At 71.5% G+C, this 55,972-nt stretch carries 54 protein-coding genes, 1 pseudogene and 1 riboswitch (1 of these 56 only partly in view); of the genes and pseudogenes, 25 read left to right on the forward strand and 30 right to left on the reverse strand.

The features are described 5' to 3' along the window. The 5 genes in view from amaP to AB0D34_RS26745 are tightly spaced (at most 35 nt apart) and all read right to left on the reverse strand, a layout consistent with a single transcriptional unit that may run on beyond the window. Nucleotides 1-73: the beginning of an alkaline shock response membrane anchor protein AmaP gene (amaP, locus tag AB0D34_RS26725; protein WP_362665554.1), read on the reverse strand. 506 nt of this gene lie to the left of the window's left edge; 73 of the gene's 579 nt are visible here — the first part of the coding sequence; the start codon lies at nt 71-73; its stop codon lies off the left edge, out of view. A gap of 8 nt (nt 74-81) precedes the next feature. Then, nucleotides 82-765: a DUF6286 domain-containing protein gene (locus tag AB0D34_RS26730; RefSeq protein ID WP_362665555.1), complete on the reverse strand. Its 684-nt coding sequence runs from the start codon at nt 763-765 to the stop codon at nt 82-84. Beyond that, the gene (locus AB0D34_RS26735) at nt 762-1,160 is read right to left on the reverse strand and encodes a hypothetical protein (protein WP_362665557.1); all 399 of its coding nucleotides are present in this window, start codon (nt 1,158-1,160) and stop codon (nt 762-764) included. Before AB0D34_RS26735 ends, AB0D34_RS26730 begins: the two co-directional genes overlap by 4 nt. Further along, the gene (locus AB0D34_RS26740; protein ID WP_362665559.1) at nt 1,157-1,351 is read right to left on the reverse strand and encodes a hypothetical protein; all 195 of its coding nucleotides are present in this window, start codon (nt 1,349-1,351) and stop codon (nt 1,157-1,159) included. The genes AB0D34_RS26735 and AB0D34_RS26740 overlap by 4 nt, the downstream gene beginning before the upstream one ends. A gap of 35 nt (nt 1,352-1,386) precedes the next feature. Continuing rightward, nucleotides 1,387-1,851, reverse strand: a complete 465-nt coding sequence (locus AB0D34_RS26745; RefSeq protein WP_362665560.1) for an Asp23/Gls24 family envelope stress response protein — start codon at nt 1,849-1,851, stop codon at nt 1,387-1,389. 86 nt (nt 1,852-1,937) lie between these two features. Between AB0D34_RS26745 and AB0D34_RS26750 the strand changes: the two genes are divergently transcribed. Next, complete coding sequence (locus AB0D34_RS26750; protein ID WP_362665562.1) at nt 1,938-2,648, forward strand: nucleopolyhedrovirus P10 family protein; 711 nt, start codon at nt 1,938-1,940, stop codon at nt 2,646-2,648. 2 nt (nt 2,649-2,650) lie between these two features. On the opposite strand, the gene AB0D34_RS26755 is transcribed toward AB0D34_RS26750, so the two are convergent. The 3 genes from AB0D34_RS26755 to AB0D34_RS26765 form a co-directional block, all read right to left on the reverse strand. Continuing rightward, on the reverse strand, nt 2,651-3,463 hold the full coding sequence (locus tag AB0D34_RS26755; protein WP_362665564.1) for an enoyl-CoA hydratase/isomerase family protein: 813 nt from the start codon (nt 3,461-3,463) through the stop codon (nt 2,651-2,653). Between the two features lie 116 nt (nt 3,464-3,579). Next, nucleotides 3,580-3,801, reverse strand: coding sequence for a helix-turn-helix domain-containing protein (locus tag AB0D34_RS26760; RefSeq protein ID WP_004002281.1), 222 nt, complete (start codon nt 3,799-3,801; stop codon nt 3,580-3,582). 382 nt (nt 3,802-4,183) lie between these two features. Beyond that, nucleotides 4,184-5,782 (reverse strand): ABC-F family ATP-binding cassette domain-containing protein, encoded by a 1,599-nt coding sequence (locus tag AB0D34_RS26765; RefSeq protein ID WP_362665566.1) that lies wholly within the window; start codon nt 5,780-5,782, stop codon nt 4,184-4,186. Nucleotides 5,783-6,019: 237 nt separating this feature from the next. On the opposite strand from AB0D34_RS26765, the pseudogene AB0D34_RS26770 reads away from it, so the two are divergent. Further along, nucleotides 6,020-6,674, forward strand: a pseudogene (locus AB0D34_RS26770) (neutral zinc metallopeptidase). A gap of 98 nt (nt 6,675-6,772) precedes the next feature. Further along, complete coding sequence (locus tag AB0D34_RS26775; protein ID WP_362665568.1) at nt 6,773-7,186, forward strand: VOC family protein; 414 nt, start codon at nt 6,773-6,775, stop codon at nt 7,184-7,186. 1 nt (nt 7,187) lies between these two features. On the opposite strand, the gene AB0D34_RS26780 is transcribed toward AB0D34_RS26775, so the two are convergent. From AB0D34_RS26780 to AB0D34_RS26790, 3 genes are all read right to left on the reverse strand, one after another. Next, complete coding sequence (locus AB0D34_RS26780; RefSeq protein WP_362665570.1) at nt 7,188-8,594, reverse strand: hypothetical protein; 1,407 nt, start codon at nt 8,592-8,594, stop codon at nt 7,188-7,190. 168 nt (nt 8,595-8,762) lie between these two features. After that, a complete protein-coding gene (locus AB0D34_RS26785; protein ID WP_362665572.1) occupies nt 8,763-9,959 on the reverse strand; it encodes an alpha/beta hydrolase in 1,197 nt (398 codons plus the stop codon). 680 nt (nt 9,960-10,639) lie between these two features. After that, a complete protein-coding gene (locus AB0D34_RS26790) occupies nt 10,640-11,371 on the reverse strand; it encodes a class II aldolase/adducin family protein (protein WP_362665574.1) in 732 nt (243 codons plus the stop codon). Nucleotides 11,372-11,565: 194 nt separating this feature from the next. Here AB0D34_RS26790 and AB0D34_RS26795 point away from each other — a divergent pair, with 194 nt between their 5' ends. From AB0D34_RS26795 to cobI, 10 genes are all read left to right on the forward strand, one after another. Then, entirely contained in the window at nt 11,566-12,315 is a 750-nt protein-coding gene (locus AB0D34_RS26795) for a lysozyme (RefSeq protein WP_362665576.1), read from the forward strand. Between the two features lie 109 nt (nt 12,316-12,424). After that, on the forward strand, nt 12,425-13,663 hold the full coding sequence (locus AB0D34_RS26800; protein ID WP_362665578.1) for an inorganic phosphate transporter: 1,239 nt from the start codon (nt 12,425-12,427) through the stop codon (nt 13,661-13,663). 32 nt (nt 13,664-13,695) lie between these two features. Continuing rightward, the gene (locus AB0D34_RS26805) at nt 13,696-13,917 is read left to right on the forward strand and encodes a hypothetical protein (RefSeq protein WP_362665580.1); all 222 of its coding nucleotides are present in this window, start codon (nt 13,696-13,698) and stop codon (nt 13,915-13,917) included. Between the two features lie 148 nt (nt 13,918-14,065). Next, nucleotides 14,066-14,198, forward strand: a riboswitch (cobalamin riboswitch). 100 nt (nt 14,199-14,298) lie between these two features. Beyond that, nucleotides 14,299-15,240, forward strand: coding sequence for a cobalamin biosynthesis protein (locus AB0D34_RS26810; protein WP_362665582.1), 942 nt, complete (start codon nt 14,299-14,301; stop codon nt 15,238-15,240). Next, nucleotides 15,237-16,730 carry a cobyric acid synthase gene (locus AB0D34_RS26815; RefSeq protein WP_362665584.1) on the forward strand — a complete coding sequence of 498 codons (1,494 nt, stop codon included), beginning with the start codon at nt 15,237-15,239 and terminating at the stop codon, nt 16,728-16,730. Before AB0D34_RS26810 ends, AB0D34_RS26815 begins: the two co-directional genes overlap by 4 nt. Beyond that, on the forward strand, nt 16,727-20,395 hold the full coding sequence (gene cobN, locus AB0D34_RS26820) for a cobaltochelatase subunit CobN (protein WP_362665586.1): 3,669 nt from the start codon (nt 16,727-16,729) through the stop codon (nt 20,393-20,395). The genes AB0D34_RS26815 and cobN overlap by 4 nt, the downstream gene beginning before the upstream one ends. Continuing rightward, the gene (locus tag AB0D34_RS26825) at nt 20,392-22,404 is read left to right on the forward strand and encodes a putative cobaltochelatase (protein ID WP_362665588.1); all 2,013 of its coding nucleotides are present in this window, start codon (nt 20,392-20,394) and stop codon (nt 22,402-22,404) included. Before cobN ends, AB0D34_RS26825 begins: the two co-directional genes overlap by 4 nt. Next, nucleotides 22,404-23,003: a cob(I)yrinic acid a,c-diamide adenosyltransferase gene (cobO, locus tag AB0D34_RS26830; protein WP_362665589.1), complete on the forward strand. Its 600-nt coding sequence runs from the start codon at nt 22,404-22,406 to the stop codon at nt 23,001-23,003. The genes AB0D34_RS26825 and cobO overlap by 1 nt, the downstream gene beginning before the upstream one ends. After that, entirely contained in the window at nt 22,997-24,478 is a 1,482-nt protein-coding gene (locus tag AB0D34_RS26835) for a cobyrinate a,c-diamide synthase (protein WP_362665591.1), read from the forward strand. Before cobO ends, AB0D34_RS26835 begins: the two co-directional genes overlap by 7 nt. After that, nucleotides 24,475-25,227, forward strand: a complete 753-nt coding sequence (gene cobI / locus AB0D34_RS26840; RefSeq protein ID WP_362665593.1) for a precorrin-2 C(20)-methyltransferase — start codon at nt 24,475-24,477, stop codon at nt 25,225-25,227. Before AB0D34_RS26835 ends, cobI begins: the two co-directional genes overlap by 4 nt. Before the next feature lie 32 nt (nt 25,228-25,259). On the opposite strand, the gene AB0D34_RS26845 is transcribed toward cobI, so the two are convergent. Beyond that, nucleotides 25,260-25,988 (reverse strand): ZIP family metal transporter, encoded by a 729-nt coding sequence (locus tag AB0D34_RS26845; protein WP_362665595.1) that lies wholly within the window; start codon nt 25,986-25,988, stop codon nt 25,260-25,262. Between the two features lie 74 nt (nt 25,989-26,062). Here AB0D34_RS26845 and cobM point away from each other — a divergent pair, with 74 nt between their 5' ends. The 5 genes from cobM (at nt 26,063) to cobC (ending at nt 31,909) form a co-directional block, all read left to right on the forward strand. Then, nucleotides 26,063-26,881: a precorrin-4 C(11)-methyltransferase gene (gene cobM, locus AB0D34_RS26850; RefSeq protein ID WP_362665597.1), complete on the forward strand. Its 819-nt coding sequence runs from the start codon at nt 26,063-26,065 to the stop codon at nt 26,879-26,881. Next, on the forward strand, nt 26,878-28,173 hold the full coding sequence (cbiE, locus tag AB0D34_RS26855) for a precorrin-6y C5,15-methyltransferase (decarboxylating) subunit CbiE (RefSeq protein ID WP_362665599.1): 1,296 nt from the start codon (nt 26,878-26,880) through the stop codon (nt 28,171-28,173). Before cobM ends, cbiE begins: the two co-directional genes overlap by 4 nt. Then, a complete protein-coding gene (cobJ, locus tag AB0D34_RS26860) occupies nt 28,170-29,852 on the forward strand; it encodes a precorrin-3B C(17)-methyltransferase (protein ID WP_362665601.1) in 1,683 nt (560 codons plus the stop codon). The genes cbiE and cobJ overlap by 4 nt, the downstream gene beginning before the upstream one ends. Before the next feature lie 64 nt (nt 29,853-29,916). Continuing rightward, entirely contained in the window at nt 29,917-30,846 is a 930-nt protein-coding gene (locus AB0D34_RS26865; protein ID WP_362665603.1) for a sirohydrochlorin chelatase, read from the forward strand. Beyond that, complete coding sequence (gene cobC, locus AB0D34_RS26870; protein WP_362665605.1) at nt 30,836-31,909, forward strand: Rv2231c family pyridoxal phosphate-dependent protein CobC; 1,074 nt, start codon at nt 30,836-30,838, stop codon at nt 31,907-31,909. Before AB0D34_RS26865 ends, cobC begins: the two co-directional genes overlap by 11 nt. A 29-nt stretch (nt 31,910-31,938) precedes the next feature. On the opposite strand, the gene AB0D34_RS26875 is transcribed toward cobC, so the two are convergent. The 12 genes from AB0D34_RS26875 to AB0D34_RS26930 form a co-directional block, all read right to left on the reverse strand. Next, the gene (locus AB0D34_RS26875) at nt 31,939-33,777 is read right to left on the reverse strand and encodes a DUF2264 domain-containing protein (protein ID WP_362665607.1); all 1,839 of its coding nucleotides are present in this window, start codon (nt 33,775-33,777) and stop codon (nt 31,939-31,941) included. Between the two features lie 103 nt (nt 33,778-33,880). Beyond that, nucleotides 33,881-34,942 (reverse strand): LacI family DNA-binding transcriptional regulator, encoded by a 1,062-nt coding sequence (locus AB0D34_RS26880; protein ID WP_362665609.1) that lies wholly within the window; start codon nt 34,940-34,942, stop codon nt 33,881-33,883. Nucleotides 34,943-34,985: 43 nt separating this feature from the next. Continuing rightward, nucleotides 34,986-36,623 carry a sugar ABC transporter substrate-binding protein gene (locus tag AB0D34_RS26885; protein ID WP_362665611.1) on the reverse strand — a complete coding sequence of 546 codons (1,638 nt, stop codon included), beginning with the start codon at nt 36,621-36,623 and terminating at the stop codon, nt 34,986-34,988. A 37-nt stretch (nt 36,624-36,660) separates the two neighbouring features. After that, nucleotides 36,661-37,548, reverse strand: a complete 888-nt coding sequence (locus tag AB0D34_RS26890; RefSeq protein ID WP_362665613.1) for a carbohydrate ABC transporter permease — start codon at nt 37,546-37,548, stop codon at nt 36,661-36,663. Next, on the reverse strand, nt 37,545-38,399 hold the full coding sequence (locus AB0D34_RS26895) for an ABC transporter permease subunit (RefSeq protein WP_362665884.1): 855 nt from the start codon (nt 38,397-38,399) through the stop codon (nt 37,545-37,547). The genes AB0D34_RS26890 and AB0D34_RS26895 overlap by 4 nt, the downstream gene beginning before the upstream one ends. Nucleotides 38,400-38,589: 190 nt before the next feature. Further along, the gene (locus AB0D34_RS26900; RefSeq protein WP_362665615.1) at nt 38,590-39,207 is read right to left on the reverse strand and encodes a hypothetical protein; all 618 of its coding nucleotides are present in this window, start codon (nt 39,205-39,207) and stop codon (nt 38,590-38,592) included. 10 nt (nt 39,208-39,217) lie between these two features. Then, entirely contained in the window at nt 39,218-39,367 is a 150-nt protein-coding gene (locus tag AB0D34_RS26905) for an LAETG motif-containing sortase-dependent surface protein (protein ID WP_362665617.1), read from the reverse strand. A gap of 87 nt (nt 39,368-39,454) precedes the next feature. Further along, nucleotides 39,455-40,546 (reverse strand): amidohydrolase family protein, encoded by a 1,092-nt coding sequence (locus AB0D34_RS26910; RefSeq protein WP_362665619.1) that lies wholly within the window; start codon nt 40,544-40,546, stop codon nt 39,455-39,457. A 24-nt stretch (nt 40,547-40,570) separates the two neighbouring features. Beyond that, entirely contained in the window at nt 40,571-41,278 is a 708-nt protein-coding gene (locus AB0D34_RS26915; RefSeq protein ID WP_362665621.1) for a PIG-L deacetylase family protein, read from the reverse strand. Nucleotides 41,279-41,408: 130 nt separating this feature from the next. Next, a complete protein-coding gene (locus tag AB0D34_RS26920; RefSeq protein WP_362665623.1) occupies nt 41,409-42,185 on the reverse strand; it encodes an amino acid ABC transporter ATP-binding protein in 777 nt (258 codons plus the stop codon). Then, entirely contained in the window at nt 42,182-43,015 is an 834-nt protein-coding gene (locus AB0D34_RS26925; protein WP_362665625.1) for an amino acid ABC transporter permease, read from the reverse strand. The genes AB0D34_RS26920 and AB0D34_RS26925 overlap by 4 nt, the downstream gene beginning before the upstream one ends. After that, nucleotides 43,012-43,875, reverse strand: coding sequence for an ABC transporter substrate-binding protein (locus tag AB0D34_RS26930; protein WP_362665627.1), 864 nt, complete (start codon nt 43,873-43,875; stop codon nt 43,012-43,014). Before AB0D34_RS26930 ends, AB0D34_RS26925 begins: the two co-directional genes overlap by 4 nt. Nucleotides 43,876-43,972: 97 nt before the next feature. Between AB0D34_RS26930 and AB0D34_RS26935 the strand changes: the two genes are divergently transcribed. The 6 genes from AB0D34_RS26935 (at nt 43,973) to thpD (ending at nt 49,194) form a co-directional block, all read left to right on the forward strand. Next, the gene (locus AB0D34_RS26935) at nt 43,973-45,073 is read left to right on the forward strand and encodes an aminotransferase class V-fold PLP-dependent enzyme (protein WP_362665629.1); all 1,101 of its coding nucleotides are present in this window, start codon (nt 43,973-43,975) and stop codon (nt 45,071-45,073) included. 134 nt (nt 45,074-45,207) lie between these two features. Beyond that, nucleotides 45,208-45,735: a DinB family protein gene (locus AB0D34_RS26940; protein ID WP_362665631.1), complete on the forward strand. Its 528-nt coding sequence runs from the start codon at nt 45,208-45,210 to the stop codon at nt 45,733-45,735. Nucleotides 45,736-46,041: 306 nt separating this feature from the next. Continuing rightward, the gene (ectA, locus tag AB0D34_RS26945; RefSeq protein ID WP_362665633.1) at nt 46,042-46,569 is read left to right on the forward strand and encodes a diaminobutyrate acetyltransferase; all 528 of its coding nucleotides are present in this window, start codon (nt 46,042-46,044) and stop codon (nt 46,567-46,569) included. 30 nt (nt 46,570-46,599) lie between these two features. After that, nucleotides 46,600-47,871, forward strand: coding sequence for a diaminobutyrate--2-oxoglutarate transaminase (ectB, locus tag AB0D34_RS26950; protein ID WP_362665635.1), 1,272 nt, complete (start codon nt 46,600-46,602; stop codon nt 47,869-47,871). 28 nt (nt 47,872-47,899) lie between these two features. Next, entirely contained in the window at nt 47,900-48,304 is a 405-nt protein-coding gene (locus AB0D34_RS26955) for an ectoine synthase (protein ID WP_020140787.1), read from the forward strand. Beyond that, nucleotides 48,304-49,194 (forward strand): ectoine hydroxylase, encoded by an 891-nt coding sequence (thpD, locus tag AB0D34_RS26960; protein ID WP_362665637.1) that lies wholly within the window; start codon nt 48,304-48,306, stop codon nt 49,192-49,194. The genes AB0D34_RS26955 and thpD overlap by 1 nt, the downstream gene beginning before the upstream one ends. 15 nt (nt 49,195-49,209) lie before the next feature. Here thpD and AB0D34_RS26965 read toward each other — a convergent pair whose 3' ends face one another. From AB0D34_RS26965 to AB0D34_RS26985, 5 genes are all read right to left on the reverse strand, one after another. Next, entirely contained in the window at nt 49,210-50,235 is a 1,026-nt protein-coding gene (locus AB0D34_RS26965; RefSeq protein WP_362665639.1) for a maleylpyruvate isomerase family mycothiol-dependent enzyme, read from the reverse strand. Nucleotides 50,236-50,269: 34 nt separating this feature from the next. Next, a complete protein-coding gene (locus AB0D34_RS26970) occupies nt 50,270-50,878 on the reverse strand; it encodes a sigma-70 family RNA polymerase sigma factor (RefSeq protein WP_362665641.1) in 609 nt (202 codons plus the stop codon). 57 nt (nt 50,879-50,935) lie between these two features. Then, nucleotides 50,936-51,997 carry an aminotransferase class V-fold PLP-dependent enzyme gene (locus tag AB0D34_RS26975; RefSeq protein ID WP_362665643.1) on the reverse strand — a complete coding sequence of 354 codons (1,062 nt, stop codon included), beginning with the start codon at nt 51,995-51,997 and terminating at the stop codon, nt 50,936-50,938. A gap of 109 nt (nt 51,998-52,106) precedes the next feature. Continuing rightward, nucleotides 52,107-52,832 carry a DsbA family oxidoreductase gene (locus AB0D34_RS26980; RefSeq protein ID WP_362665645.1) on the reverse strand — a complete coding sequence of 242 codons (726 nt, stop codon included), beginning with the start codon at nt 52,830-52,832 and terminating at the stop codon, nt 52,107-52,109. Nucleotides 52,833-52,893: 61 nt separating this feature from the next. Then, complete coding sequence (locus AB0D34_RS26985) at nt 52,894-53,889, reverse strand: helix-turn-helix domain-containing protein (RefSeq protein ID WP_362665647.1); 996 nt, start codon at nt 53,887-53,889, stop codon at nt 52,894-52,896. Between the two features lie 49 nt (nt 53,890-53,938). Here AB0D34_RS26985 and AB0D34_RS26990 point away from each other — a divergent pair, with 49 nt between their 5' ends. Further along, a complete protein-coding gene (locus tag AB0D34_RS26990) occupies nt 53,939-55,327 on the forward strand; it encodes an MFS transporter (protein ID WP_362665649.1) in 1,389 nt (462 codons plus the stop codon). Here the strand turns inward: AB0D34_RS26990 and AB0D34_RS26995 are convergent. Further along, entirely contained in the window at nt 55,287-55,895 is a 609-nt protein-coding gene (locus AB0D34_RS26995; RefSeq protein ID WP_362665651.1) for a DUF1349 domain-containing protein, read from the reverse strand. The two genes, AB0D34_RS26990 and AB0D34_RS26995, sit on opposite strands and share 41 nt — an antisense overlap. Between the last annotated feature and the right edge of the window lie 77 nt (nt 55,896-55,972).

Consider the following 55,972-nt stretch of genomic DNA (forward strand, 5'->3'; position numbering starts at 1 on the left):
GCACCGAGCCGCCGACGGCCAGCAGCACCAGTCCCACCAGACCGATCAGTACGCGGTTGACGGTCCTGAGCATCGCGTGCCTCACCCCTTCTTCCGGGTCGTCCGAGCCACGTGCACCGAGAGGGCGGGAGGCCGGGCGAGGCCCAGTGCCCCGATGGCCGCGGCGAGGGTCACGTCCAGGTCGGCGCGTACGTCGTCGAGTTCACGGAAGTGGGAGACCGCGCGGACGTCGGCCTTGGTCCGGCTCATCCGTACCCGGACGGACTGGACGCCGGCCACCTCCATCGCCCGGTCGCGCAGGACCATCGCGGCCGCGTCCCGGTGGAGGCCGGCGCGGACGTCGGTGTGGGTGCGGCGCATCGGGAGGACCGCGCGCAGGCCCGGTGTGATGGCCAGGAGGACCAGCCACAGGCCCAGGGCCGCGGCGACGCCCGCGCCGACCAGGACCCAGGTGTCGTGCAGGGGGCGTTCGGCGAGCTGCCGGGCGAGTTCACGGCGCCACTGCATGGCGGGACGATCGGCCCGGACGGCTGCGATGTCGTAGAGGAAGAAACCGACGACGACCAGGAGCAGCACGGCGACGATGCCCGCCGGGATCCTGCGCGCCGACCAGAAGCGGCGTTCGCCGCCCGCCCCGCCCTCCAGGACGGGTGGTGGTCCGTACGCGGCCGCCGACGCGGACTGGTCGCGCTGGTCCGGGTCCGGTGCCCGCTCGATGACCGGTAGTCGTTGTGTGGTGCCCTCGGAGCCCTGGGGCTCGCTCATCGCGTCCTCCCCTGTGCCACGCCGTGCGCCTGTGCCGGATGCAGCCGCTCCACCTGGAGGGCGACCTCCGACACCTCCATGCCCACCAACGCGACTACCCGCTCGACCACGTGATGACGCACCGCGCGGCAACGCGACCCGATGTCGCTGGGGTAGCCGAGTTCGAGGTGCATGCGGATGCGGGCCACTTCGCGGTGGACCACCACGGTGGCGTACGGGGGTTCGGCCTCGGCGGGAAGCTCTCCGAGCACCTCACGGGCCGCCTGTCCGGCGATCTTCGCGACCACCCGGTCGGCGATCCTCGTCGCGCCCCGGTCGCCGGGCGGGACGGCGGTCGCGGTCAGGGGTCTGCGGAGCCCGTCCGTCGCCCCGGCCTCGCTGCTCACGGACGTCATCGCCGCCGGTCGCGCCGGTCGTCACGGGTGCGGAAGAAGTCGCCGACCTCCCAGTCCCCCTCCAGGAACCGGCCGGCGACGAAACCGATGGCGCCCAGCGCCGCCACCAGCAGGAAGGCGCCGAAGCCGCCGAAGTACCCGGCGAAGCCCAGCGCCATGCCGGCGATCATGCCGACCACGGCCATGCTCATCGTGCGCTCCCTATGGTCCTGAAGGTGTGGTCCGGCTACTGGAGCCGGGTCTCCGGCTCCTCGTCCTCTTCGTCGGGCAGCTTCACGTCGCTCACCGCGATGTTGACCTCGACGACTTCCAGGCCGGTCATCCGCTCCACCGCGGCGACGACGTTCTCCCGCACGGCCTTGGCCACGTCGGCGATCGAGACGCCGTAGTCGACGACGATCTCCAGGTCGAGCGCGGTCTGCACCTCGCCGACCTCCACCTTGACTCCGCGTGTGGCTGACTTGGATCCGCCGGGCACCCGGTCCCGTACGGCCCCGAAGGTGCGGCTCAGCCCACTGCCCATGGCGTGGACGCCGAGGACGTCCCGTGCCGCGAGTCCGGCGATCTTCTCCACCACACCGTCGGCGATGGTGGTCCGGCCACGTGTCGCCGGGTCGCCGCCGCCGCGCTTGGTGGTCTTCCGCGGTTGCGCCGACGGCTCCACCTCGGTGTTCTGCGTCATGTCGGTCATCGCCGTCACCCCTTTCGATCGTCCTCCTTCGACCACCGTAAGCGCGGTTGCGCGATCGCGCGCCAGAGATGCGGCAGGCTGGAGGAATGACGGCTGACCAGTGGACGCGTGCGGTACGGCATCAGCTCGGGCTGGGGCGGCTGCTGCCGCTGGGCGGGCCGCGGGACGGGGCGTGGATCTCCGAGGAGGCGGCTCAGGCGGTGCTGCGGGCCGCCGTGCGGGATCTGCGGGACGTACGGCTGGGCGCGGTGCGCCTCGGCCTCGCCGATCCGGAGGACACCCACGAGCCCGCCGTACCGCCGCCTCCGGGCGCGCTGCCGCCGGGCCCGCTGCGGCTCACGGCGGAGTTCGGGGCCACGCCCGCCCAGCCGCTGCCGGTGACGGCGGAGCGGCTGCGCACGGCGCTGGCCCGGGCGGCGGAACGGCTGGGGCTGGAACTCGGCGCGGTGGATCTGCGGGTGACGGCTCTGCTGGACGAGGACGCGGAGCCTGCTCCCGTACGACAGCCGGAGCCGCCGCGTCCCGCCGAGGCGGGCCCCGGTGACGAGACCCTCGCGGCCGACGCGGCCCTGGCGGTACCCGGTGTGGTCCGTCTGACCGGGCTGCTGGGACGGCCGGTGGACCTCGGCAGGCGGGAGACCGGGGAGGGCTCCCTGCCACGCCGCCATGTCCGCGTCGAGCTGGCGGTGGGCGCGGACCGCCGGGCCCTGGACGTGGCCCGGGAGGTCCGCGCCGCCGTGGGAGGGGCGCTTGCGGACCGGCCGACGGTGGCGGTGCTGGTCACCGCCACCCTCTAGCGCTATTCGCCGACGCCTGCCAGGTCCCGCAGCCGTCGTGCCTGGGCCGCCCGCTCGGCGGCGCGCTGCTCGTCGTAGGTACGGTCCTGGACGCCCCGCAGCAGCGCCTTGGTCTCGATGACCGCGTCACGGGGGGCGGACAGGAGTGCGGCCGCCAAGTCCCGTACGGCACCGTCGAGTTGGTCGAGCGGTACGGCGATGTTGGCGAGGCCGGTGGTCACGGCCTCCTCGGCCGTGACGAAGCGCCCGGTGGCGCAGATCTCCAGTGCCCGGGCGTATCCGACGAGGCCCACCAGGGGGTGAGTGCCGGTGAGGTCGGGGACCAGGCCGAGGCTGGTCTCGCGCATGGCGAACTGCACGTCGTCGGCGACGACGCGCAGGTCGCAGGCGAGGGCCAGCTGGAAGCCCGCTCCGATGGCATACCCCTGTACGGCGGCGATGGACACGACGTCACTGCGTCGCCACCAGGTGAAGCCCTCCTGGAACTCGGCGATGGCGGCGTCGATTTCGGCGTCGCCACTGCGAGCGAGGTCGATGAACGACGGCTCGCCCTCGATCCCTTCGGGCGTGAACATCTGCCGGTCGAGCCCGGCAGAGAAGGACTTGCCCTCGCCGCGCAGGACGACGACACGGACGGAGCCCGGCACGAGCCGACCCGCCTCGGCCAGCGCCCGCCACAGAGCGGGGCTCTGAGCGTTGCGCTTGGCCGGGTTGGTCAGCGTCACCGTGGCGAGGGTGTCCTCGACGGTGAGCCGTACGCCGTCCTTGTCGAGCAGGGGAACTGATTCCTGGCCGTCCTGGCTGGACGTAGCCATGGGGCGCCTCCGATGCGTGCGGTCAGCAGAGCGATGCTAAGTGACTGCACAGTAACCACCCGGTCGATCGGTCGACCGACCGGGTGGCCACCATCGAAGCCGATGGGCCGCCCGGTTCAGGACGATGCGGCCTTCTTGCCCCGCGTCGCTCCGCCACGCCCACGAAGCGTGACGCCCGATTCGCTGAGCATCCGGTGTACGAAGCCATACGAGCGGCCGGTTTCCTCGGCCAGCGCCCGAATGCTCGCACCGGAGTCGTACTTCTTCTTCAGGTCTGCCGCGAGCTTGTCGCGCGCGGCGCCGGTTACCCGGCTGCCCTTCTTCAGAGTCTCGGCCACCCGTGCCTCCTCATGGGAAGTGCGCTCTGGTCCCCTCATGATCACCCCTCCGGGCGTTCATGGCCACCCATTCGGCAAGGTCCGTAAGACATGGTTTTGACGACAGGAGCGAGTGCCCACATACGGAATCTGTGATTCCACCCTGGCGCGTTCGTACCGCCGAACGGGCTCTTTTGTGAAGTGCCAGGTCAGAGACGTGCGATGGCCGAGCCCTTGTCGATAAAGGACTCGGCCGTGAAATGGATGTAGGACACACTTCGGTACGAGGAGATCTCACACAGATGGTGGATCACCGGTGGGCCGAATGATCCATACGCCGTGGATCACGCTTTCGATCAAGCAGCGCTGACTCTCAGGCGGCGCTGACTCAGGCGAGGGCGACTCAGGCGAGGGCAACGAGATCCGCGTAGTCCGCGCCCCACAGGTCCTCGACGCCGTCCGGCAGCAGGATGATCCGCTCGGGCTGGAGCGCCTCGACGGCACCCTCGTCGTGGGTCACCAGGACCACCGCGCCCTTGTAGGTGCGCAGCGCGCCGAGGATCTCCTCGCGGCTGGCCGGGTCGAGGTTGTTGGTGGGCTCGTCGAGGAGGAGGACGTTCGCCGAGGAGACGACCAGGGTGGCGAGCGCGAGACGGGTCTTCTCACCGCCGGAGAGGACCCCGGCCGGCTTGTCGACGTCGTCGCCGGAGAACAGGAAGGAACCGAGCGTCTTGCGCACCTCGACGAGGTCGAGGTCGGGGGCCGCCGAGCGCATGTTCTCCAGGACGGTGCGCTCTGGGTCGAGGGTCTCGTGCTCCTGGGCGTAATAGCCGAGCTTGAGGCCGTGGCCGGGCACGACCGCGCCGGTGTCCGGCTGCTCGGTGCCGGCGAGCAGGCGCAACAGGGTCGTCTTGCCCGCGCCGTTGAGGCCCAGGATGACCACGCGGGAGCCCTTGTCGATGGCCAGGTCGACGTCGGTGAAGATCTCCAGCGAGCCGTACGACTTCGACAGGCCCTCCGCCATCAGCGGGGTCTTGCCGCAGGGCGCCGGCTCGGGGAAGCGCAGCTTGGCCACCTTGTCCTGCTGACGCACCGCTTCGAGGCCGGAGAGGAGCTTGTCGGCACGCTTGGCCATGTTCTGCGCGGCGACCGTCTTGGTGGCCTTGGCGCGCATCTTGTCGGCCTGCGAGTGCAGGGCGGCGGCCTTCTTCTCGGCGTTCTGCCGCTCGCGCTTCCTGCGCTTCTCGTCGGCCTCGCGCTGCTGCTGGTAGAGCTTCCAGCCCATGTTGTAGACGTCGATCTGGGCGCGGTTGGCATCCAGGTAGAACACCTTGTTGACGACCGTCTCGACCAGGTCGACGTCGTGGGAGATCACGATGAAGCCGCCGCGGTAGGTCTTGAGGTAGTCCCGCAGCCAGATGATCGAGTCGGCGTCGAGGTGGTTGGTCGGCTCGTCGAGGAGCAGGGTGTCGGCGTCCGAGAACAGGATCCGGGCCAGTTCGATACGGCGGCGCTGACCACCGGAGAGGGTGTGCAGCGGCTGGCCCAGCACCCGGTCGGGGAGGTTCAGCGCGGCGGCGATGGTGGCGGCCTCGGCCTCGGCGGCGTACCCGCCCTTGGTGAGGAACTCCGTCTCCTGACGCTCGTACTGCCGCAGGGCCTTCTCCCGGGTGGCGCCCTGGCCGTTGGCGATGCGCTGTTCGTTGTCGCGCATCTTCTTCAGCAGGACGTCGAGGCCGCGCGCGGAGAGGATGCGGTCGCGGGCGAGCACGTCGAGGTCGCCGGTGCGGGGGTCCTGGGGGAGGTAGCCGACCTCGCCGGAGCGGGTGATCTGGCCCGCGGCGGGGATGCCCTCGCCGGCGAGGCACTTGGTGAGGGTGGTCTTCCCCGCGCCGTTGCGGCCGACCAGGCCGATGCGGTCGCCCTTGGCGACTCGGAAGGTGGCGGACTCGATGAGGACTCGGGCGCCGGCGCGCAGCTCGATACCGGAGGCGGAGATCACGGACAGACTCCAGGGCGGGTTGGGGCGGGATGGGCGGCTGAGGACGTTCCCGCCGTCTAATGCGCGAGGAGAATGGCCATGGGCCAAGTCTAACGGGGGCGTGCAAGCATTTTTTCTGGGTTCGGGTGTTCGGTTGGTCTCGCTTGCGGTCCCACGTTCGGGTGTGCGTCCGGGCCGGGAGCGGGCAGCCGGGTGAGGATGCCCAGCGGGCGCCGGTGCGCGCAGAGGGCGGTGGCCGTGCCGTTCGACGACGACGCCAGGCTGGACACCTCCGAGGCGCAGGACGTGCGGGGCAGCCGCACTCCCGGCGGCAGGGCCACCGTCGGCGGTGGCATCGCGGGGTTGATCGCGCTGGTTCTCGGGCTCTTCCTCGGCGTCGGTCCCGACCAGCTCGGTCTCACCGACAGCGGCGGCGGGCCCGCGGCCACGGCGTCCGGCGGTGGCGGTGGTCAGCAGCGTGCAGGACTACTGGGACCAGGAGTTCGAGCGGCGCCGCGGCACGGCGTGCGGCTCGGCGACCTCGGTGGTCGGGCCGTTCTACTGCCCGGGCGACCGGATAGTCCATCTCGTCCTCGGGTTCTTCGACGGGCTGCGGTCGAAGCAGGGCGCCAGTGGCGGGCACGTCGAGCCGGTCCCAGGACCGGCGGACCAGGCCGATTGCTACGCCGGGGTGTGGGCACGGCACGCGACCACGACGAAGGACGAGTCGGACGCGCGCGTCACCGACGCCCCGGACGCGGCGGCGGCCGTGGGCGACGACCGGATCCAGGAGCGGTCCCAGGGCCGGGTGACGCCGGAGTCGTGGACGCGCGGCTCGGCGGAGCAGCGGCGGCAGTGGTTCCGGGAGGGGGACCGGAGCGGGGAGGTGGAGCGGTGCGACACGTTCCGGTGAGGGGCCGGGTCCTGGTTGCGGGGGCCGTTGTCAGTGGTCGCTGCAAGACTGGTTCACGGATCGATGTCCGGCTTTTTGGTCACAAGGGAGTGATCGGTATGACGGGGACCGGCGGTGGACGTCCGAGCATCTACCCGGCGCTGCTGTACGCGGACGCGAAAGCGGCGATCAAGCAGCTGACGGAGGTCTTCGGGTTCACGGAGCTGTCCGTGTACGAGAGCGAGGACGGCCTGGTGGCCCACGCCGAGCTGGTGCAGGGCAACGGCGCGGTGATGCTCGGTTCGAAGGGCACCGGCAGCGCCTACGACAAGCTGATGAAGGACGCGGGCCCCACCGGGGTGTACGTCGTGGTGGACGACGTCGACGCACACCACCGGCACGCCGTGAAGCACGGCGCGGAGATCCTGATGCCCCCGACGGACCAGGACTACGGCTCCCGGGACTACATGGCCCGGGACGCCGAGGGCAACATCTGGAGCTTCGGTACCTACGCCCCGGAGATACGCGCCTGACTCACCCTCCGGTGTGCACCTGGAAGGCGGCCCGGCGGACCGCCTTGGCGAGGGCCGGGTCGGGGTGGGCGGCGGCGAGGGCGACCAGTACCTGCACGGTGCGCGGGTGACCCACGGCCCGGACCTCGTCGAGGAGTTGGGGGACGGTCGGCTGGAGCGCGGACTCCAGGTGACGGACCAGCATCGGGGCCTCGCCGTGGTCGGCCACGGCGGCCGCGGTGTCGACCCACAGCCAGGTGGCCTCCTCCCGGGTGAGCACCTCGTGGGCGTCCTCCGGGTCGATCCCGTCGTGCTCGGCCAGCCACAGCAGGGCGTACGGCCGCAGGGTGGGCTCGTCGGCCACCGAGCGGACATCGGGCTCGGCGGGGGCGCCGACCACGCGCAGGGCCTCGAAGGCCAGGCCGCGCAGCAGGGCGTCGTCGCCGCGGGCGGCGCCGAGCAGCTCGGTGACGGCACTGCCGACCGGCCGGGCGGCGAGCCAGGCGCGGTACTCGGCGCGGGCGGCGTTGGGGCGGAGCTGGGCGCAGCCGCGGAGCATCTCGTCGGCGGCGACCTCGATGTTGCCGGCGGGGCTCTGCGCGGCGACGCAGATCTGCTCCAGCTTGACCCACACCGCCCAGCTGCCGAGCGGGGTGAGGGTGGCCTGGCCGTCGCCGTAGGTCAGGGCGCCAACGGAGGCGAGGGCGCGCAGGGCCCAGTCGAGCAGGGGGGAGAGGGGAGCGTCCTGAGGGTCCGCCGCCTCGGGCTCCGCCACCGGCTCGGGCTGGGGGCCGTAGGGGATCTCGCAGCGCTCGGTGCGCAGTTCGGTGACGCGCTGCTCCAGCAGGTCCAGGAGCTGCTCGACGGGGACGGGGCCGGCGGACAGCTGGAGGAAGGAGAGCACCTGGGGCATGGCCGAGACGACCTCGGCGACGGCGGCGGGCTCGCGGTCGGTGGGTTCCGGTGAGGCGAGCGACCAGGCGTCGAACAGGGCGACCCAGCCGCGCAGTACGGCGCTGTCGTCCCGGTCCCAGGCGCGCAGCCGCCAACCCGGGCGGGCGTCGTCACCGTGCACCTCGACGAGACCGGCCAGCCGGGCGGTGTCCCAGTCGGCGCGGACCTGAGCCGGGGTCAGGCCGAGATCCTCGGCGGCGCGTCCGGCTGTCTCGTCGGAGAGGGTGCCCTTGCCGTCGGAGCCCGTGCCGTCCCTGCCGGGGCGGAGGGCGCCGTCGGCCCAGTGCGCGACGCGGGCCGCGTCGGCCAGGCCTGAGCGCGCCATTCTGGCCAGTTCCGCGGGGGCCGGTGTGCCCTCCGGGGGGCGCGGCGCGGGGCGGCGTGGGCGCCGCTGGTTCACAGCTGAGGGGGCGGCGGCCAGGGGTCGCGGGCGGACGAGTCGAAGCCTGGAGTCGCGCGGGATACGGGACGTCACGGGTGCAGTCTTCCGGTTGACGGTCCGAAAACCCAAACGGAATGCCGCCGCCGACCACGGGGAGGGCGGACGCCGGGCCCGCGCGGAGCGGTATACGCCGAGATCAGGCCAGTAGTACGGGCTTAAACGGAACGTGTGGCCCCCGGCCGGGAACAGGGCGCCGGGAGATCACATCAGGGGGGTGAGGAAACGGCGAAGTGCCTCTTCGTAGGCGCTCGGGTCGGCGTTCCACATCGCCGCGTGAGGGGCCTCGCGGACCGTGTGGAGGGCGATCCGGTCGGAGTGGGCGTCGGCGAGACGGCGGGAGAGGTCCCAGGGGGCGATCGTGTCGTCCGGGCCGTGGAAGATCAGGGTGGGGGGCGGGGGTGGGGGTGGGGTCTGGGCCTGAGGCGGGGGACGGCCGGGGCCCATGTCGTCCTTGGCCCGGTCGGCGTGGTCGGCGTGGTCGGCGTACAGGCCGGAGTGGTCGCTGGGCAGGCCGGTGCGGCCCTGTGCCGCGCGCACCGCGAGTGGGAGCAGGACGCCGGGGGTGTGGCGGGCGGCGGCCAGGGCGCGCAGGGTTCGCTCCCAGCTGAGGACCGGGGAGTCCAGGACGAGTCCCTTGACGCGGTCGCGCAGGTCGGAATGGGCGGCGGCACGCAGGGCCATGGTGGCGCCGGTCGACCAGCCGTACAGGACGACCTGGCGGGCGCCCTGGCCGACGGCGTGGTGGATCGCCGCGTCCAGGTCACGCCACTCGGTCTCGCCGAAGTGGTTCAGGCCGTCGGGCGGGCGGGGGGCGCCCTTGTCGCCACGGTGGGTGACGGCGAGGACCGGGAAACGGTGGTGGTGCAGGAACTCCATGAGGTTCATGGTGAGTTCGCGGGTGGTACCGAGACCGTGGACCGCGATGACCCAGGTGTCCCGTATGCCGGGGACGAACCAGGCGGGCAGGGTGCCGAGTTCGCTCGGGACGTCGACGTCGGCGTGGTCGAGGCCGAGGGCGGACGTCGGGTCGCCGACGTGGACGTTCGGGGTGAGCCAGACCTTGTCGCCGGGTCGCAGGGTGCCGTGGGTGACGCGTTCCAGGCGGCGGACGACGGTGTCGGCGGAGTGGGGTTCCGCGGTGAGGACGGGGCCGACGAGTGCGTGCGAGGCTTCGCCCGCGAGGCCGTAGGTGCCGGGGCGGAGGGCGGCGAGGTCGCGGGTGAGGGTGACGCGGCCGGCGGCGGTGGCGTGCACGGTGAGCCTTGGTTCGCCGGGGAGTGGCTTGCCGGGCGGCGCCTTCAGTCCGGCGTCGCTGGCGATCCTCCCGGCGACGATTCCGGCTGCGCCGGCGGCGAGGGCTGCGGTGACGGCGGCGGCCGTCGCTTTGACAGTGCGCACGTGTTTCAGTGTCGCGGTGGGGGTGGGATGGGGCCAGTGGGCGGGGGCCTTCGGTGGATGGGGTTGTCGTTTGGGTGCGGGGTGGGTGGGGGCTGGTGTTTTGCGCAGTTCCCCGCGCCCCTGAGGTGCCTGCGGGTTGCCTCCGGCGGTTGGGCGGGGTTCGGTTGTTGGTTGTCTGCGGGGTGGGTGGGGGCGGGGGTTGTGCGCAGTTCCCCGCGCCCCTGGATGCCTGCGGCGGCCCGTTGCGCCCCGGTGGGGGCGTGTGTAGCGCGTGTGGTTCGGTGGGTGGGTCGGGGCGGGGGGGGGGGGTATCCGTCCTCGGTCCGGCGGCTCGGTTCCTTGAGCAGGTGCTCGGTGACGGACGCCGGCCGCTGCGGGCGGACACCCCCCACCCCGTCCCCTGCACGCCGTACGCGACTGACGGCCCGTCCTGGCGCGCGAATCGGCGAACGGTCCGTCGCAGTGCGCGGGGCGGGGAACGGCCCGTCGTGGCGCGCGACGTGGTTGGCGATCCCTCGTGGTGCGCGAGGTGGTTGGCGGTTCGTCGTGGCGCAGGCCGGCTGCAACTCCTCAGGGGCGCGGGGAACTGCGCGACCAGCCACATCGGACCCGCAGCCGCCCGACAACCGAACCCGGCACCCCCATAGGCGCCCGGCCCAAGCCCAGCTGCGGGCACGCCCTCAGGCGCGCTGCCCATACCCCCGCAACCGCTCCCCCGCCTCCGCCACCTGTTCCTCCGTCAGCAGGTTCGGGGTCAGGCCCGGTACCGAGCGGGCCGTCAACCACAGGTGGCACATCCATTCGAGCTGGGCCGTGCGGTCGTAGGCCTGGGAGAGACTCGCGCCGTAGGCCATCGTGCCGTGGTTCTGGAGGAGGCAGGCGGAGCGGTCGGCGAGGGCGTGGAGCATGTTCTCGGCCAACTCGGCGGTGCCGTATGTGGCATACGGGGCAACCCGGACCGCGCCGCCGAGCGCGCCGGACATGTAGTGGATCGCCGGGAGTTCGGGGACGAGCGTGGAGACGGCGGTGGCGTGCACGGCGTGGGTGTGGACGACAGCGTGGGCGTCGGTGCTGCGGTAGACCGCCAGGTGCATGGGGAGTTCGCTCGTGGGGCGGAGGGTGCCGAGGACCTGGCGGCCGTCGAGGTCGACGCCTGTGACGTCGTCCGGGGTGAGGCGGTCGTAGGGGACGCCCGACGGTGTGACCAGGACCGTGTCCCCGACGCGTACCGAGACGTTGCCGGAGGTGCCGACGACCAGTCCGTCCAGGACCGTGCGGCGGGCCGTGTCGACCAGGTGCGACCAGGCGTCGGCCTCCTCGGCGCGCACACTTCTCCCCCACGACTCGAACGCGTCCTGTGCGCCGTCCCCGGCGTCCCGCGCGTCCCGTGGATCCTGCTGCTCCTCAGCCATGCCGTGATCCTGCCAGCCGTGGCGCCGGGTCGTCGTGGGGCCGGGGCACTTTAGGGCGGGGGGCCGGCTGATGAAAGGGCGCATTTCCGCATACGCGCCCCTCTCCTGCCGATTGGCCGGAGATCGTCCGGGATTTGATGATCTTCCAGTAATCTCTGGGCTTTGTTGTACACGACGCCATTCCGGGGGGACACATGGCACGTGATCGCAGGCCTGCCCGTCACCGAACCCGCGCCCTGGCCGTGTCCGTGGCCACGCTCACCGTGGGAGGGATCGCGCTCGCCGAGACGCCCGCCTCGGCGGCGAGCCTGCCCAAGGGGCACGACGTCTCTTCGCACCAGAAGAACGTCGACTGGCAGAAGGCCAGGGCCAAGGGCGCCAAGTTCGTCTACGTCAAGGCGACCGAGTCGACCACCTACCGCAGCCCGTACTTCGGGCAGCAGTACAACGGGGCGCGCGACGCGGGCATCATCCGCGGGGCGTACCACTTCGCACTGCCGGACAAGTCGTCGGGGAAGACGCAGGCCGCGCATTTCGTACGCAACGGCGGCGCCTGGTCGGCGGACGGCTGGACGCTGCCGCCCGCGCTCGACATCGAGTACAACCCGTACGACAAGAAGCACAAGTGCTACAGCATGAGCAAGGCGAAGATGGTCGGCTGGATCAAGTCGTTCAGCGACGAGGTCAAGCGGCTCACCGGGCGCCGTCCGGTGATCTACACGACCGCCCACTGGTGGAACACCTGCACGGGCGGCAGCGGTGCCTTCGCCGCCGACCACGCGCTGTGGGTGGCCCGCTACAACTCCGCGGACGCGGGAGCGCTGCCCGCCGGATGGTCGTTCTGGACGATCTGGCAGTACGACAACGGCGGCAGCCTGCCGGGTGACCAGAATCTCTTCAACGGCTCGGCGAGTCAGCTGAAGCGGTTCGCCAAGGGGTCATAGACGGACTGCGGCCGATACGGCCACCACGCAGACCACTTCAGTTCATCTTCCGTTCACCCAGGTTACTTACGGTCGTCCGGCCGATGACCTCAAAAGATTGCCTGGGTAAATGGAAAGCTTCTCGCTGATCCTCGCGATTGTGGTGGTCACCGCACTCGCGTTCGATTTCACGAACGGTTTCCACGACACCGCCAACGCGATGGCCACGACCATCTCGACCGGTGCACTCAAGCCCAAGGTCGCGGTGGCCATGTCCGCCGTGCTGAACCTTGTGGGCGCCTTTCTCTCCGTGGAGGTCGCCAACACGATCTCCAAGGGTCTCGTCGACGAGACCGGCATCCGACCCGAGGTCATCTTCGCCGCCCTGGTCGGCGCGATCCTCTGGAACCTGCTGACCTGGCTGGTGGGACTCCCCTCCAGTTCCTCGCACGCCCTCATGGGCGGTCTGATCGGCGCCACCATCGCCTCGGCGGGCTTCGGCGCGGTCCACGGCGACGCGCTCGTCACCAAGGTCCTGATCCCTGCGGTCGCCGCGCCGATCGTCGCGGGCGTCGCCGCCATGCTGGCCACCCGGCTCTCCTACTCGCTGGGCAAGAAGGCCGACGGCAAGGCGGCCGCGAAGGGCTACCGCACCGGCCAGATCGCCTCGGCCGGACTGGTCTCGCTGGCCCACGGCACCAACGACGCGCAGAAGACGATGGGCATCATCACCCTCGCCCTGGTCGCCGGCGGCGCCGTCGCCCCCGACTCCGACCCGCCCACCTGGGTCATCCTCTCCGCGGGCCTCGCCATCGCGCTCGGCACCTACCTCGGCGGCTGGCGCATCATCCGCACCATGGGCAAGGGCCTGACCGACCTCCAGCCGCAGCAGGGCTTCGCCGCCCAGACCAGCGCGGCCACCGTCATCCTCGCCTCCTCGCACCTCGGCTTCTCCCTCTCCACCACGCACTCCGTCTCCGGTTCTGTGATGGGTGCGGGCCTCGGCCGCAAGGGCGGGGTGGTCCGCTGGTCCACGGCCACCCGGATGTTCGTGGCCTGGGGCCTCACGCTCCCGGCGGCGGCCCTGGTGGGCGCCCTGGCCGAGTCGGTCACCGACCTCGGTGACTGGGGCACGGCGGTCGTGGCGGTCTTCCTCGTCGCCTCCAGCGCGGCGATCTGGAAGATCTCGCGCCGCGAGGTCGTGGACGCCTCCAACGTCAACGAGACCGACGAGCCGGCCGGCGTGGTGACCCAGGCGATCGCCGCCGTGACCCCGCCGCCCGCGGGCACGGTGACCGAGGACCTCACCGCCACGATCCCGGCCCCGCCCGCCGCCGCGGAACCGGCAGCCCCGCCGGCCGCCGTCTGAGCCCGCACCCCAGCACCTAAGGAAGCCTCACCATGCAGATCGACTGGGAAGCGCTCGGCTCCGTCTTCGGTGTCAGCCTCGTGGTCACCGTGGGCCTGGTGGCCCTCTTCACCCTCGGCATCATGGGCCTCTCCCGCCAGGAGCGGGCCACGGCCCAGGGCGGCTCGGCCACCCTCGCGGTGGCAGGCGCGTACGCCTGCTTCGCGGCCTGCGCCGCGGCGGTGGCGTACGGAATCTCTCTGATCGTGGCCTGACGGCACCGATCGCCCGACGGCCGGGCGGGCACGGAACTCCAGGGTTCCGTGCCCGCCCGGCCGTTCGTTCACGGTTGGTCCGGGCCCGGCGGTGTGGGGTTCTGCACACTCCCCCGCCGCAGGTCAACAGCAAGTTGACTGCCGTTCGGGTGCGTGGTGGACTGCCGGGGCCATGTACGGCGGCAGAAGAGGAAGCCGGTGTGAGTCCGGCGCGGTCCCGCCACTGTCACCGGGGTAGCAATCCCCGGGAGCCAGGAACTCTCGCCGCCGGTCTCGTCGAACCAGGGCGTGGACACCCTGAGTGAGGACATAACGCGATGCTCGCCTGCCGATCGACCCGCGCCACCAGGTGCTCGCACGACCCTGCGATCGGCTGACCCGGTGCGTGCCGATCGCGTCTTCGCGTACGGCGCCGCCGCCGGCCTCCTCGGTGATCTGCTGCTCGGCGATCCGCGCCGCGGGCATCCGGTCGCCGCGTTCGGGCGGGCCGCCGGTGCCGTGGAGCGGGTGTTGTGGCGGGACCACCGGGGGTGGGGCGCGCTGCACACCGCCGTCTGCGTGGGCGGTGCGGTGGGGCTCGGTGCCGTGACGGAGCATGTCGTACGTCCGTCCCGTACCGCTTCCGTCGCGCTGACCGCCGCCGCCACCTGGGCCGTGGTGGGCGGGACTTCGCTCGTGCGGGAGGCCCGGGTCATCGGGCGGGCGCTGGAGGCGGGGGACGTCGAGTCGGCCCGCGCCCGTTTGCCTCATCTCTGTGGGCGGGATCCTCAGGCCCTCGACGCCGACGGGATCGCCCGGGCCGTGGTCGAGTCCGTTGCCGAGAACACCTCCGACGCCGTCGTGGGGGCGCTCGTGTGGGGGGCCTTCGGTGGAGTGCCGGGGCTGGTCGGGTTCCGGGCCGTCAACACGCTCGACGCCATGGTCGGGCACAAGTCGGAGCGGTACCGGCGGTTCGGGTGGGCCTCCGCCCGGCTCGACGACCTCGCCGGGTGGCCGGGGGCGCGGCTGACCGCCGTACTCGCGACGGTCTCCGGGGGTGATCCGCGGGGTGCGGTGCGGGCGTGGCGGGAGGATGCCGGCAAACATCCCAGTCCCAACGCCGGGCCCGTCGAGGCCTCGTTCGCGGGGGCTCTCGGGGTGCGGCTCGGCGGGACCCTCTCGTACGCGGGGCGGGTCGAGCACCGGCCCGTGCTCAACGGGCAGGGGCGTGCCGTCGCCACGTACGACATCGAGCGCGCCGCACGCCTGTCGCGGCGCGTCGGACTGCTCGCGCTCGGCGCCGGTGTCGTCGCGCGGGCCCTCGTGAAGGGGCGTGGGGCATGAGTGGTGGGGGGCTTCTCGTCGCCGGGACCACCTCGGACGCCGGCAAGAGTGTCGTCACCGCCGGGATCTGCCGGTGGCTGGTGCGGCAGGGGGTGAAGGTCGCGCCGTTCAAGGCGCAGAACATGTCCCTCAACTCCTTCGTGACGCGCGAGGGCGCGGAGATCGGGCGGGCCCAGGCCATGCAGGCGCAGGCCTGCCGCATCGAGCCGACCGCGCTGATGAATCCCGTGCTGCTCAAGCCCGGTGGCGAGCAGAGCAGTCAGGTCGTGCTGCTCGGAAAGCCGGTCGGGGAGCTGAGTGCGCGCGGCTATCACGGGGGGCGGCAGCAGCAGTTGCTCGGAACCGTGCTGGAGTGCCTCGCCGAACTGCGGGGCACGTATGACGCGGTGATCTGTGAGGGGGCGGGCAGTCCGGCCGAGATCAACCTGCGGCGGACCGACATCGTCAACATGGGCATCGCGCGCAACGCCGGGCTGCCCGTGCTCGTCGTCGGTGACATCGACCGGGGTGGCGTCTTCGCCTCCTTCTTCGGGACCGTGGCGCTGCTGTCCGAAGAGGATCAGCGGCTGGTCGCCGGGTTCCTGGTGAACAAGTTCCGGGGGGATGTCTCGCTGCTCGACCCCGGGTTGGACATGCTGCACGGGCTCACCGGACGGCACACCTACGGCGTGCTGCCCTTCCGGCACGGGCTCGGGATCGACGAGGAGGACGGGATGGGGGTCCGGAACTCCCGGGCCTCGGCCCCGGTGGGCGAGGACGTGCTGCGGGTGGCCGTATGCGCGGTTCCGCTCATGTCGAACTTCACCGATGTCGACGCGCTGGCCGCGGAACCCGGTGTCGTCGTGCGGTTCGTGGACCGGCCGGAGGAACTGGCCGACGCCGACCTCGTCATCGTTCCGGGGACCCGGGGGACCGTCCGTGCGCTGGACTGGCTGCACGAGCGGGGGCTCGCCGACGCCCTCGTCCGAAGGGCCGCGGAAGGGCGTCCGGTTCTCGGCATCTGCGGCGGCTTCCAGATCCTCGGCGAGCACATCGAGGACGAGGTCGAGAGCCGGCAGGGGCACGTCGACGGCCTCGGTGTGCTTCCCGTCCGCGTGCGGTTCGCGCGGGAGAAGACCCTCACCCGGCCCGTGGGGGAAGCCCTCGGCGAGCAGGTCGAGGGGTACGAGATCCACCACGGCGTCGCCTCGGTGACCTCAGGAGAACCCTTCCTCGACGGCTGCCGCGTCGGCCAGACCTGGGGGACGCACTGGCACGGCTCGCTGGAGTCGGACGGGTTCCGGCGGGCCTTCCTGCGGGAGGTGGCGGCCGCCGCGGGCCGCCGGTTCGTGCCGGCCCCCGACACCTCGTTCGCCGCGCTGCGCGAGGAGCAGCTCGACCGGCTCGGCGATCTGATCGAACAGCACGCGGACACGGACGCGCTGTGGCGGCTCATCGAGTCCGGCGCGCCACAAGGACTGCCTTTCATTCCACCGGGAGCGCCCGCATGAGCACAGTGTTGTTGTTGTCGACCGCCGACACGGACCTGCTGGCGGCCCGGGCCGCCGCCGGTGCCGACTACCGGATCGGCAACCCGACACGCGTCGACGTCACGGACGAGTTGCCCGCGCTGATCGAGGGCGCGGACATCGCCGTCGTACGGCTGCTGGGCGGCAAGCGGGCCTGGGAGGAGGGGCTGGCCGCGTTGAAGGCCTCGGGTGTCCCGACCGTGCTGCTGGGCGGCGAGGCCGTGCCCGACGCGGAGTTGATGGCCGAGTCGTCCGTGCCCGCGGGTGTGGTCGCGGAGGCGCTGAAGTACCTCGTCGAGGGCGGGCCGGGGAACCTGGTGGAGCTTGCCCGGTTCCTGTCCGACACCGTGCTGCTGACCGGTGAGGGGTTCGTCGAGCCGCAGAAGATGCCGGAGTACGGCGTCCACGGCTCCTACGCGCAGGAGAGCGGCCGTCCGACCGTCGGTGTGCTCTTCTACCGGGCCCATGAGCTCAGCGGCAACACCGGTTTCGTGGACACCCTGTGCGAGGCGATCGAGGCGCGGGGCGTCAACGCCCTTCCCGTGTACTGCGGTTCGCTGCGCGGGGCGGACGCCGGGCTGTACGAGCTGCTCGGGCGGGCCGACGCCCTCGTGGCCACCGTCCTCGCCGCCGGCGGCACGCACGCCTCGCAGGCGTCGGCGGGTGGTGACGAGGAGGCGTGGGACATCGGGGCGCTGGCCGACCTCAACGTGCCGGTCCTGCAAGGACTTTGCCTGACGACGTCCCGCGCGGCCTGGGACGGGTCCGACGCCGCCCTCTCCCCCATGGACGCGGCCATGCAGGTCGCGATCCCGGAGTTCGACGGACGGCTGATCACCGTGCCGTTCTCCTTCAAGGAACAGGGGCCCGACGACGTCCCGGTGTATGTGGCCGACCCCGAGCGGGCCGCGCGGGTCGCCGGGATCGCCGTACGGCACGCGGAGTTGAGGCACAAGCCGAACGCGGAGAAGAAGCTCGCGTTGGTCTTCACGGCGTATCCGACCAAGCACTCGCGGGTCGGCAACGCGGTCGGTCTCGACACTCCCGCTTCGGCGGTACGGGTGCTGGACGCGCTCAGGGAGGCCGGGTACTCGCTCACCGAATACCCGTCCGGCGGCGACGAGTTGATCCACCGGCTCATCGAGGCCGGCGGTCACGATGTCGAGTGGCTGACCGAGGAGCAGCTGGCGTCGGCTCCCGCGCGGGTGCCGCTCGCCGATTATCAGGCGTGGTTCGACAAGCTGGACCCGGAGCTGCGGGACGCGATGCTGGAGGCGTGGGGCGAGCCGCCGGGGTCGCTGTACGTCGACGGGGACGACATCGTGCTGGCCTCCCTGCAGTTCGGGAACGTCGTCGTGATGATCCAGCCGCCGCGCGGCTTCGGGGAGAACCCGATCGCGATCTACCACGACCCGGACATGCCGCCGTCGCACCACTACATGGCCGCGTACCGGTGGCTGGAGACTGCATCTTCTCAAGCGGGGTTCGGCGCCGACGCGGTCGTCCACATGGGCAAGCACGGCACGATGGAGTGGCTGCCGGGCAAGGGTCTTGGGCTCAGTGGCGGGTGTGCCCCGGACGCCGTCCTCGGTGAACTGCCGCTGATCTACCCGTTCATCGTCAACGACCCCGGTGAGGGCACCCAGGCCAAGCGACGTGGGCACGCCACCGTGGTCGACCACCTGGTGCCGCCGATGGCGCGGGCCGACACCTACGGCGACCTGGCCAAGCTGGAGCAGCTGCTCGACGAGTACGCGCTCGTCTCCGACCTGGACCCGACGAAGGCCCCGGCCGTGCGAGCGCAGATCTGGACGCTGGTGAAGGCGGCCGAGCTCCACCACGACCTGCATGTCGAGGACCAGCCGGACGACGACGCCTTCGACGAGTTCGTCATGCACATCGACGGCTATCTGTGCGAGATCAAGGACGTGCAGATCCGGGACGGGCTGCACATCCTCGGTGGGGGCCCGGTCGACGAGGCCCGGGTCAACCTCGTGCTCGCCGTGCTGCGGGCCTCGCAGGTGTGGGGCGGACAGGCGAACGCCCTGCCGGGGCTGAGGGCTTCGTTCGCCGCTCGCTTCGGGCTCGACGAGAAGGAGCTGCTCGCCGAGCCGGGGGCGCCGGTGAAGGTTGCGGCCGAGCTGTCGGAACTCGTCGAGGGGCCGTCCCGTACGGCCGCCGACGCGATCGACCTGCTGGAGCAGCTGTGCCGACGGGTCGCGGAGGGAATGGAGGCCCGGGCGTGGGACGCGGCGGCCGTCCCGGCTCTCGTGCGTGAGGTCCTCGGCGCCGAACTCCCCGACGCCGTAGCCGTGTTGGAGTTCGCCTGCACCGAGGTCGTGCCGAGACTCGCGCGTACGACCGACGAGATCGACCACATCCTCAAGGCCCTGGACGGCGGTTACGTCCCGGCGGGTCCGTCCGGTTCACCGACCCGGGGGCTCGTCAACGTCCTGCCGACCGGCCGGAACTTCTACTCCGTCGACCCCAAGGCCATTCCGTCCCGGCTGAGTTGGGAGGTCGGGCAGGCGCTCGCCGACTCGCTCGTCCAGCGGTACCTGGCCGACACCGGGGAGTACCCGAAGTCCGTCGGCCTGACGGTGTGGGGTACGTCCGCGATGCGCACCCAGGGCGACGACATCGCCGAGATCCTGGCCCTGCTGGGGTGCCGTCCGGTGTGGGACGAGGCCTCGCGGCGGGTGACCGGCTTCGAGGTGATCGGCCTGGAGGAGCTCGGGCGGCCGCGCGTGGACGTCACCGTCCGGATCTCGGGCTTCTTCCGGGACGCGTTCCCGCATGTGGTCGGGCTGATCGACGACGCCGTCCGCAAGGTGGCCGAGCTGGACGAGCCCGTCGACCGCAACTTCGTGAAGGCGCACGCCGACGAGGACACCGCCGAGCACGGTGACCGGCGGCGGGCCACGGCCCGGATCTTCGGGTCCAAGCCGGGGGCGTACGGGGCCGGTCTGCTGCCGCTGATCGACGCCCGGAACTGGCGAAGCGACGCCGACCTCGCCGAGGTGTACGCCGTCTGGGGCGGCTACGCCTACGGTCGAGGGCTCGACGGACGGGCGGCGCGCGGGGACATGGAGACCGCGTTCAAGCGGATCAACGTGGCCGCGAAGAACGTCGACACCCGTGAGCACGACCTGGTCGACGCCGACGACTACTTCCAGTACCACGGCGGCATGGTGGCGATGGTGCGCCATCTGACGGGCGCCAACCCCGAGGCGTACGTGGGCGATTCGGCGACGCCCGACCAGGTGAGGACGCGCACGCTCGGCGAGGAGACCCACCGGGTGTTCCGCGCCCGGGTGGTCAACCCGCGCTGGATGGCGGCCATGCGGCGGCACGGCTACAAGGGCGCCTTCGAGATGGCGGCGACCGTCGACTACCTCTTCGGCTACGACGCCACGGCCGGGGTCGTCGACGACTGGATGTACGAGAAGCTCAGCGCGGAGTACGTCTTCGACGCGGAGAACCGGGACTTCATGAAGAAGTCCAACCCGTGGGCACTGCGGGGCGTCACGGAGCGGCTCCTGGAGGCCGCCGACCGCGGACTGTGGGCCGAGCCGGACGCGGACACACTGGAGCGGCTGCGGGCCACATACCTGGAGCTGGAAGGCGACTTGGAGGGCGACCAGTGACAACCCCCTTCCCGTTCACGGCCGTTGTCGGCCAGGACGACCTGCGGCTCGCACTGCTGCTGAACGCCGTCTCACCGGCGGTCGGCGGAGTGCTGGTGCGCGGCGAGAAGGGCACCGCCAAGTCGACGGCGGTACGGGCCCTTTCGGCACTGCTGCCACAGGTGCCGGTCGTCGCCGGGTGCCGTTTCTCCTGTGACCCTTCCGCTCCCGACCCGTCGTGTCCGGACGGGCCGCACGAGCCCGGCCCCGGTGTCTTCCGCGCGTCCCGCATGGTCGAACTCCCCGTCGGCGCCTCCGAGGACCGGCTCGTCGGCGCGCTCGACATCGAGCGGGCGCTCGCGGAGGGCGTGAAGGCCTTCGAGCCCGGCCTGTTGGCGGACGCGCACCGCGGCATCCTCTACGTCGACGAGGTCAACCTCCTCCACGACCACCTCGTCGACCTGCTCCTCGACGCGGCCGCGATGGGCGCCTCGTACGTGGAGCGCGAGGGTGTCTCCGTACGGCACGCCTCGAAGTTCCTGCTGGTCGGCACGATGAACCCCGAAGAGGGCGAGCTGCGGCCGCAGTTGCTCGACCGGTTCGGGCTGACCGTGGAGGTCGCGGCCTCGCGGGAGCCCGACCAGCGGGTGGAGGTCGTACGGCGCAGGCTCGCGTACGACGACGATCCGGAGGGGTTCGCGACGCGTTGGGCGGACGAGGAGGCCGGCGTACGGCAACGTGTCGTGGCCGCGCGGGAGTTGCTGCCGTCGGTGCGGCTGGGCGACGGGGCGCTGCGGCAGATCGCGGCGACCTGCGCGGCCTTCGAGGTCGACGGTATGCGGGCCGACATCGTGATGGCGCGTACCGCGACCGCGCTGGCCGCGTGGGCCGGGCGGACGGACGTACTGGCGGAGGACGTGCGGCAGGCCGCGCTGCTCGCGCTGCCGCACCGCAGGCGCCGTAATCCCTTTGACGCTCCGGGACTTGACGAGGACAAGCTGGACGAGACGCTGGAGGAGTTCAGCGGGTCCGGTGACTCCGGTGACTCCGGCGATGATGACGAGCCGGATCCGGACGGGCCCGGTGGGGGTGGTGGGCAGCCGCCGTCCTCCGACGGGCCGCAGACTGACGGGGGTTCCGGTGCGCGGCCGGAGGCCGGGGAGGGTGGCGAGCCGCAGGCGTCCGGTGCCGGTGCCGGGGAACAGGCGGCCGCACGGGCTTCCGAGCCCTTCCGCACCAAAGTGCTCAGGGTTCCCGGGCTCGGGGACGGTGCCGCCGGGCGGCGGTCGCGGGCGCGGACCGAGCACGGGCGGACGACCGGGGCACGGCGGCCCCGAGGGGCGCTGACCAAGCTGCATCTCGCGGCCACCGTGCAGGCGGCCGCCCCGCATCAGCGGGCGCGCGGGCGGTCGGGGCGTGGGCTCGTGGTCCGGCGTGACGATCTGCGGCAGGCGACACGGGAGGGGCGCGAGGGCAACCTCGTGCTGTTCGTCGTCGACGCCTCGGGGTCGATGGCGGCGCGGCAGCGGATGAGCGCGGTGAAGGGGGCTGTGCTGTCGCTGCTGCTCGACGCGTATCAGCGCCGGGACAAGGTGGGTCTGGTGACGTTCCGGGGGTCGGCCGGGGAGGTCGCGTTGCCGCCCACCTCGTCGGTGGACGCCGCGGCCGCTCGGCTGGAGACACTGCCGACCGGTGGGCGGACCCCGCTCGCGGCCGGGCTGCTGCGGGCGCACGAGGTGCTGCGGGTGGAGCGGCTGCGGGATCCCGCGCGGCGGGCGCTGGTCGTGGTGGTGACGGACGGGCGCGCCACCGGTGGGCCCGAGCCGGTCGCCCTCGCGGGGCGGGCGGCTCGGCTGTTCGCCGCGGAGGGCGTCGCCTCCGTCGTCGTCGACTGCGAGTCCGGGCCGGTGCGGCTGGGGCTGGCCGGGCAGCTCGCCGGTGAACTGGGCGGTACCGCGGTGACGTTGGACGAGTTGCGGGCCGACTCGATCGCAGGGCTCGTGAAGGACGTACAGAGGAGGGCGGCGTAGTGCCTCAGGGACAGCCGAGTGTGGTGCCGGACGACGGGCTGACGACTCGTCAGCGGCGGAACCGGCCGTTGGTGGTCGTGCACACCGGGATCGGGAAGGGGAAGTCCACCGCTGCGTTCGGGCTCGCCCTGCGGGCCTGGAACCAGGGGTGGCCCATCGGGGTGTTCCAGTTCGTCAAGTCGGCGAAGTGGAAGGTCGGCGAGGAGAACGCGCTGCGGGTGCTGGGGGCGTCCGGGGAGGGCGGGTCCGTCGACTGGCACAAGATGGGTGAGGGCTGGTCCTGGGTGCAGCGGGACGCCCAGATGGACAATGAGGAGAAGGCCCGGGAGGGCTGGGAGCAGGTCAAGCGGGATCTGGCCGCGGAGACGTACAAGCTGTATGTGCTCGACGAGTTCGCCTACCCGATGCACTGGGGGTGGGTGGACACGGACGAGGTCCTTGAGGTGCTTCGGGAGCGGCCCGGGACCCAGCATGTCGTGATCACCGGGCGGAACGCGCCCGAGAAGCTCGTCGACTTCGCCGATCTCGTGACCGACATGTCCAAGGTGAAGCACCCCATGGACGCCGGGCAGAAGGGGCAGCGGGGTATCGAGTGGTGATGTCCTCATCCGGTTCCGTCCCTCGGCTGGTCATCGCCGCGCCTTCTTCCGGCAGCGGGAAGACCACCGTGGCCACGGGGTTGATGGCCGCGTTCGCCGCGCGCGGGCTTGCCGTGTCTCCGCACAAGGTGGGCCCTGACTACATCGATCCCGGGTATCACGCGCTCGCGAGCGGGCGGGTGGGGCGGAATCTCGACGCGTATCTGTGTGGGCCGGAGTTGGTTGCTCCGCTGTTCCTGCATGGTGCGCGGGGGTGTGACATCGCCGTCGTCGAGGGGGTGATGGGGATGTTCGACGGGGCCGCCGGGGAGGGTGAACTGGCGTCCACCGCTCATGTCGCCAAGCTGCTGCGGGCGCCGGTGGTGCTGGTCGTCGACGCCTCGTCGCAGTCTCGGTCCGTTGCCGCTCTTGTGCATGGGTTCGCGTCGTGGGATCCCGAGGTGCGGGTGGGGGGCGTGATTCTCAACAAGGTCGCCTCCGATCGGCATGAGGCCTTGTTGCGGGAGGCGTTGGAGTCGGCCGGGGTGCCTGTGTTCGGGGTGTTGCGGCGGGTTGATCAGGTGGAGACGCCGTCGCGGCATCTTGGGCTGGTGCCGGTTGCGGAGCGGCGGGCTGCGGCGGTGGAGGCCGTAGCGGCGATGGCGGAGCAGGTGCGTGCCGGGTGCGATCTCGATGCGTTGATGGGGCTCGCACGGGGTGCCGGTGCGTTGTCGGGTGCGGCTTGGGATGCGGCTGAGGTCTTGGGTTCTTCGCCCCCGCCGCCCCTACCCGTCCCATCCTCCAGGGGCTCTGCCCCTTCGACCCCGCCCTGGGAGCTCCGGCCCCAGACCCCCGCTCCTCAAACGCCGGTGGGGCTGGATTTCGCCGACCGGCCCGTGAGAGTTGCCGTCGCCGGCGGCCCCGCCTTCACCTTCTCCTATGCCGAGCACTCCGAGCTGCTCGCCGCCGCCGGTGCCGAGGTCGTCGTCTTCGATCCGCTTCGGGATGAGCAACTGCCGGACGGGACGCGCGGGTTGGTCATCGGCGGTGGGTTCCCCGAGATGTACGCCGCCGAGCTGTCCGGCAACGAGCCCTTGCGGAAGGCTGTCGCCGCTCTCGCGGAGAGCGGGGCTCCCGTGGCCGCCGAGTGTGCCGGGTTGCTCTACCTGTGCCGTGAGCTCGACGGGCAGCCGATGTGCGGGGTGTTGGATGCCGACGCGCGGATGGCGGAGAAGCTCACGCTCGGGTATCGGGACGCCGTCGCCGTCAGTGACAGTTCGCTTGCCGTCGCCGGGACCCGGATGCGTGGGCACGAGTTCCACCGGACCGTGGTGGAGCCGGGGGCGGGGGACGCTGCCGCGTGGGGTGTACGGGTGCCCCGGAGGCGGCTCGAAGGTTTCGTACAGCGTGGTGTGCACGCGAGCTATCTGCACACGCACTGGGCCTCGGTGCCCGGTGTCGCCCGTCGGTTCGTGGAGAGGTGCCGGACGTCATGAGCAGCAGCAGGTTGATCGGGGTCGGGGTCGGACCCGGCGATCCGGAGCTGGTGACCGTCAAGGGTGTCAACGCCCTGCGCGCCGCCGACGTGGTCGTCGTGCCGGTCATGGCTGCACCTGATGGAAAGGATGGGGGTGAGCGGGGACGGGCCGAGGCCACCGTGCTGCACTACGTGCCGCGGGAGAAGGTCGTACGGGTCGTCTTCGCTCTGAACGAGCGCAGTGATCACGCTCGGCGCGAGGCCGCCTGGGACGCCGCCGGGGAGCGGGTGGCCCAACTGCTGCGTGCCAACGGCTCCGTCGCGTTCGCCACCATCGGCGACCCCAACGTGTACTCCACCTTCACCTATCTCGCCCACACCATCGCCGAGCTGGTGCCCGGCGTCGTCGTCGAGACCGTGCCCGGGATCACCGCCATGCAGGATCTCGCGGCGCGTTCCGGGGCGGTGCTGACCGAGGGCACCGAGCCGCTCACACTGGTTCCCGTCACGGCCGGTTCCGCGGTGCTCAAGGACGCGCTCAACGGGCCCGGCACCGTCGTCGCCTACAAGTTCGGCCGGCAGGCCGGTGAGGTGGCCGAGGTGCTCAGGGAGACCGGGCGGATCGAGGACGCCGTATGGGGATCGGCGCTGGGCCTTGAGTCCGAGTCCATCCGGTCCGCTGCCGAGCTCGACGGGGCTCCCCTGCCGTATCTGTCGACCCTCATCGCGCCCGCGCGTCGGGACGGCAGCCGGGGCGGCAAGTTGTGATTTCCTCGGCGAACCCCTCCAGAGCCGGCAGGTCAGCCCGCCAGGCCCACCACCAGCCAGATGAAGCCCACACCCGCGACCGTGCACAGCAGGGTCGAGCGGGCGGGGTGTTCGTGGTGGGCCTCGGGGAGGATCTCGGCCGCCGCGAGATAGAGGAGCGCGCCGCCGAAGAGGCCGAGATAGCCGCCGAGCAGGCCCTCCGGGATGGTCACGAACGTCGTCGAGGCGGCGCCCGCGACCGGGGCCGCCGCGTCCGCGAACAGCATGGTCAGGGCTTTGCGGCGGGCGTTCCCGTACAGGCTCGTGATCGTGTATGTGTTGAAGCCGTCCGCGAAGTCGTGGGCGACGACGGCCAGTGCGACCGCCGTGCCCATGCCCTCGCCCACCTGGAAGGCCGCGCCGATCGCCACACCGTCCATGGCACTGTGGCCGACCATCGCGGCGGCGGCCGTCAGGCCCACCTCCGGTACCCGGCCGTCGTGCTCCTCGCCGCCGTGCGCGGCCTGACGGGCGGCCAGCAGACGTTCCACCAGATGGGCCAGCAGGAAGCCGGCCACGAACAGGAGCAGGGCCGCCGGGACGCCGAAGACCTCGTCGCCGGCCGCGTGCAGCGCCTCCGGCAGCAGGTCCAGGCCGACCACACCGAGCATCAGGCCGCCGGCCAGGCCGAGGACCAGATGACGGCGGTCGGTCACCCGCTGTGCCGTCCAGCCGCCGGCCAGCGTCATCAGGAACGCGCCGAGCGCGACGAAGACCGCCATGGGCCCTTGGTATCCGATCAACCCCCGTTCACGCACATCCAGCCACCGCAGTACTCGTAGGAGGACCGATTCCCATGGCCGATGCCCCCACCGGCAAGGTGACCTTCGTCGGTGCCGGCCCCGGCGCCGCCGATCTGCTGACGTTCCGGGCCGCGCGCGCCATCGCCGAGGCCGACGTCGTGATCTGGGCCGCGAGCCTGGTGCAGGCGGAGGTCCTCGAACACGCGCGCGCGGACGCGGAGATCCTCGACTCGGCGACCATGTCCCTGGAGGACGTCGTCGCCGTGTACGAGCGGGCCCACGAGGCCGGACTCAAGGTCGCCCGTATCCACTCCGGGGACCCCGCCCTCTGGGGCGGTACCCAGGAGCAGCTCGACCGGTGTGCGCGGATCGGCATCGGGACCGAGGTCGTACCCGGGGTCTCCGCCTTCTCTGCCGTCGCCGCGCTCGCGCAGCGCGAGTTGACCATTCCCGAGGTCGCGCAGTCCGTCGTCCTCACCCGGCTCGGCGGCGGCAAGACGCCGATGCCGCCCGGCGAGGAGGTGCGGGAGTTCGCCAAGCACGGCACCACCATGGCGATCTTCCTGTCCGCGGCGCGCAGCGGGCAGTTGGTGCGGGAGCTGCTGGAGGGCGGCTATCCGACCTCCACCCCGGTCGTCGTCGCCTATCAGGCGACCTGGCCGGAGGAGCTGGTGGTGCGGTGCACGATCGAGACGCTGGAGGAGACCGTCAAGGAGCACAAGCTCTGGAAGCACACGCTCTTCCTGGTCGGCCCGGCCCTGGGCGCCGAGGGCACCCGCTCGCACCTCTACCACCCCGGTCACTTCCACGGGTACCGCAAGGCCGATCCGGAGGCGCGGCGGGCCTTGCGTTCGCGGGGTGCGAGCACGTGATCACGGTGGTGGGTACGGGGATGGGGGCACCGCCGCCGGAGACCCTGGCCGGGGCCGAGCTTGTCGTGGGCGGGCGGCGGCATCTGGATGCGGTGGCGGTCCCCGCGGGCGCCGAGCAGGTCGTTCTGGGGCCGCTGGCTCCGGCGCTGGACGTCATCGAACGGCATCACGACAAGGGGAGTCGGATCGTCGTGCTGGCCTCCGGCGACCCCGGGTTCTTCGGGATCGTGCGGGTGCTGGCGGAACGGTTCGGGCCGGCTGCGCTGGACGTCCGTCCCGGTGTGTCGTCCGTCGCCGCCGCGTTCGCTCGGGTGGGGCTGCCGTGGGATGACGCCGTCGTGGTCAGCGCGCATGGGCGGGATCTGCGGACGGCCGTCAATGTGTGCCGTGCGCGGGGGAAGGTGGCGGTGCTCACGGGGCCGGGAGCCGGTCCTGCGGAGCTTGGCGCTGCGCTGGCTGAAGCTGCGATGGGTCGTCGGTTGTCTGCGGCGCCGTTGGAGCTGGTAGCGCAGTTCCCCGCCCCCCTGGGGCGCGTTCTCGTGGTCGCCTCCGGCCTGGGAAGCGGCGATGAGCGTGTCGAACGGGTCAGCCCCGTCGAAGCCGCCGCCCGGGACTGGGGGTCTGCCGTGAATGTCGTTCTGTGTCTCGACGAGGCGCGGGCGCTTGGCGGCGTGCGTACCGTCTCTGGGCCGCCCGCCGCTCCCACCCAATGGGCCCTGCCGGAAAGCGAGTTCACCCACCGTGACTCGATGATCACCAAGTTCGAGGTGCGGGCGCTCGCGCTGGCGCGGATCGGGCCGCGGCTCGGGGAGCTCGTGTGGGACGTCGGGTCCGGGTCCGGGTCCGTGGCTGTGGAGTGTGCGCGGCTCGGTGCCGCCGTCGTCGCCGTCGAGAAGGCTGCGGACGGGGTCGAGCGGATCCTCGCGAACGCGGCCGCGCACGGGGTCGACGTACAGGTCGTGCACGGGAGCGCACCCGATGCGCTGGCAGGGCTCGAAGACGATCCCGACGCCGTGTTCGTCGGTGGCGGCGGACATGAGCTGCCCGAGATCGTCGCCGCCTGTGCCCCCCGTGCCCGGCGGAGTGTCGTGGTCGCCATGGCCACGCTGGACCGCGTGCCGGCCGTGCGCGCGGCGCTCACCGGCGCCGGGCTGGACTGCGACGGCGTACTGCTCCAGTCGTCCCGGCTGGCACCGCTGCCCGGGGACGTGACCCGGCTCGCGGCGACCAATCCGGTTTTCCTGCTGTGGGGAGAGAGAAACCCCGTGTACCGAGAGGGAGTTGCTCAGTGATCGGCCTTATTTCCGCCACCGCGGCGGGGGCGGTGGCGCGCGACCGGCTGGCCGCGGCCTGGCCGGAGCGCACGCGCGTGTACGACGGGCCCGTGGGGGACGCCGTACGGCGGGCGTTCGCGGAGTGCGAGCAGCTCGTGTGTTTCCTGGCCACGGGGGCGGTCGTACGGCTGGTCGCGCCGCTGCTCGGCGACAAGGCGTCCGACCCGGGTGTGGTGTGTGTCGACGAGGGCGGGCGGTTCGCCGTGTCCCTGGTCGGCGGGCACGGCGGCGGTGCCAATGAACTCGCCCGTGAGGTCGGGGAGTTGCTGGCAGCCCAGCCGGTGGTGACGACCGCGACCGACGCCGTGGGGGTGCCGGGGCTCGACACCCTCGGGCTGCCGGTGGAGGGTGCGGTGGCGGCCGTGTCGCGGGCGCTTCTGGACGGTGAGCCCGTCGCCCTGCACAACGAGTCGGGCTGGCCGTTGCCCGCGCTGCCGGTCGCCGGGGAGGGGGCGTACGGCATCCGTGTCACGGACCGTCTCGTCGAACCGTCCCCGCAGGAGGTCCTGCTGCGGCCGCCCACCCTCGTCGTCGGCGTCGGCGCCTCCAGGGGTGCTCCGGTCGACGAGGTGCTGGAGCTGGTCGAGGGCTCGTTGCGGGCGGCCGGGCTGTCCGTGCGCAGTGTCGCCGAACTCGCCACCGTGGACGCGAAGTCGGAGGAGCCGGGGATCGTGGCGGCGGCCGAGCGGCTCGGTGTGCCCCTGGTCACCTACTCCGCCGAGGAGTTGGCCGCCGTCGAGGTGCCCAACCCGTCGGACGCGCCCCTGGCCGCCGTCGGCACACCGTCGGTCGCGGAGGCCGCCGCGCTCGTCGGCGGTGGTGAACTCCTCGTCCCCAAGCAGAAGTCGGCCGCCCGGCCCGCCATGGCGACCTGCGCTGTCGTACGGCTTCCCGCGCGCGGCCGGCTCGCGGTCGTCGGGCTCGGCCCGGGTGCCCGGGACCTGTTGACGCCCCGCGCGAAGGCGGAGCTCCAGCGGGCTTCGGTGCTGGTCGGACTCGACCAGTACGTCGACCAGATCCGTGATCTGCTGCGGCCCGGGACCCGGGTCCTGGAGTCGGGGCTCGGGGCCGAGGAGGAGCGGGCCAGGACCGCCGTCGCCGAGGCCCGCGAGGGGCAGGCGGTCGCGCTCATCGGCAGCGGGGACGCCGGCGTGTACGCCATGGCCTCCCCCGCGCTCGCCGAGGCCTCCGACGACATCGACGTGGTCGGGGTGCCCGGGGTCACGGCCGCGCTGGCCGCCGCCGCGATCCTCGGTGCCCCGCTGGGCCACGACCACGTGTCCATCAGCCTCTCCGACCTGCACACGCCATGGGAGGTCATCGAGCGGCGGGTGCGGGCGGCGGCCGAGGCGGACATCGTGGTCACCTTCTACAATCCCCGTTCGAGGGGCCGGGACTGGCAGTTGCCCAAGGCGCTGGCGATCCTCGCCGAGCACCGGGAACCGACGACGCCGGTCGGTGTCGTACGCAACGCGTCGCGGCCGGACGAGTCCGGTCGACTGACGACCCTGGCCGCACTGGACCCGGCGACGGTCGACATGATGACGGTCGTGACGGTGGGCAACACGGCGACCCGCGACATCGCGGGCCGCATGGTGACACCGCGCGGCTACCGCTGGCAGGAGGGCACCCGGTGACTCGTGCGGTCCGTACGGCCGACGCCCTGCTGGAACAACCCCTTTCGCTTCCCGAGGAGACATCGTGACCACCCAGCCGCCCGCCCTGCTCATCGCCGGTCATGGCACCCGGGACGATGCCGGAGCCGAGGCGTTCCGTGACTTCGTCCGGGAGCTGGGGGCCCGCCACCCCGAACTGCCCGTCGCTGGAGGCTTCATCGAGCTGTCCCCGCCGCCGCTGGGCGACGCGGTGAGCGAGCTGGTGGAGCGCGGTGTCCGCCGCTTCGCCGCCGTACCGCTGATGCTGGTGTCGGCCGGGCACGCGAAGGGCGACATCCCGGCCGCGCTGTCCCGTGAGAAGGAGCGGCACCCGGGGATCTCCTACACGTACGGGCGGCCGCTGGGTCCGCACCCGGCGCTGCTGAACGTGCTGGAGCGGCGGCTCGACGAGGCGTTGGGCGCCACCGGGGGGCGTACCCCCATGGACCGGGCTGATGTGACCGTGCTGCTCGTCGGCCGGGGCTCCACGGACCCGGACGCCAACGCCGAGGTGTTCAAGGCGGCCCGGCTGCTGTGGGAGGGGCGCGGATACGCGGGCGTGGAGACGGCGTTCGTGTCGCTGGCGGCGCCGGACGTGCCGAGCGGGCTCGACCGGTGTGTGGCGCTGGGGGCGCGCAGGATCGTCGTGCTGCCCTACTTCCTGTTCACCGGGATCCTGCCGGACCGGGTGAAGCACCAGACCGAGGGCTGGGCGGCCGCGCATCCGGAGGTCGAGGTGCGCTCGGCGGAGGTCATCGGCCCGGAGCCGGAGCTGCTCGACCTGGTGATGGAGCGGTACCGGGAGGCGGTCGAGGGCGATCTGCGGATGAACTGCGACTCGTGTGTGTACCGCATCGCGCTGCCCGGCTTCGAGGACAAGGTGGGTCTGCCGCAGCAACCGCACTTCCATCCGGACGACGACGGTCACCACCATCACCACGGCCACCACCACGGCGCCCACTCCCATGCGCACTGACAGGGCCGACAGCGGCCACGACCTGCGGCACCACGGCGACGCCGAGGTGCGGGACGAGGGTGCGCGGCTGACGGACCTCGCCGTGAACGTCCGCGCGGACACTCCCCCGGAGTGGTTGCGGGAGCGGATCGCCGGGTCGCTGACGGGGCTCGCGGCCTATCCCGACGGGCGCGAGGCGCGGGCGGCGGTGGCGGCCCGGCACGAGGTGCCCGTGGAGCGGGTGCTGCTGACCGCGGGTGCCGCGGAGGCCTTCGTGCTGCTCGCACGCGCGCTGACGATCCGTCATCCGGTGGTGGTGCACCCGCAGTTCACCGAGCCGGAGGCGGCACTGCGGGACGCCGGGCATGTGGTCGACCGGGTGCTGCTGCGGGAGGAGGACGGCTTCCGGCTCGATCCGGCGGCCGTGCCCGAGGACGCCGACCTGGTGGTCGTCGGGAACCCGACCAATCCCACGTCGGTCCTGCATCCGGCCGCCTCGATCGCCGAACTGGCCCGTCTCGGGCGGACGTTGGTGGTGGACGAGGCGTTCCTGGACGCGGTGCCGGGTGAGCGTGAGGCGCTGGCGGGCAGGACGGACGTGCCCGGTCTCGTCGTCCTGCGCAGCCTGACGAAGACGTGGGGCCTGGCCGGTCTCCGCATCGGTTACGTCCTCGCCGCCCCGGAGACGATCGCCGACCTGGAACGGGCCCAGCCCCTGTGGCCGGTCTCCACCCCGGCCCTCGCGGCGGCCCGGGCCTGCATGGAGCCCCGGGCCCTGGCGGAGGCGGCCCACGCGGCCCACCGCATCGCCACCGACCGGACCCATCTCGTCGCCGGGCTACGGGAGTTCGGGCCGGACGGGCTCCGGGTGGTCGAACCGGCCGAGGGCCCCTTCGTCCTCGTACGCCTGCCGAAGGCCACCGCCGTACGACGGCATCTGCGCGACCTGGGTTGGGCGGTGCGGCGCGGGGACACGTTCCCGGGGCTGGACGAGGAGTGGCTGCGGCTCGCGGTGCGGGACCGGGCGACGGTGAACGGGTTCCTGCAGGCGCTGGATCAGGCGGTGACCCTGACGCGGGGTTGATGACTCCGGGAAGTGCCCCCTCCCCGGGCCTACGCCCCCACCCGCTCCCGCACCCCGTCCGGGAACCGCACCTCCACGCCCCCCTCGGCATCGACCCGCGCGCTCGCCCCGGTGTGCGGCCCGGTGCCGAGCATCACGAGGGTGACCAGGAGCGGTCCGGTGCCTTCGAGGACTGGGGTCGCCGAGTACCGCCCGTACGCGTTCGTGTCTTCGGCCGCTACGACCGTCCCGGCGCCCTCGCCCCACCCGTACAGCCCTACGACGGCGCTGGTCAGCCCGTCGGCGCGGCGGGTCAGTGCCCAGCCGGGCCCGGACTCGGCGACGGGCGGCGCGGTGTCGTCGGCGAGGGCCCAACCACCCTCCCGCACAGGGGAGTCGGCGGCCGGGTCGATGCGGTGCACGCGGATCTCCCACGGTCCGTGGACCACACTCACCGTTTCGACACGGTGCCCGTACGCCTCGTGCCAGGAGGCCGCCGTACGGCCCTCGCAGCCCAGTGGATGGATACGGCCGCGTGGGGACGGGGTGCCGTCGGGCGCGAGCAGGGCCAGGTGGTTGTCGGGGCCGAGGGGGGTTTCGGGGGCGGTGGCGGTGGAGTAGGCGAGCTTGGAGTAGTGCGGGCTGTCGGTGTCCGTCGCGGGCGGGGGCGGGAGGCGGTCGGTGCCGTGGTTGACGAGGCGGACGATGCCGTCGGACGTGGTCGAGTGGATCAGCCAGCCGGGGGCGGGCAGGGCGAGGAGTGAGTCGGTGGTGTCGACGGGGGCGGGTTCCTCGGGGGCCGTCCACACGGGGTGGTCCGTCGGCAGCAGCAGTCCGAGGAAGGCCTTGCTGGCCCAGTACGGGGAGGCGGGGCCCGAGTAGCGCTGGAGCACTCCCGGGAACGGCCGGTACCAGCCGAGGGTGAGCAGACCGTGTTCGTCGGGGACGCCCCGCTCGGTGAAGTGCTTCAGGGCGCCGGAGGCGAGGCGGCGGGTCCGGCCGGGCGGGAGGGGGGTGGCGTCGGCGAGGGCGCCGGCCCACAGCGGGGCGGTGGCCGCGAAACGGTAGGTGAGGGAGCGGCCGTGGTGGACGGGGGCGCCGTCGGAGCCGAAGAAGTGCTGGTGGACGCCGAGGAACTCACGCAGCCGGGCGCGGTGGCGGGCCACGGTGTCCGGGTCGGCGCGCGGTCCGGCGATCCGGGACCACAGCACCGGGTACAGGTGCAGCGCCCAGCCGTTGTAGTAGTCGAACTTCTTCCCGTCCCCGTCGGTGTACCAGCCGCCGCCCCGGTACCAGTCGTCCAGCCGGGCGAGTCCGGAGTCGATCTCCTCCCGGCTGTGCGGGGCGCCGACGGAGGCGAGGAACTCCTCCGTGATCACCTGGAACAGCCGCCAGTTGGAGTCGTTGGCGATCGCCCCGACGAAGTGGCCGAGCCACTCGACCACTCGGCCACGCACTCCGTCGTCGAGCCGGTCCCACAGCCAGGGCCGGGACTCGTGCAGCGCGAGGGCGACGGAGGCCGCCTCCACCATCGGCTGGGCGCGGTCGGCGATGGGCGGCCAGTGCTCGGGGTGGTGCGGATCGGTCCCGGCGGCGAGCCCGGCGGCGTACCGCTCGATGAGCTCGGGGCCGACACGGCCCTCGGATCCCGCGATCCGGAAGGCGGCGAGCAGAAACGACCGCGCGAACCCCTCCAGCCCGTCCGACCAGGCCCCGGAGTGACTGGGCGGCCCGGGCAGCCGGTACTGCGCGAACCCGGGGGTGGCGTAGGGCAGGATCCCGTCGAGCAGCCGGTCGGCGAGAGCTTCCCAGTGGGCGCGGGTCCAGCCGGTGAGGGGGGAGAGGAGCGGGTCGGCCGGGGGGACGAACGAGACGTGCGGCGCGGTCATACGGTTTCCGGTCCTCCGTTGATCGAGGGTGAGAGTGTCGCCCTTCAGGGGCGCGGGGCTGTATCGATATGCGGCTCCGCCGCGGGGCGCGACCAGCCACGAATCACCCGCAGCCGCCCGACAACCTTCCTGGTGCAGCGACGCTTTGGCGCACAACGATGTGCGTACCGAGAAGATGACGGGATCCCGCCGCACCGTCCGGATCACGCAGAGCGATCCGCACCGCAGCACGGCCCAGCTCCTCCGCAGGAGTCCGTACCGTCGTCAACGGCGGGTTGAAGTCCTCAGCGAGCGGAATGTCGTTGTACCCGACGACGGAGATGTCCTCAGGAACCCGCAACCCGGCGTCGGCGATCGCACGCAACGCCCCCGCCGCGACCATGTCGTCCCCGGCCACCACAGCTGTGAACTCCCTTGTCTCCTTGAGGAGTTCACCCATCGCCCGCAATCCCGCCGCCCGCCCCAACCCACAGTCGACAACCCGCGCCGCCTCCGCAGGCACCCCGTGTTCGGCAAGCGCCGCCCGGTACCCGGCCACCCGGGCGTCCAGCGCGGTGTTGCCGGGCAGCGCACCGAGAAACACGATCCGTCGATGCCCCGCCGACAGCAGATACCCGGTGATCGCCCGGGCCCCCGCCTCGTTGTCGAACTCGACGACCAGCGCCGGGATCTCGGGATCGGGAGCGGGACGGCCGCACAGCACGAGCCGCGCCCCGGTGGCGTCGAGGGCCTGCGCGTAGTGGGCCACGCGGGAGCGGTACGCCTCGTCCTCGACGACACCCCCGACCAGGATCACCAGCCGCGCCCCCTCCTCCCGCATCAGCTGCACGAACTCCATCTCCCGCTGCGGGTCCCCGCCGGTCGCCCCGACGACGCACAGCCATCCGCGGTCGGCGGCCTCGGCCTCCACCCCCTCGGCGACCTGGGCGTAGAAGGGGCTGGTGACCTGCCGGACGACGACGGCGGCCATCTTCCGGCCGCCGCCGACCAACGCCCGGGCGTGCGCGTTGGCGACGTAGTCGAGTTCGCGGGCGGCCCGCAGGACACGGGCCCGGGTCGCGGTCGGCACCGGATGGTTGCCGCTGAGGGCCCGCGAGGCCGTCGCCATGGACACTCCGGCCCGCTCGGCGACCTCGCGGATCGTGACCCGCCCCTTGCCCGTCATCCCGTTCTCCATCCCCCGCGCCTTCTGTTGCACCGGCGGCGCCTCACGTGTTGGCCGCGTAGTCCTTCGCGAACTCCCCGGCCATTCTGTCGCCGCCCTGGTCCCGCCACTTCTTCACCACCCCGTCCCACTCCGACAGCGGCAGCCGCCCGGCGACGATCCCGGTGACCGTGTCGTCGAGGAGCGCCTTGAGGGTGGTGCCCTGGGCGTTCCTGGTCCGGGACTGCAGTCCGAAGGAGGCGTCGCGGATGGCGTACGGCACCACTTTCCGCTGCCAGGTGTGCAGGGCCCGTACGGCGTCGGGCATGCCCGGCACGAACAGCACCTGGGGGCCTTCGGCGAGGTACTTCAGCGGCAGGTTGGTGTTGTTCTCGACCTCGCCCAGCTCGGTGGGCTCGGGCGAGCCGTCCTTGCCGCGGGTGAAGTGGGTGCCCTCGACGCCGTAGTGGACGAGCTCCCACTCCTGGCTGCCGAAGGGGGCCGCGAGGTAGTCGAGGATGCGCAGGAGCAGTTCGACGCGCTCCTTCTTCGCCTTCTTCAGGACGGTGTAGCCGAAGGAGCGGCGGGCGGCGACGATCCCGCCGGGCTCGCCGCCCACGCTGTACGGCAGTGCGGCGGCCGGGGTCAACTTGCCCTGTGACTCACGGTACTTGGGCAGGTAGGCGCCGAAGCCGTCCTGCATGGAGCCGACGGTGCCGTTGTAGTAGAGGGTGGTCAGGTCGATCTGGGAGACCGAGGTGGCGTCGGGGTAGTAGGAGCCGTTCTTGCGGAGTTGGGCCTGGTAGGCGATGGCGGCCTTGTAGCGTTCGTCGGCGCAGCCCGGCTGGAAGGTGCCGTCCTTGGTGACGGCCCAGTTCTGGGGCGCGTTGTGGGCGGCGGAGTGCACGGCGTTGCCGAACAGGGAGCCCTGGGCAGCGCCGAGTGCGTAGGTACGACCGCTGGTCGCCCGCTTGGCCACGGCGGCGAAGTCCTCGGAGGTCCAGCCCTCCTTCATGCCGGCGTCGGTGAACATGCCCTGGTTGAGCCAGAGCGTGGAGCCGGGCAGCGGGCGTTCCAGCGGGAGGCCGTAGAGGCGGCCGCCGATGCGGCCCATGTCCTTCCAGGCGTGGGTGGGGATGTTCGCGAGGTTGGGGTAGTCGGCGATCGCGTCGCCGGAGAGGTACGGCGTGAGGTCCTCGGCCCGCCGCTGCACGAACTCCGCCTCGCGGGGCAGGACGAAGCCGGAGAACAGGTTGATGATGTCGGGCAGGCTGTCGGCGTCGCCCGCCATGACCGTGGCCATCTTCTTCTGGTAGTCGGCCTGGGAGACGATCGTGTACTCGATCTTCACGCCCAGCGCCTTCTCGACGGCCGCCCAGAAGCGGTTGGCGGAGGCCGGCTTGGGCGGGGTGCCGAAGGACACCGACATCACCTTGACGGTCGAGCCGTCCCCGGGCGTGCGGGCGACGGACCGGACGAGGTCGGCGGGGTAGGCGGTGTATCCGGCCTGGACGCCCGCCTCGGTGGGCGCGAGGTCCGGCTTGGGACCGCTCGCGGCCTTGTACGCGGGCCAAGGGGCCAGCTTCTTCCCCGCGTTGGAGACGTCGCTGTCGCCGGAGCCGGTGGAGCAGGCGGTCAGCGCACCGGGGACGGAGACCGCCGCCGCGGACAGCAGCAGGGTGCGTCGGGACAGGCTGGGCATGGGTGAATCACCTCGTGTCGGCTTGCGTCGGCTGGGGTCAGCTCTTGATGGCGCCGGTGAGCACGCCCTTGGTGAAGTACTTCTGCAGGAAGGGATAGATCAGCAGGATCGGCACGGTGGCGATCACCAGGACCGCCATCTGCACGGTCTGCGGAGCGGTGACGGTGCCCTCGCCGGTGGTGGCGTCGGTGAGCCCGGAACCGGCCACCACGTAGGTGCGCAGCACCTGTTGGAGGGGCCAGTGGTCGCTCTCCAGGTAGAGGGAGGCGTAGAACCAGGAGTTCCAGTAGGCCACCGCGTAGAACAGTCCCACGACGGCCAACGCGGCCTTGGACAGCGGCAGTACGACGGAGACGAGCACCCGCCAGTCCCCCGCCCCGTCGAGCCGCGCGGCCTCGTACAGCTCCTCGGGGATGCCCTGGAAGAAGCCGCGCAGGACGACCAGGTTGAAGACGTTCACCAGGACCGGCAGCACCAGCGAGCCGTAACTGTCCAGCAGGCCCAGCTCCTTGACCAGCAGGAAGCTCGGGATCATGCCGGGCGGGAAGAGGAAGGTGAACAGGATGAGGAGGAGGACGGGGCGGCCGCCGAAGACTCCCGGGCGGGAGAGGGCGTAGGCGAGGGTGACCGTGCACAGGAGGCTCAGTGCGGTTCCCACGACGGTGACACCGACGCTGACACCGAGGGCGTGGGTGACGATGCCGCCGTCGAGGATGTCGCGGTACGCCTTCAGGCTCGGCTCGGTCGGCCACAGCACCCAGCCGCCGTTGTCGACGACCTCCTGGGTGGAGGCGAGGGAGGTCGAGACGATGACGAGGAAGGGGACGCAGACCAGGAGGACGACGGCGGCGAGGGCCACCGCCTTGCCCGCCTGGGTGACGGGCTTCGGCTTCTCCATCCAGCCGGGCCGTGTGGGGCTGCTCACTTGTAGACCCCCTGTTCGCCGAGGCGGTGGGCGACCTTGTTGGCTGCGTAGACGAGGAGGGCGCCGACGACGCCCTTGAACAGGCCTGCCGCGGCGGCGAATCCGTAGTCGCCGCCGACGATGCCCTGGTAGTAGACGAAGGTGTCGATGATCTCGGAGGCCTCCGGGCCGACCGCGTCGCGCTGGAGGAGCATCTGCTCGAAGCCGACGGAGAGGATGTCACCGAGTCGCATGATCAGCAGCAGCACGATCACCGGGCGGATGGCGGGCAGGGTGACGTGCCAGAAGCGCCGCCAGGGGCCCGCTCCGTCGATCGCGGCGGCCTCGTACTGCTGCTCGTCGACCTGCGCGAGGGCGGCGAGGAAGATGATCGTGCCCCACCCGGCGTCCTTCCAGATGACCTGGGCTACGACGAGCGGCTTGAAGGCGTCGGGGTTGCCGATGATGTCGACGGTGTGCAGACCCATGCCGTCCAGGCCGGAGTTGAGCAGCCCGGTGTCGCCGAGGACCTGCTGGAAGAGCGCGACGACGATCACCCACGAGATGAAGTGCGGGAGATAGGCGACCGACTGCACGAACCGGCGGACGGTGCTCCGGGTGAGGCTGTGCAGCAGCAGGGCGAGGCCGAGCGGGACGGGGAAGTAGAAGACGAGCTGGAGGACGGCGATCCACACCGTGTTCAGCACCGAGTCCCAGAACGCGGTGTCCTCGAACATCCGCTGGAAGTTGGCGAGTCCGGTCCAGGGGCTGCCCCAGAGGCCGTCGAAGGGGACGTACTCCTTGAACGCGATGACGTTGCCGACCAGCGCGCCGTAGTGGAAGAGCAGGAAGTAGGCGAGGCCGGGCAGCATCAGCAGGACAAGAGCCCGGTTCTGGAAGCGTTTTCGTCGAACGACTGCCAAGACTCTCCCTCTTCCTGATGGGTCGGAGCGAAGAGGAAGTTAAAACGCTTTCATGCACGGGTCAACAGTTCTGACAAAGCTGGTGAGTTGACGCACTTCACAGCGCCGCACTGAAGCGGGGACGCGAGTGAAAGCGCTCTCAGAGCTCTTTGGCCTTAAGGGGGTGGCGGGCCAGCAGGACGCTCGCGACGATCACCCACACGCCTGCCAGCATGAAGGCGAAGAAGCCGACCCAGGGGATGAAGACCAGGACGCCGAGGACCAGGGCGGCCCAGCTCAGCCAGCGGGGCAGGGGGGAGCCGGTGCCGCGGACCGCGGCCAGGCCGGTGGCCAGCAGCATCAGGCCCATGCCGCCGACGAAGGGGATGAAGAAGTCTTCGTTGACGGCGTTGAGCGCCTGGAGCGCCCCGGGGGCCACCGCGGACTTGTCCGAGAGGTCCAGCAGGGCCAGGGTGAGGGTCGAGCCCACCAGGAATCCCGCGGCGAGCAGGACGCCGCCCGCGAGGACCACGCGGTGCAGCCAGCCTCCGAGCGGGACGTCCCGGACCGCCCGGGCCAGGTACGCGGCGAAGAAGACGAAGAGCACCGAGGCGATGACCAGGAGATACAGCCCCACGGCGACCTGCGCCTGGTGGTCGTCGTAGTACGACCCCACCTCGCGACCGGTGGCGCCGGTCCCGGGAGTGTCGCCGAGCAGGAGGAAAGCGGCGACCGTGAGCGCCACGGCCACGACACCGGTGAGCGGTGCTGTGCGCATGGGGACCTCCTCACCCCCCGGCAGGGCCACCCCTCGTATCCCACGGTTGCAGAGACACGGCCACTACGCCATCCGGGTGAGTCGGGCGCCGGGCCGGTGCCACCGCTCCCCCGCCGGCCACGAGCAGGACCAGCGCGCCGCCCACGAGGTACGGCGTCATGGAGCTGCCCCCGTGTCGGCCAGGCCAGGGAGTTCACACCATCGGGGCGCATCCGCGCACGCCTTCGAGCCCACCTTCACACGGCGCCTACTGCACCACCCGGCCGTTCAGCACGACCTGGAGCGGGGCCGCCAGCACGCGTACGTCCGCGCGCGGGTCCCGTTCGTACACCACCAGGTCGGCCGCCGCGCCCTCGTCAAGACCCGGCCGTCCCAGCCACTCCCGGGCGCCCCACGTCGTCGCCGACAACGCCTCCAGCGGGGGGATTCCGGCGGTCACCAGTTCGGCGACCTCGGCCGCCACCAGCCCGTGCGGCAGTGTGCCGCCCGCGTCCGTGCCGACGTAGACCGGGATGCCGGCGTCGTAGGCGCCCCGGACGGTGTCGTAGCGGCGCTCGTGGAGCCGGCGCATATGGGCCGACCAGCGGGGGAACCTGGACTCGCCGCCGTCCGCGAGCTTCGGGAAGGTCGCGATGTTGACGAGGGTCGGGACGATCGCGACGCCCCGGGAGGCGAACAGCGGGAACAGGTCGTCCGTGAGGCCCGTCGCGTGTTCGACGCAGTCGATGCCCGCCTCGACCAGGTCCTTCAGGGAGTTCTCGGCGAAGCAGTGCGCGGTGACGCGGGCGCCCAGGCGGTGGGCTTCCGTGATCGCCGCCTCGACCGCGTCCCGGGGCCAGCTGGGGGCCAGGTCGCCCACCTCGCGGTCGATCCAGTCGCCGACCAGCTTGACCCAGCCGTCGCCCCGGCGGGCCTCCTGGGCGACGTACGCGACGAGGTCCTCGGGCTCGATCTCCCAGGCGTAGTTCCTGATGTACCGGCGGGTGCGGGCGATGTGCCTGCCCGCGCGGATGATCTTCGGGAGGTCCTCGCGGTCGTCGACCCAGCGGGTGTCCGAGGGGGAGCCCGCGTCGCGGATGAGGAGGGTGCCCGCCTCCCGGTCGGCCAGGGCCTGCTTCTCGGCCACGTCCTGGTCGACCGGGCCGTGGGCGCCCAGGCCCACATGGCAGTGCGCGTCCACCAGACCGGGCAGCGCCCAGCCCGACACCGTACGGACGTCACGGGCGGCGGCGGGACGGTCGTAGGAGATCCGCCCGTCGACCACCCACAACTCGTCCCGGACGTCCTCGGGGCCGACCAGGATCCGGCCCTTCACGTGCAGCACCGCGTGATCGCTCATGCACCGCACCCTAGCCAGCCGGCCTCACTGTTCCCAGGGCGGTGGTCCCTCGAAGGCGAGCTGGTGGACGTCGAAGAGGACCGCCGCCGCCACGCCGAGGGCGGATCCGCCCTGCCGGGCCGCCCAGGTCAGGAAGGGGCGCGGTTCGAAGGCCCCGGCGCCCAGGCCCTTGGTGTACTCGGTGTGCGCGGCCAGCGAGGCGATGCCCCGCTCCAGCGGTTCGCCGGTGACGTCCACGCCGTGGGTGGGGCGGTCGGTGCCCGCGACGGCCACGAAACGGACCCCGCCCCAGGGTTCGAGGCCCTCGTCGGCCAGCTCGGGGAAGATCCACCGGTTGCCCGCGTCGCGGGCCGCGTCGAGGGTGGCGAGGCCCACCACGCGGTGGTCGGCCTGGTTGACCACACCCGCGACCATCCGGACGGTGTACGCCCCCGTCACCACGACCTCAGGCCGGTGCCGTCGGATCGCCCGCACGATGTCGCGGCGCAGGGCCGGGCCGCCCTCGATCGTCCCGTCCCGGTGGTCGAGGAACTCGACCGTGTCCACGCCCACTTCACGCGCCCCGGCCCGCTCCTCGGCCTCCCGCAGCGGGGCAGCCTCGTCCGGGTGCAGCGCGTCGATGCCGGCCTCGCCACGGGTGACCAGCAGGTAGCTGACCCGCTTGCCCTGGGCCGTCCAGCGGGCCACCGCGGAGGCCGTGCCGTACTCGATGTCGTCCGGGTGCGCCGCCACGGCCAGACAGCGCTCCCAGTCCTCCGGCAGCGGAGCGAGGGCGCCTGCGCCCGTTTGTCGAGAGTCGTCATGCCCGGATTCTGGCGGTTGTCTGGCTGCGTACGGCAGAGGAACGTATGCCCCCATTTTTTCAGTTGGCGCCGTCTTCCTCCACGTCGGCCATCGCCGGGTCCAGGAGCCGGGAGAGGAAGTGCCGGGTGCGTTCATGACCGGGGTTGCCGATCACCTGGGCCGGGACGCCGTCCTCGACGATCACTCCGCCGTCCATGAAGACGACCCGGTCGGCCACCTCGCGCGCGAACGTCATCTCGTGGGTGACGACCATCATCGTCATGCCCTCCCGGGCGAGCATCCGCATGACCGCGAGCACGTCTCCCACCAGCTCCGGGTCGAGCGCCGAGGTCGGCTCGTCGAAGAGCATCACCTCGGGGCCCATGGAGAGCGAGCGCGCGATGGCGACCCGCTGCTGCTGGCCGCCGGAGAGGGAGGCCGGGTAGGCGTCGGCCTTCTCGGCGAGGCCGACGCGCTCCAGGTTCTCGGCGGCGACCTTCGCGGCCCGCGCCTTGTCCCGCCTGAGGACCCTGCGCTGCGGCAGCGTGAGGTTCTCGGTCACCGTGAGGTGCGGGAAGAGGTTGAACTGCTGGAAGACCATGCCGATACGGCGGCGTACAGCGTCGATGTCGACATCGGGATCGGTGAGTTCGGTGCCGCCGACGAACACCTGGCCCTTGGTGGGCTCTTCGAGCAGGTTCACGCAGCGCAGCAGCGTGGACTTGCCCGAGCCGGAGGGCCCGATCACACAGACGACCTCGCCCTGGCCGATCTCCAGGTCGATGCCCCTGAGCACCTCGTTGTCGCCGAACGCCTTGTGCAGGCCGCGTACTTCGATTTCTGCCCTGGTACTCACTTCACGGCCTCCTGGGCCTTGGCCTCCATACGACGGACCACGAACCCGAGCGGGATCGTCACCAGCAGATAGCACAGGCCCGCGACGAGGATCGGCGTGGAGTTGGCGGTCGTACTGGCCAGGTCGCGGCCGTACTTGGACAGTTCGCGCTCCTCCAGGGTGACGCCGAGGAACAGCACCAGCGAGGAGTCCTTGAACAGGAGGACCAACTCGTTGGTGAGCGGCGGGAGGATGATCCGGAACGCCTGCGGGACGATGATCGAGACCATCGCGCGGGCCGGTGAGAAGCCCAGTGAACGGGCCGCCTCCATCTGACCCTTGGGCACCGCCTGGATGCCCGCGCGGATCGTCTCCGCCATGTACGCCGCCGCCACCAGGCCGAGCGCGAGGGCGACCTTGCCGTACGTGCCGCCGATGATCTCCGTGCCCGGGAAGGCCAACGGGACGGCCACGCCGATGAAGATGAAGATCAGCAGGGCGGGCAGACCGCGGAAGATCTCGATGTAGACACCGGCGAACCAGCGGTACGGGCCGACGGAGGACAACCGCATCAGGGCGATGACCATGCCGAGGACGAGTCCGACGACGAAGCCGGACAGCGTGTAGAGCACGGTGTTCTTCAGCGCCAGCGTGATGACGTCCGGGAACATCCGGTCGGCGATGTCCGCCTGCGCGAACTGGTTCTTCAGCCGCCCCCAGTCCGCCGAGACCGCGAAGGCGATCACGGCGGCGACGAAGACGACGTACTGGACACCGCGGGACAGGCTGCGCTTCTGACGCCGCGTCAGTCCCTTCTTACGGGGCTGGAGTTGTGCGTCGGCCGCGTTCATGAGGCGGAGGGAGAGGCGGCCGACTCGTCGTACGGGCCGATCCACTTCTCGTAGAGCTTCTTGTACGTGCCGTCCGACTTCGCGTCCGCGAGCGCCTTGTTGACGGCGGCGAGCAGCTTGGTGTTGCCCTTCTTCACCGTGAAGCCGTACTGCTCACCGGTGTTGATGTTGTCGGCGACCTCGAAGGCGTCGGCGTTCGCCTTGGTCTTCAGCCAGCCCTGGACGACCGGGTAGTCGATGACGACGGCCTTGACCTGGCCGGCGCGCAGGCCGTTGAGGACGGCGTCGGAGGACTCGAAGGAGACCGGGTCGAAGCCCTGGGCCTTGACGTAGTCCTCGCCGGTGGTCTGCGCCTGGGCGCCGAGCTTGGCCTTCTTCGCCTTCGCGTCGGCGAGCGAGGTGATCCCGCTGCCCTTGTCGACCAGGAGTGCCTGGGTGGCCTCGAAGTAGGGGTCCGAGAAGTCGACGTTCTTCTTGCGCTCCTCGGTGATGGTCATGCCGGCCGCGGCCAGGTCGCACTCACCGGAGTTGAGGAAGGCGCCGGTCTTGAAGTTCTCGAAGGGGGTGTCGAGGATCTCCTGCTTCACCCCGAGGTCCTTGGCGACCAGGTCGACCAGCGAGACGTCGAAGCCCTGCACCTTGCCGTCGATCTCCGACTGGAAGGGCGGGTAGGGCAGATGGGTGCAGGTGGTGAGCTGTCCGCCCTTGACCAGTTCGACCCCGCCCGCGGCGGTCTTCGAACCGCTGCCGCCGTCGTCGGTCGAGGTGCACGCGGTCAGGAGCAGCAGCCCGGCCGTGGTGGTGGCGGCGGCCAGGAGACGGGCCGGGGTACGGGCTCTGCGGCCGGGGACGGTGTGCACGAGGACCTCCGGTGGGGGGAAACGATGTGGTCGCCGGTCGGGTTGGGGCGCCGGTTACTCTCGTCACCTCTACCCCATCCGAGAAAAAGGCACCGCCGTGACACACCCGCTCCTGGACCTGGCCCCGCTGAGCGCCGCCCGCTTCGCCGAGATCGAGGACCGGGTGGCCCGGCTGCTGGACACCCGGCAGGACGTCGTGATCATGCAGGGCGAGGCGCTGCTGCCGCTGGAAGGGGCGATCCGGGGGACGGCCGGTCCGGGGACGACCGCGCTGAACGTCATCACCGGGCCGTACGGGCAGACCTTCGGCGACTGGCTGCGGGACTGCGGGGCGACGGTGATCGATCTGGCGGTGCCGTTCCACACGGCGGTGACGGCCGACCAGATCGCCGAGGCGTTCGAGGAGCACCCGTCGATCGACTTCGTGTCACTCGTGCACGCGGAGGCGGCGACGGGCAACACGAACCCGGTCGCGGAGATCGGGGAGGTCGTACGGCGGCAGGGGGCCCTGTTCTACCTGGACGCGGTGGCCTCCGTGGGCGCCGAGCCGGTGCTGCCGGACGCGTGGGGTGTGGACCTGTGTGTGATCGGGGCGCAGAAGGCGATGGGCGGTCCCGCGGGCGTCTCGGCGGTGTCGGTGAGTGAGCGGGCGTGGGCGCGGATGGCGGCGAATCCGGCGGCGCCGAGGCGGTCGTACCTTTCCCTCCTGGACTGGAAGGAGCGGTGGATCGACGGCGGCCGGCGGGCGTTGCTGCACGCGCCCGCGCAGTTGGAGATGCTGGCGCTGGAGGCGTGCGTCGAGCGGATCGAGGCGGACGGGTTGGACGCGGTGACGGGGCGGCACCGGGCTGCCGCGGCGGCGACCCGGGCGGGGGCGCGGGCGTTGGGGGGCGGTCTTGAACCGTACGTCCACGCGGACCACGAGGCCGCGCCGGTCGCCACGACGTTGCGGGCGCCGGCGGGGGTTCTCGCCTCGGAACTGGTGTCCCGGGCGCTGGCCGCCGACCCCGCGCTGCCGCTGGCCGCGGGTGGGGGTGCACTGGCGAAGGAGATGATCCGGGTCAACCACTACGGGGTTGACGCGACTCGGGGGGCTGTGCGGGCGAGTCTGGCGGCGTTGGGGGCGGCGCTGACGGAGAAGGGTTCGGCCGTGGACGTGGAGGGCGCACTGCGCGCCGCGGACGAGGCCTGGCGGTAGTCGTCGGCTGAGGTTCCGGGGGCTGCGCCCTCGGCCCCCATCGGCCCGAAGGGCCTCGTCCTCAAACGCCGGACGAGCTGAGAGATGCCGGGTGGGGCTGGATGGTGCCGTGTGTGCGGTGCCACCCTCGGTCCATGACAACAGACGCCCCCGCCACGCTGCCCGACGGCCGCCCCCTGCCCTTACTGACCGGCGCAGAGCGCCCCATGCTGGAGAGCTGGCTCGACTTTCACCGGGCCACGCTGGAGTTGAAGTGCGCGGAGCTGGACGACGCGCAGGTACGCCTTGCCTCCGCCGAGCCCTCCGCGCTCACCCTGCTCGGGCTGGTGCAGCATCTCGCCGAGGTGGAGCGGAACTGGTTCCAGCGGGTGGTCGGCGGGCTCGATGCGCCGCCCGTCTTCGAGGAGCCGACCGGGTACACCCTCTCCGCTGAGCGCGGGCTCGACGAGGCGCTCGCCGTCTGGCGGCGGGAGATCGAGCGCGGGCGCGAGGTGTGCGTGGGGCTGCGGCTGGACGACACCGGGCGGATCAGCGACGCGCCGATGGCCGGCGTCGAGGTCAGTCTGCGCTGGGTGCTCATTCACATGATCGAGGAGTACGCGCGCCACAACGGACACGCCGACATCTTGCGGGAACGGATCGACGGGGTTACCGGAGCATAATTCCCAAGGTAATTCCGGGGTTTATCAGAGAACAGCTTCCCGTATTCTTCTGCCCGCTTTCCCTCGACCTAAACGCAAAGATTCCGCGAAGGCGAACCGGCGTAATTCGGGTAGTTCTCGTGGAGGTTACACGGCTGTGACGCGTTACACATCTTGATCAGTTTGCCCCTTATTTGTGGGGCAAAGGCGGACAGAACGGTCAGATCTCGCGCGGTCGTACGCGCCCGCGTGATAACACACAGAGCCCCCGCACGGAACCCCACCCGGCAATGCAATTTTGAATTTCCCTCGGTAAATTCAATTCGCATGACTGCCGTACAAGCAGACCTGCAAATCGATCGGCCGACGGTCGCGGACGGAGCCGCGCTGTGGCGGATAGCGCGCGACTCCGAGGTTCTCGACCTGAACTCGTCGTACAGCTATCTGCTGTGGTGCCGTGACTTCGCCGCCACCTCGGCCGTCGCACGGAACGAGAGCGGGGACCCGGTCGGGTTCCTCACCGGGTACCTCCGCCCGGACCGCCCCGACACCCTGCTCGTCTGGCAGGTGGCCGTGGACTCGGCGTACCGCGGCCGCGGTCTCGCTGCCGCCATGCTCGACGGACTGACCGCGCGGCTCGCCGCCGAGCGCGAACTGACCACCGTCGAGACCACCGTCTCACCGGGCAACACCGCCTCCGAACGGCTGTTCACCGCGTTCGCCGAACGCCGTGGCGCCACCGTGCGGCGCGAGGTGCTGTTCGACACCGGCCTGTTCCCCGACGGACCGCACGACCCCGAGGTCCTCTACCGCATCGGGCCCCTCTCCCCCGGTTCCCCCACCCCCTCCGCCTGACCCCCCACGCACTCCGAGGAGCGATTCGTCGTGACCATCACCCAGCCCGACCTCAGCGTCTTCGAGACCCTTGAGTCCGAGGTGCGCAGCTACTGCCGCGGCTGGCCCACCGTCTTCGACCGCGCGCAGGGCAGCCGCATGTACGACGAGGACGGCCACGCGTACCTCGACTTCTTCGCCGGCGCCGGTTCACTGAACTACGGCCACAACAACCCGGTGCTGAAACGGGCGTTGATCGACTACCTGGAGCGGGACGGCGTCACGCACGGGCTCGACATGTCCACCACCGCCAAGCGCGCCTTCCTGCAGACCTTCCAGGACCTGGTCCTGCGCCCGCGCGATCTGCCGTACAAGGTGATGTTCCCGGGCCCGACCGGCACCAACGCCGTGGAGTCGGCGCTCAAGCTGGCCCGGAAGGTCAAGGGCCGCGAGGCCATCGTGTCCTTCACCAACGCCTTCCACGGGATGTCCCTGGGGTCGCTGGCCGTCACCGGCAACGCCTTCAAGCGGGCCGGCGCCGGCATCCCGCTCGTCCACGGCACCCCGATGCCCTTCGACAACTACTTCGACGGCACCGTCGAGGACTTCCTGTGGTTCGAGCGGCTCCTGGAGGACCAGGGCTCGGGCCTCAACAAGCCGGCCGCCGTGATCGTCGAGACCGTGCAGGGCGAGGGCGGCATCAACGTGGCCCGCCGCGAGTGGCTGCAGGCGCTCGCCGCGCTGTGCGAGCGGCAGGACATGCTGCTCATCGTCGACGACATCCAGATGGGCTGCGGACGGACCGGCGCCTTCTTCTCCTTCGAGGAGGCGGGCATCACGCCGGACATCGTCACCGTGTCGAAGTCGATCAGTGGCTACGGACTGCCCATGTCCCTGTGCCTGTTCAAGCCCGAGCTGGACATCTGGGAGCCGGGCGAGCACAACGGCACCTTCCGCGGCAACAACCCCGCCTTCGTCACGGCCACCGCCACCCTGGAGCAGTACTGGGCGGACGGGTCCGCGATGGAGAAGCAGACCCGCAAGCGCGGCGAGCAGGTCGAGCAGGGGCTCATCTCCATCACCGAGGAGAACCTCGCCGACATCAAGGAGTACCGCGGGCGCGGGCTGGTGTGGGGTCTGGAGTTCCACGACAAGGAGCGCGCCGGGCGGGTGGCGCACCGGGCCTTCGAACTCGGGCTGCTCATCGAGACGTCGGGCCCCGAGAGCGAGGTCGTGAAGCTGCTTCCGGCCCTCACGATCACCCCCGAGGAACTGGACGAGGGGCTGAGCATCCTCGCCCGTGCCGTCCGCGAAACCGTCTGAAACACCACCTAGGAGGCATCGCAACACCGTGATCGTCCGTTCGTTCAAGGAGATCGAAGGCACCGACCGGCATGTGAAGGCCGCGTCCGGGACGTGGGAGAGCAAACGCATCGTTCTCGCCAAGGAGAGGGTCGGCTTCTCCGTGCACGAGACGATCCTGTACGCGGGTACGGAGACGTCGATGTGGTACGCGAACCACATCGAGGCCGTCGTGTGCGTCGAGGGCGAGGCCGAGCTCACCGACGACGAGACCGGGCAGAAGTACACGATCACGCCCGGCACCATGTACCTCCTCGACGGGCACGAGCGGCACACGATGCGGATCAAGGAGGACTTCCGCTGCATCTGTGTGTTCAACCCGCCCGTGACCGGCCGGGAGGACCACGACGAGAACGGCGTCTACCCGCTGCTCACCGAACCCGAGGAGGTGTGATGACCGCGACCATCACCGACCTGTACCCCAGCCGCGGCGCCACCGAGGTGTCGACCCCGCGCAAGGACCCGGTCGTCTGGTCGGCGCCCGGCGCGCCGGGGCCGATCGCCACGGCCGAGCTGGAGTCGTTCGAGCGCGACGGCTTCCTGGCCGTCGACCAGATCATCGGACCCGACGAAGTTCCCGTATACCAGCGGGAGTTGGAGCGCCTCACCAGCGCTCCGGAGATCCGCGCGGACGAACGCTCGATCATCGAGCCGCAGTCCAAGGAGATCCGGTCCGTCTTCGAAGTGCACAAGATCAGCGAGGTGTTCGCGAATCTGGTGCGTGACGAGCGGGTCGTCGGGCGGGCCCGGCAGATCCTCGGCTCGGACGTCTACGTCCACCAGTCGCGGATCAACGTCAAGCCCGGTTTCGGGGCCAGCGGCTTCTACTGGCACTCCGACTTCGAGACCTGGCACGCCGAGGACGGCCTGCCGAACATGCGCACGGTGTCCGTCTCGATCGCGCTGACCGAGAACTACGACACCAACGGCGGCCTCATGATCATGCCGGGGTCGCACCGCACCTTCCTCGGGTGCGCGGGGGCCACCCCGAAGGACAACTACAAGAAGTCCCTCCAGATGCAGGACGCGGGCACGCCCTCGGACGAGGCGCTGACCGCGATGGCCTCCGAGTACGGCATCAAGCTGTTCACGGGCAAGGCCGGTTCGGCGACCTGGTTCGACTGCAACTGCATGCACGGCTCCGGGGACAACATCACGCCGTTCCCGCGCAGCAACGTGTTCATCGTGTTCAACAGCGTGGAGAACCAGGCCGTGGAGCCGTTCGCGGCGCCCATCCGGCGCCCCGAGTTCATTGGCGCAAGGGACTTCACCCCCGTGAAGTGACCTGGTGGGCTGATCTCACAGCCACGACAGCGACGCGGCCCGCTCCAGTACGTTCCGTACGGCGGCCGCGTCGCCGTCGGCGTTCCGGGGCACGGTGTCCGGCGTGTACCGTCCGCCGACCAGCAGGCAGAAGTCCACGGGATCCAGGGTGAGTTCGGCCGCCACGGGATCGCTCTGCGAACCCAGCACCCACTGTTCGCCGCCCCTGACCGCGAACAGCACCGGCGCTGCCTCGCTCCCGAGGGCCGACCCGAGAATCCGCACGGCCAGCCGCACCAGCTGCCCCAGATGCTCCTCGGGCGGCGGCGGTACGACGACACCCAGCGCACGGCCGATGTCGTCGGTGTGGATCCACGCCTCGAAGCCCCGCACCACGAAGTGCTCGGTGACGGGCAGCCGGAGCCCCATCAACAGCGTGGTCCGGGCGGCGAGTTCGGGGTCGCGGGCATGCGCGGTGCCAAGCAGCGCGGCCGACTGCGCGGACCAGTCGGCGACGGTCTCCTCGGGCGTACGGCCGTACTCGTGGGCGATCACCTCGGCGGTGCGCCGCTCCCAGGCAGCCGCCCAGTCCGCGTCCTCGTCGATGCGCGCGCCGGGCACCCGGGCGGCCAACCCCAGCCGTACGGCGAGGTGTTCGTCGGCGGCGAGCAGATGGGCGACGGTGGCGTGCACGTCCCAGTCGTGCACGACCGGGGTGGACCAGCGCCCCGCCATCTCGGGCAGCAGCGCGTTGAGTCCGGCGACCGCGGCCGCGTAAGGGGCGGCGTGCCGGGCCACCGACGGCGGGGCGGGGCGGGTGCGCCGGGCGCGGGTGAGGAGGGCGTCGAGGGCGGATGATCCGGGGACGCCGACGCCGTTGTGCACCGGGTGGGCCGGTGGCGGCCCGTCCAGCAGTCGTACGGTCTCGCGCAGCCGTTCCGCCTCCGCCGCACAGCTGTGGCACTCGGCCAGATGCGGTGGGATTCTCCGCCCCTCGGCCGGATCCAGGGCGCCGAAGGCCCAGGCGGCCAGCAGGTCTCGTACGCCGTCGTGATCGGTCACCGCTCGCCCCCTTCCCTGTGTTCCCCTGCCGCCATCATGCGCCCTTCTCCCACGCCGGGTCGGGTGGGTCGGCCAAAGTCTCCGCCAGGGCGCGCAAAGCGGTGCGCAGCCGGGTCTTCGCGGTGCCCTCGGGGATGCCGAGTTCGACGGCGGCCTGCCGGTAGGTGCGGCCCGCGAAGTAGGCGAGGTGCACCACCTCCCGCTGTGGTTGCGGGAGTTCGGCGAGGGCGGAGTGCAGCAGGAGGGAGCGCTCCCGGTCGACGACCGCCTCGGCCGGGCCTGGAGAGGCATCCGGGATGGCGTGCAGCGCCAGGTCGTCGGCGCGGGCGTCCTTGCGGTGCCGGGCCTCGCTGCGCACCCAGTCGACGGCCCGCCGGTGCGCCAGCACCGACAGCCAGGTGCGCAGGCTGCCCCGGCGCGCGTCGAAGGCGTACGGCCTGCTCCACAGCTGCGCGAAGACCTCCTGCGCCACGTCCTCGGCCGCGGCTCCGCTGCGGGTCACGCGCATGGCGACCGCCCGCACCAGCCCGCCGTACGCCCCGTACGCCTCGGCCAGCGCGGACTCGTCGCCGTACACCAGCCGTCGGTGCAGCTCCGCGTCTGCGGGTTGCTGTACGGACGTCGTCCCGTCCGTGGACTCCACGGCACCACCACCCCTTGGTGCCCTTCCTAGCGTCCCGGGCGGCCCGGCGCCAGTGGTTCAGGGAGACAGGGCCTCCAGAAGCCGGTCGACATCGGCGGCCGTGTTGTAGAGATGGAAGGAGGCGCGCAGGTTGCCGGCCCGGTTGGACACCTCGATGCCCGCCGCGCTCAACTCGGGCTGCCGCCCGCCGAGTCCGGGCACGGACACGATCGCCGAGCCCGGTGCGGGCAGGGGGGCGTGCCCGAGGCCGGCGAGTCCCGTACGGAAGCGGTCCGCGAGGGCGAGGTCGTGGGCGCGCACGGCGTCCACCCCCAACTCCTCCAGGAGTTCGAGGGACCGGCGTGTTCCCGCGTAGGTGAACAGGGCCGGGCTGATGTCGAACCGCCGGGCGGAGTGGGCCGGTTCGGCGACGGGGCCGTAGCAGCTGTCCCACGGGATCTCCCCGGAGACCCAGCCGGCGAGCACGGGCTTCAGGTCGCCGAAGCCCTCGGACTCCTCCGGCACGACGAGGAAGGCGGCGCCGTGCGGGCCGAGCAGCCACTTGAAGGTGGTCGAGACGGTGTAGTCGTACGACTCGGCGTCCACCGGGAGCCAGCCCGCGGCCTGCGAGAAGTCGACGTAGGTGCGGGCCCCGTGTGTCCTGGCCGCTTCCCGCAGGGCGGGCAGGTCGGCGATCCGGCCGTCGGCGGACTGGGCGGCGCTGACGGCGACGAGGGCGGTGCCGGGGCGGACGGAGTCGGCGAGCCGTTCCAGCGGCACGATACGGACCTTGAGGTCACCGCGGGTGTGGAAGGGGTTCACGACGGAGCTGAAGTCGTCCTCGGCGGTGAGGACTTCGGCCCCCGGCGGCAGCGAGGCGGCGACCAGCCCGGAGTAGCTGGACACGGACGCACCGGCCGCGACCCGGGTGGCCGGGACGCCGGCGAGCCGTGCGAACGCGGCGCGGGACGCCTCCACGTCCTCGAACAGCGGATCCAGCGGCCTGCCCTCGGCGCGGATCAGCGCGGCCTCCTGGAGGGCGGTCACGGCACGGGCGGGGAGCAGACCGCTGCTCGCGGTGTTGAGGAAGGTGTTCTTCGGGGCGAACTCGGCGCGGACGAGGCTCTCGAAGGTCTCCATGGGTCCACTGTGGGGCCGGAAGACCTCTCGGTCCATTGCGATTTTCTACGTGGTTTCACCAAGGAACGCTTATACGTCCGCTGTGCGTCCGCGCCGACCTGCGTGTTTGTCAGTGCTGCTGCGGTACGGCGCACCCGTCGGGACCGCAGGCCTCCGCGCCGGAGTCGCCCTGGTCGATCAGCTCGAGCGGGGAACGGTTGCCCCAGGCCTGGGTGAGGGCCTTGGTGAAGACCTCGGCGGGCTGGGCTCCGGAGACGCCGTACTTGCGGTCCAGGACGAAGAAGGGCACACCGTTCGCGCCGAGCTCGGCGGCCTCGCGCTCGTCGGCGCGGACGTCGTCGGCGTAGGCGGTGGGGTCGGCGAGCACCTTGCGGACCTCGTCGGCGTCGAGACCGGCCTCGACGGCGAGCTCGACGAGGCGCTCGTCGCCCTCGGTGAACAGGGACCGCTCCTCGGCGAAGTTGGCCCGGTAGAAGATCTGGACGAGCTCGTCCTGCCTGCCCTGCTCCTTGGCGAGGTGGAGAAGCCGGTGCAGGTCGAAGGTGTTGCCGGTGTCACGGCCGCGGGTGCGGTAGTCGAGCCCCTCGGCGGCGGCCTGGGCCCCGAGGTTCTCCTCGCCGGCCTGGGCCTGGGCCTCGCTCATGCCGTACTTCTTGCTGAGCATCGCGAGGACGGGCTGCACGTCGCTCTTGGCCAGCCCCGGATCCAGCTCGAACGACCGGTGGACCACCTCGACCCCGTCACGGTGCGGGAAGGCCTCCAGCGCCTTCTCGAAGCGGGCCTTGCCCACGTAGCACCAGGGGCAGGCGATGTCGCTCCAGATCTCGACGCGCATGGTTCGGCTCTCTCCAGGTCTGTGCGGGCACGGAGACTCCCTCCGCCGAGTCGGTGAACGTTCAAGCAGCGGGTTCCATTCCCGGCTGGGGCGCTGTGAGCCTGCTGAACTGCGCGCGGTACGCGCTCGGGGTCAGTCCGGTCCTGCGGACCAGGTGGCCGCGCAGGGAGTCCGCCGTGCCCAGGCCGCAGGCGCGGGCCACCTGGTCCATGGGGAGTGTCGTGGTCTCCAGGAGTTCCTTCGCGCGTTCGACCCGCTGGTGGAGGAGCCACTGGAGGGGGCTCACCCCGCTCTCCGCGTGGAACCGGCGCGTCAGCGTCCGTACCGAGACGCCCGCGTGCCGGGCCAGGTCGGCGAGCGTGAGCGGCTTGTCCAGGTTGCGCATGGCCCAGCCCCGCGTGTCGGCGCAGACGGTGCCCCGCTCGGGTGGCAGCGGGGTCTGGGTGAACTGGGTCTGGCCGCCGGGGCGGACGGGGGCGACCAGGGCCAGCCGGGCGACCTCGTTGGCGACGGCGGCGCCGTAGTCGGTGCGGATGAGGTGCAGACAGAGGTCGATGCCGGCGGCGTAGCCGGACGAGGTCAGGACGGGGCCGTCCTGGACGTAGAGGACTTCGCCGCACAGGTCGACTTCCGGATGGCGGCGACGCAACTCCTCCGCGTGGCCCCAGTACGTCGTCGCCCGGCGTCCGTCCAGGAGCCCCGCCTGCGCGAGCGAGAACGCGCCGGTGCAGAGCGACGCGATCCGCTTGCCCGCGGCCGCCGCCTCGCGCAGGGCCGCCTCGGTGCGCGGGTCGGCGGTGTACAGCAGCCCGGTCCCGGCGACCAGCACGGTGTCCGCGTCCCGTACGACGTCCAGCCCGTGCCGTACGTACAGGTCGAGCCCGCCGGTGGTCGGGACCGGCCCCGGCTCGGGCGCGCAGATCACCACCTCGTAGCCGGGCCGCCCGTCGATCTCGACCTTGCCGAACAGCAGCTCGGGAATGGCCAGGTTGAACATGGAGACGGGTGAGGGAGCTACGACGGCGACACGGCGCATGGCCAGAACCTCCGGGGGCATGGCATTCAGGCCACTACTGTACGTCGCCGTAGATCCGCAGTATGGAGCCATGCCCATCGACCAGACCCCCCAGGACAAGCAACTCACCTCACCCGAGCCCGAGTTGGCAGCCAGACCGCCCTCCCCCGCGCTCACCCTCACCACCGCCCTGCTCGGTTTCTCCCTGATCGCGCTCGACGCGTCCGTCGTGAACGTGGCGTTGCCCGCCATGGGCTCCGCGTTCGGCGGGGGGATGTCCGGCCTGCAGTGGGTGGTGGACGCGTACACCCTCACCTTCGCGGCCCTGATGCTCTCCACCGGGGCGTTCTCGGACCGGGCCGGGGCGAGCCGGGCGTACGCGATCGGTATCACGGTGTTCACGCTCGCCTCGGCGGTCTGCGGCCTGGCCCCGAACCTGCCGGCGCTGGTCGGGGCGCGGGTCATGCAGGGGGCGGCCGCGGCCATGATGCTGCCGGCCTCCCTGGCGCTGGTGCGGCAGGCCTATACGGAACCGGCCCACCGGACGCGCGCGGTGGCCGTGTGGGCGGCGGGCGGTTCGGTGGCGGTGGCGCTGGGACCTGTGGCGGGCGGCGCGCTGACGACCGGCTGGGACTGGCGGGGCATCTTCTTCATCAATCTGCCGGTCGGTGCGGTGGCGCTGGTTCTGCTGCTGCGGGCTCCCCGTTCGGTGCGCCGCCCGGCTCCGCTGGATCTGCCGGGCCAGGTGACGGCGGTGGTGACGCTGGCCGCGCTGACCTTCGCGGTGATCGAGGGCGGACGGACCGGGCTGGTGTCCGCCGCGCTCGCCGTCCTCGCGGGCGGCTGCTTCCTGTGGATCGAGCGACGACAGGCCCATCCGGTGGTGCCGTTCGGTCTCTTCCGCAGCCGCACCGTCTCCGTGGCCGTCGCCGTGGGATCGGCGAACAGCGTGGCCTTCTACGGCGTGGTGTTCATGTTCTCCCTCTTCTTCCAGCAGGTGCAGGGGCGTTCGGCGCTCCACGCCGGGCTGATGTTCCTGCCGATGACGGGGCTGATCGGGGTGACGAACGTGTTCGCGGGCAAGCTGGCCGGCCGCTACGGTGCCCGGCTGCCGATCCTGGTGGGCCACGGGCTCGCGGTCGCCGGGCTGCTGGGTCTGCTGTACGTAGACACCGGGACGTCCGGCTCCCTGGTCTCCGTCCTGCTCGTACCGCTGGCCGTCGGCTGTGCGCTGATGGTGCCGCCGCTGACGGCCGCGATGCTGGAGGCGGTACCGGCCGAACGGGCCGGGCTTGCGGCCGGTGTCCTCAACGCGGCGCGTCAGGTGGCCGGAGGCCTGGCGGTCGCCGTGTTCGGGGTGCTGGTCGCCGACGGGTTCGAGACCGGGCTGCGGCTGAGCCTGGCGATCAGCGCCGGTCTGCTGCTGCTGACGGGTGTGTTCAGTTTCCGTCTCGCAGGTCGTCCGGCCAGGTCGGCCTGAACTCTATGTGGTCGTAGGTCACCACGCAGCCCTCCCCCATCGGGGACTGCGTCATGAAGCCGATCAGGGCCGCGTCGGTCTCCTTCTCGTCGCCGAGGGTGAAGAGGCGGACGAAGGTCCAGCGCTTGCCGTCTCGGGAGGCGTGGAAGGCGAAGGCCCGTCCGGTGCGGCTGACCCGGAGCCAGACCGAACTGCCGTCCACGGTGAAGGAGTTGCAGTCGTCGGAGTGGCCCCGGGTCACGACCGTGCAGACGGTCGGTACGGCCGGGGAGTTCTCCAGGCACAGCTTGGCCCACGCCCGTTCGCCGACATGGACGTACAACACACCCGCGTCGAAGGACGCGTTGAAGCCGACGGTGACCCGGGCTATCAGCTGGAAGTCACCCTCGGGGGAGCCGAGGAGGCGGGGGGCGTCGGAGGCGGGATCGAGGGCCTCCCCAGTGGGCGGCACGAAACGGTCCTGCCGGGGCCCGGCCCATCCGGAGAGGATGCCGTCCTCGTAGAGCCAGTGCCCGTCGGGCCCATACGTACGGAGAGGGAAAGGCAGTTCGGAAAGTTCGACGTCCATCCCGCGATTCTGTCAGGCCCCGGTGGGTTTTCAGGGGCGCGGGGAACTGCGCGACCAGCCACAACAGACCGGCAGCC

Origin of the sequence: Streptomyces sp. NPDC048420, from assembly GCF_040651535.1 — a bacterium.
GTDB lineage: Bacteria > Actinomycetota > Actinomycetes > Streptomycetales > Streptomycetaceae > Streptomyces.

Bases quoted from the DNA above. Each gene is read 5' to 3' on its own strand.
- AB0D34_RS26980 (WP_362665645.1), bottom strand. From the start codon at position 52,832: ATGCGCGTCGAGATCTGGAGCGACATCGCCTGCCCCTGGTGCTACGTG.
- AB0D34_RS26730 (WP_362665555.1), bottom strand. From the start codon at position 765: ATGAGCGAGCCCCAGGGCTCCGAGGGCACCACACAACGACTACCGGTC.
- AB0D34_RS26815 (WP_362665584.1), top strand. From the start codon at position 15,237: ATGAGTGGTGGGGGGCTTCTCGTCGCCGGGACCACCTCGGACGCCGGC.
- cobI (WP_362665593.1), top strand. From the start codon at position 24,475: ATGAGCAGCAGCAGGTTGATCGGGGTCGGGGTCGGACCCGGCGATCCG.
- AB0D34_RS26895 (WP_362665884.1), bottom strand. From the start codon at position 38,399: ATGCTGCCCGGCCTCGCCTACTTCCTGCTCTTCCACTACGGCGCGCTG.
- AB0D34_RS26775 (WP_362665568.1), top strand. From the start codon at position 6,773: ATGACGGGGACCGGCGGTGGACGTCCGAGCATCTACCCGGCGCTGCTG.
- AB0D34_RS26755 (WP_362665564.1), bottom strand. From the start codon at position 3,463: ATGGCTACGTCCAGCCAGGACGGCCAGGAATCAGTTCCCCTGCTCGAC.
- AB0D34_RS26735 (WP_362665557.1), bottom strand. From the start codon at position 1,160: ATGACGTCCGTGAGCAGCGAGGCCGGGGCGACGGACGGGCTCCGCAGA.
- cobC (WP_362665605.1), top strand. From the start codon at position 30,836: ATGCGCACTGACAGGGCCGACAGCGGCCACGACCTGCGGCACCACGGC.
- AB0D34_RS26990 (WP_362665649.1), top strand. From the start codon at position 53,939: ATGCCCATCGACCAGACCCCCCAGGACAAGCAACTCACCTCACCCGAG.
- AB0D34_RS26750 (WP_362665562.1), top strand. From the start codon at position 1,938: ATGACGGCTGACCAGTGGACGCGTGCGGTACGGCATCAGCTCGGGCTG.
- AB0D34_RS26805 (WP_362665580.1), top strand. From the start codon at position 13,696: ATGCAGATCGACTGGGAAGCGCTCGGCTCCGTCTTCGGTGTCAGCCTC.
- cobM (WP_362665597.1), top strand. From the start codon at position 26,063: ATGGCCGATGCCCCCACCGGCAAGGTGACCTTCGTCGGTGCCGGCCCC.
- AB0D34_RS26800 (WP_362665578.1), top strand. From the start codon at position 12,425: ATGGAAAGCTTCTCGCTGATCCTCGCGATTGTGGTGGTCACCGCACTC.
- AB0D34_RS26985 (WP_362665647.1), bottom strand. From the start codon at position 53,889: ATGCCCCCGGAGGTTCTGGCCATGCGCCGTGTCGCCGTCGTAGCTCCC.
- AB0D34_RS26940 (WP_362665631.1), top strand. From the start codon at position 45,208: ATGACAACAGACGCCCCCGCCACGCTGCCCGACGGCCGCCCCCTGCCC.
- AB0D34_RS26910 (WP_362665619.1), bottom strand. From the start codon at position 40,546: ATGAGCGATCACGCGGTGCTGCACGTGAAGGGCCGGATCCTGGTCGGC.
- AB0D34_RS26880 (WP_362665609.1), bottom strand. From the start codon at position 34,942: ATGACGGGCAAGGGGCGGGTCACGATCCGCGAGGTCGCCGAGCGGGCC.
- AB0D34_RS26925 (WP_362665625.1), bottom strand. From the start codon at position 43,015: ATGAACGCGGCCGACGCACAACTCCAGCCCCGTAAGAAGGGACTGACG.
- cobN (WP_362665586.1), top strand. From the start codon at position 16,727: ATGAGCACAGTGTTGTTGTTGTCGACCGCCGACACGGACCTGCTGGCG.
- AB0D34_RS26875 (WP_362665607.1), bottom strand. From the start codon at position 33,777: ATGACCGCGCCGCACGTCTCGTTCGTCCCCCCGGCCGACCCGCTCCTC.
- AB0D34_RS26740 (WP_362665559.1), bottom strand. From the start codon at position 1,351: ATGAGCATGGCCGTGGTCGGCATGATCGCCGGCATGGCGCTGGGCTTC.
- thpD (WP_362665637.1), top strand. From the start codon at position 48,304: ATGACCGCGACCATCACCGACCTGTACCCCAGCCGCGGCGCCACCGAG.
- AB0D34_RS26905 (WP_362665617.1), bottom strand. From the start codon at position 39,367: ATGACGCCGTACCTCGTGGGCGGCGCGCTGGTCCTGCTCGTGGCCGGC.
- AB0D34_RS26790 (WP_362665574.1), bottom strand. From the start codon at position 11,371: ATGGCTGAGGAGCAGCAGGATCCACGGGACGCGCGGGACGCCGGGGAC.
- AB0D34_RS26845 (WP_362665595.1), bottom strand. From the start codon at position 25,988: ATGGCGGTCTTCGTCGCGCTCGGCGCGTTCCTGATGACGCTGGCCGGC.
- AB0D34_RS26745 (WP_362665560.1), bottom strand. From the start codon at position 1,851: ATGACCGACATGACGCAGAACACCGAGGTGGAGCCGTCGGCGCAACCG.
- AB0D34_RS26885 (WP_362665611.1), bottom strand. From the start codon at position 36,623: ATGCCCAGCCTGTCCCGACGCACCCTGCTGCTGTCCGCGGCGGCGGTC.
- AB0D34_RS26975 (WP_362665643.1), bottom strand. From the start codon at position 51,997: ATGGAGACCTTCGAGAGCCTCGTCCGCGCCGAGTTCGCCCCGAAGAAC.
- AB0D34_RS26900 (WP_362665615.1), bottom strand. From the start codon at position 39,207: ATGCGCACAGCACCGCTCACCGGTGTCGTGGCCGTGGCGCTCACGGTC.
- ectA (WP_362665633.1), top strand. From the start codon at position 46,042: ATGACTGCCGTACAAGCAGACCTGCAAATCGATCGGCCGACGGTCGCG.
- AB0D34_RS26995 (WP_362665651.1), bottom strand. From the start codon at position 55,895: ATGGACGTCGAACTTTCCGAACTGCCTTTCCCTCTCCGTACGTATGGG.
- AB0D34_RS26795 (WP_362665576.1), top strand. From the start codon at position 11,566: ATGGCACGTGATCGCAGGCCTGCCCGTCACCGAACCCGCGCCCTGGCC.